The 43532-nt window shown below is 42.2% G+C and carries 33 protein-coding genes and 3 pseudogenes (1 of these 36 only partly in view); 18 read left to right on the top strand and 18 right to left on the bottom strand.

All coding sequences use genetic code 11. The features are described from left to right. Positions 1-14: 14 nt before the first annotated feature. Entirely contained in the window at positions 15-728 is a 714-nt protein-coding gene (locus tag AC1F2U_RS22740) for an SDR family NAD(P)-dependent oxidoreductase (protein WP_480263138.1), read from the bottom strand. A 314-nt stretch (positions 729-1042) separates the two neighbouring features. On the opposite strand from AC1F2U_RS22740, the gene AC1F2U_RS22735 reads away from it, so the two are divergent. After that, positions 1043-1249 (top strand): hypothetical protein, encoded by a 207-nt coding sequence (locus tag AC1F2U_RS22735; RefSeq protein ID WP_480263137.1) that lies wholly within the window; start codon positions 1043-1045, stop codon positions 1247-1249. 164 nt (positions 1250-1413) lie between these two features. Here the strand turns inward: AC1F2U_RS22735 and AC1F2U_RS22730 are convergent, their stop codons facing one another. The 4 genes from AC1F2U_RS22730 to AC1F2U_RS22715 form a co-directional block, all read right to left on the bottom strand. Beyond that, complete coding sequence (locus AC1F2U_RS22730; protein WP_480263135.1) at positions 1414-1626, bottom strand: hypothetical protein; 213 nt, start codon at positions 1624-1626, stop codon at positions 1414-1416. 325 nt (positions 1627-1951) lie between these two features. After that, positions 1952-3052, bottom strand: a complete 1101-nt coding sequence (gene galT, locus AC1F2U_RS22725; protein ID WP_480263134.1) for a galactose-1-phosphate uridylyltransferase — start codon at positions 3050-3052, stop codon at positions 1952-1954. Further along, on the bottom strand, positions 3031-4887 hold the full coding sequence (locus AC1F2U_RS22720; RefSeq protein WP_480263132.1) for a glycoside hydrolase family 2 protein: 1857 nt from the start codon (positions 4885-4887) through the stop codon (positions 3031-3033). The genes galT and AC1F2U_RS22720 overlap by 22 nt, the downstream gene beginning before the upstream one ends. A gap of 826 nt (positions 4888-5713) precedes the next feature. After that, a complete protein-coding gene (locus tag AC1F2U_RS22715) occupies positions 5714-6694 on the bottom strand; it encodes a class I mannose-6-phosphate isomerase (protein ID WP_480263143.1) in 981 nt (326 codons plus the stop codon). Here AC1F2U_RS22715 and AC1F2U_RS22710 point away from each other — a divergent pair. Then, complete coding sequence (locus tag AC1F2U_RS22710) at positions 6594-7052, top strand: pentapeptide repeat-containing protein (RefSeq protein ID WP_480263142.1); 459 nt, start codon at positions 6594-6596, stop codon at positions 7050-7052. The two genes, AC1F2U_RS22715 and AC1F2U_RS22710, sit on opposite strands and share 101 nt — an antisense overlap. Before the next feature lie 81 nt (positions 7053-7133). Here AC1F2U_RS22710 and AC1F2U_RS22705 read toward each other — a convergent pair whose 3' ends face one another. Both AC1F2U_RS22705 and AC1F2U_RS22700 read right to left on the bottom strand, forming a co-directional pair. Further along, positions 7134-7256, bottom strand: a complete 123-nt coding sequence (locus tag AC1F2U_RS22705; RefSeq protein ID WP_480263131.1) for a hypothetical protein — start codon at positions 7254-7256, stop codon at positions 7134-7136. Between the two features lie 271 nt (positions 7257-7527). After that, on the bottom strand, positions 7528-7878 hold the full coding sequence (locus tag AC1F2U_RS22700; RefSeq protein ID WP_480263130.1) for a hypothetical protein: 351 nt from the start codon (positions 7876-7878) through the stop codon (positions 7528-7530). An 80-nt stretch (positions 7879-7958) separates the two neighbouring features. Between AC1F2U_RS22700 and AC1F2U_RS22695 the strand changes: the two genes are divergently transcribed. The 6 genes from AC1F2U_RS22695 to AC1F2U_RS22670 all read left to right on the top strand — a co-directional run bounded on the left by AC1F2U_RS22695 (position 7959) and on the right by AC1F2U_RS22670 (position 15272). After that, entirely contained in the window at positions 7959-8144 is a 186-nt protein-coding gene (locus tag AC1F2U_RS22695; RefSeq protein ID WP_480263129.1) for a hypothetical protein, read from the top strand. Between the two features lie 451 nt (positions 8145-8595). Continuing rightward, entirely contained in the window at positions 8596-9354 is a 759-nt protein-coding gene (locus AC1F2U_RS22690; RefSeq protein ID WP_480263127.1) for a PPC domain-containing protein, read from the top strand. Positions 9355-9509: 155 nt separating this feature from the next. Continuing rightward, positions 9510-10310, top strand: a complete 801-nt coding sequence (locus AC1F2U_RS22685; protein WP_480263125.1) for a peptidylprolyl isomerase — start codon at positions 9510-9512, stop codon at positions 10308-10310. A gap of 23 nt (positions 10311-10333) precedes the next feature. Further along, positions 10334-13279 (top strand): peptidase domain-containing ABC transporter, encoded by a 2946-nt coding sequence (locus AC1F2U_RS22680; protein ID WP_480263123.1) that lies wholly within the window; start codon positions 10334-10336, stop codon positions 13277-13279. A gap of 84 nt (positions 13280-13363) precedes the next feature. Further along, positions 13364-13702: a hypothetical protein gene (locus AC1F2U_RS22675; protein ID WP_480263122.1), complete on the top strand. Its 339-nt coding sequence runs from the start codon at positions 13364-13366 to the stop codon at positions 13700-13702. 67 nt (positions 13703-13769) lie between these two features. Then, a complete protein-coding gene (locus AC1F2U_RS22670; RefSeq protein WP_480263121.1) occupies positions 13770-15272 on the top strand; it encodes a beta-barrel domain-containing protein in 1503 nt (500 codons plus the stop codon). 66 nt (positions 15273-15338) lie between these two features. Here the strand turns inward: AC1F2U_RS22670 and AC1F2U_RS22665 are convergent, their stop codons facing one another. Continuing rightward, positions 15339-15935, bottom strand: coding sequence for a Uma2 family endonuclease (locus tag AC1F2U_RS22665; RefSeq protein ID WP_334922894.1), 597 nt, complete (start codon positions 15933-15935; stop codon positions 15339-15341). Between the two features lie 113 nt (positions 15936-16048). Further along, the gene (locus AC1F2U_RS22660; protein ID WP_480263120.1) at positions 16049-16861 is read right to left on the bottom strand and encodes a class I SAM-dependent methyltransferase; all 813 of its coding nucleotides are present in this window, start codon (positions 16859-16861) and stop codon (positions 16049-16051) included. Between the two features lie 384 nt (positions 16862-17245). Between AC1F2U_RS22660 and AC1F2U_RS22655 the strand changes: the two genes are divergently transcribed. Then, on the top strand, positions 17246-18667 hold the full coding sequence (locus AC1F2U_RS22655) for an AAA-like domain-containing protein (protein ID WP_480263118.1): 1422 nt from the start codon (positions 17246-17248) through the stop codon (positions 18665-18667). 5 nt (positions 18668-18672) lie between these two features. Continuing rightward, positions 18673-20247, top strand: a complete 1575-nt coding sequence (locus tag AC1F2U_RS22650) for an AAA-like domain-containing protein (protein WP_480263116.1) — start codon at positions 18673-18675, stop codon at positions 20245-20247. A gap of 60 nt (positions 20248-20307) precedes the next feature. On the opposite strand, the gene AC1F2U_RS22645 is transcribed toward AC1F2U_RS22650, so the two are convergent. Continuing rightward, positions 20308-20469 carry a hypothetical protein gene (locus tag AC1F2U_RS22645; protein ID WP_480263115.1) on the bottom strand — a complete coding sequence of 54 codons (162 nt, stop codon included), beginning with the start codon at positions 20467-20469 and terminating at the stop codon, positions 20308-20310. A 30-nt stretch (positions 20470-20499) separates the two neighbouring features. Then, a pseudogene (locus AC1F2U_RS22640) lies at positions 20500-21157 on the bottom strand (transposase family protein). A gap of 188 nt (positions 21158-21345) precedes the next feature. Between AC1F2U_RS22640 and AC1F2U_RS22635 the strand changes: the two are divergent. From AC1F2U_RS22635 to AC1F2U_RS22625, 3 genes are all read left to right on the top strand, one after another. Continuing rightward, positions 21346-21555, top strand: coding sequence for a hypothetical protein (locus AC1F2U_RS22635; protein ID WP_480263114.1), 210 nt, complete (start codon positions 21346-21348; stop codon positions 21553-21555). 170 nt (positions 21556-21725) lie between these two features. After that, positions 21726-22046 carry a hypothetical protein gene (locus AC1F2U_RS22630; RefSeq protein ID WP_480263113.1) on the top strand — a complete coding sequence of 107 codons (321 nt, stop codon included), beginning with the start codon at positions 21726-21728 and terminating at the stop codon, positions 22044-22046. Between the two features lie 123 nt (positions 22047-22169). Continuing rightward, positions 22170-22376 carry a hypothetical protein gene (locus tag AC1F2U_RS22625; RefSeq protein WP_480263112.1) on the top strand — a complete coding sequence of 69 codons (207 nt, stop codon included), beginning with the start codon at positions 22170-22172 and terminating at the stop codon, positions 22374-22376. Positions 22377-22463: 87 nt separating this feature from the next. Here AC1F2U_RS22625 and AC1F2U_RS22620 read toward each other — a convergent pair whose 3' ends face one another. The 6 genes from AC1F2U_RS22620 to AC1F2U_RS22595 all read right to left on the bottom strand — a co-directional run bounded on the left by AC1F2U_RS22620 (position 22464) and on the right by AC1F2U_RS22595 (position 33949). Further along, positions 22464-23132 carry a sigma-70 family RNA polymerase sigma factor gene (locus AC1F2U_RS22620; protein ID WP_480263141.1) on the bottom strand — a complete coding sequence of 223 codons (669 nt, stop codon included), beginning with the start codon at positions 23130-23132 and terminating at the stop codon, positions 22464-22466. A gap of 763 nt (positions 23133-23895) precedes the next feature. Beyond that, the gene (locus AC1F2U_RS22615) at positions 23896-24708 is read right to left on the bottom strand and encodes a response regulator (RefSeq protein WP_480263111.1); all 813 of its coding nucleotides are present in this window, start codon (positions 24706-24708) and stop codon (positions 23896-23898) included. 506 nt (positions 24709-25214) lie between these two features. Continuing rightward, entirely contained in the window at positions 25215-27695 is a 2481-nt protein-coding gene (locus AC1F2U_RS22610; RefSeq protein ID WP_480263109.1) for a hybrid sensor histidine kinase/response regulator, read from the bottom strand. Positions 27696-27991: 296 nt separating this feature from the next. Further along, positions 27992-29437, bottom strand: coding sequence for a sugar ABC transporter substrate-binding protein (locus tag AC1F2U_RS22605; RefSeq protein ID WP_480263108.1), 1446 nt, complete (start codon positions 29435-29437; stop codon positions 27992-27994). A 12-nt stretch (positions 29438-29449) separates the two neighbouring features. Further along, on the bottom strand, positions 29450-30931 hold the full coding sequence (locus AC1F2U_RS22600) for an ABC transporter substrate-binding protein (RefSeq protein WP_480263106.1): 1482 nt from the start codon (positions 30929-30931) through the stop codon (positions 29450-29452). Positions 30932-31138: 207 nt separating this feature from the next. After that, complete coding sequence (locus AC1F2U_RS22595; RefSeq protein WP_480263105.1) at positions 31139-33949, bottom strand: beta strand repeat-containing protein; 2811 nt, start codon at positions 33947-33949, stop codon at positions 31139-31141. A 2056-nt stretch (positions 33950-36005) separates the two neighbouring features. Between AC1F2U_RS22595 and AC1F2U_RS22590 the strand changes: the two genes are divergently transcribed. The 3 genes and pseudogenes from AC1F2U_RS22590 to AC1F2U_RS22580 all read left to right on the top strand — a co-directional run bounded on the left by AC1F2U_RS22590 (position 36006) and on the right by AC1F2U_RS22580 (position 39844). Next, the gene (locus AC1F2U_RS22590; protein WP_480263104.1) at positions 36006-36371 is read left to right on the top strand and encodes a hypothetical protein; all 366 of its coding nucleotides are present in this window, start codon (positions 36006-36008) and stop codon (positions 36369-36371) included. 72 nt (positions 36372-36443) lie between these two features. Beyond that, positions 36444-36614 (top strand): annotated as a pseudogene (locus AC1F2U_RS22585) (IS66 family transposase); the annotation flags it as partial. Positions 36615-37306: 692 nt separating this feature from the next. Next, positions 37307-39844 (top strand): calcium-binding protein, encoded by a 2538-nt coding sequence (locus tag AC1F2U_RS22580; RefSeq protein WP_480263102.1) that lies wholly within the window; start codon positions 37307-37309, stop codon positions 39842-39844. Positions 39845-40164: 320 nt separating this feature from the next. On the opposite strand, the pseudogene AC1F2U_RS22575 reads toward AC1F2U_RS22580, so the two are convergent. Further along, positions 40165-40677: pseudogene (locus AC1F2U_RS22575) on the bottom strand (serine/threonine protein kinase); the annotation flags it as partial. Positions 40678-40979: 302 nt separating this feature from the next. Between AC1F2U_RS22575 and AC1F2U_RS22570 the strand changes: the two are divergent. Together AC1F2U_RS22570 and AC1F2U_RS22565 are read left to right on the top strand one after the other, a co-directional pair. Further along, positions 40980-42395 carry a folate/biopterin family MFS transporter gene (locus AC1F2U_RS22570; RefSeq protein ID WP_480263100.1) on the top strand — a complete coding sequence of 472 codons (1416 nt, stop codon included), beginning with the start codon at positions 40980-40982 and terminating at the stop codon, positions 42393-42395. Positions 42396-42518: 123 nt separating this feature from the next. After that, positions 42519-43532: the 5' portion of a carotenoid oxygenase family protein gene (locus tag AC1F2U_RS22565; protein WP_480263099.1), read on the top strand. 486 nt of this gene lie beyond the right edge of the window; the window shows 1014 of its 1500 coding nt (coding positions 1-1014); its start codon is at positions 42519-42521; its stop codon lies off the right edge, out of view.

Below are 43532 nucleotides of genomic sequence, written 5' to 3'. Positions count from 1 at the left end.
AATTCTGGGCAACCTTACCTCATCTCTCCATTGGCGATCGCCTGGCTCATGCCATTACTTTGCTCTCTGACATTAAAAGCTGTAATCCCTATCCCGCATACTTTACAGCTTTTCTTAGTGCCATTCAATCCAGACGATACGACATTGGCACGAATGCCGTGGGGGCCAAGTTCCAGCGCTAGACTTTTGATGAAGGCATCTAATCCAGATTTGGCGGTGCTATGGGCGATAAATCCCTCACCTGGATAGCGAGATAAGCCACTGCTGACGGCAATGATGCAGCCTCGCTTGTGTTCGATCATGGAGGGAACAACCGCTTTGCAGGGGAAGAAAGCGCCTTTTATTTCTCCGACCAATTTTGCTTCAAAGTCTTCCCACTGGTAATCCACAAAAGGAGCCATTGCAAAATTCGCGGCGGCATTGATTACCAAGGTATCAATGGCACCCAGAGTATCTGAAATCTGTTGCACCATTGCATCGACTTGTTGCCGATCGCGCACATCCGCTTTGACTGCCACTGCTCGACCGCCATCTGATGTAATCGATTCAACTACGTCCTGCGCTGCTGCTTCACTAGCATAGTAATTTACGCCAACTGTAGCACCGTGTTGTCCTAGTAGCTTGGCAGTTGCTGCACCAATGCCGTTACTTGCGCCCGTAATTAGAACGACGCGATCGCGCAGCAACTGAATAGTATTTGAGACTTGTTGAGCTTGAGTTGCAGTCATATTTTTCTCCTGTGATATTGTTGAAAATCCAATAACTTTGAATGATGGATGAGGGTTGATATTGGATGGTGCTGCTTAATTTGGAGTCAGACTTTCTAAAGATAATTTTTTAGAAATAAGATAAGCGATCGCTATGCCGAATTAGCCCTGGGTCTGATTAACTCGGTGAAAGAGGTATTTGGTGAAGCAGGACTAGATCAATTGATAGAGAAGAGAACTCGCGAACAGATTCAAGCAAATCAAGCGCTAATGCCTCGTCGAGCTTCACTGAAGCGGCGGTTAGAGGCATTAGCGAACGGACAGAGGAAGGTTATATGGCAGAGGTTATCCCCCAAGCTGATGACGCCTTTCTACTAGCTGAGAAGCATTGTTCTATCTGTGCAGTAGCAACTGCTTGTATTGGGATGTGTCGAATGGAGTTAGCAATTTTTCAAGCTGCTTTAGGTGAAGATATAACGATTGAACGAACTGAACATATTTTGAATAGCGATCGCTGTTGTGTTTATCGAGTCACTGTTTAGCTAACTCATGCGTAAGAGACTTGCAAGAAAATAAAATACCAATTAAACCGAGATAATTGTGTAATACCTTCGCCAAAAAAAAGAAATTGTATATGAGGTGCGTTACGCTTTACTAACGCACCCTACGCCTATTTCAAAAATCAAATATAAGTCCTATAGTTACTTCAGGTACTAGTATTTGATTGTTCACCTGGGCGTTCGGTAGCAGGAGGAAACTTAACAGCTTCTTCGACTCTATGGACTTCTGTGTTAGTTTGCTCTTCAGACAGAAGATCGTCAGGGTTTAATGATTGATCGGCAGCATCATCAATAACTCCATTGGCATTAATATTAGGTTTATTGGAAGTGCTTTTATGGCTAGCATGTCCACCAGGCATAACTATTACCTCTCATTTTTATAACTAAACACCCCCAGACTAAACTTTTTTGTTTAGAGAAATACACTATCAGAAGGCTTATAGCAAAACTATCAGAATCCAGTCTGGAGTTATATAGATTTATCGTCAGGGCATAGTAATGCTGTGCTCCTACCAATGTATTTGTATCATTATTAACGTGAAACGGGATTACAGAAAAGTTAAAAACCGTCCCAGATTAGAAGGAACGGTTAAGACAGTTTATTGATGAACTAATTCAAGAGGTGGACAAACTTCAATAAATGCGTTGGTTTGTCCAGAAATTAAGTTACAGTTTCAAACCCTGTCACACCGAAATCGGTTCTTCAATGTTTACCACCACAGCTTGTAGTTCCTTCGCTTTCTCCTCCGGTAAAGCATCATTGGCAAACATCCCCGCTGCGAGTTCAGTTCCCGCCAGATACTTCAGCCTTTCGCTTGTCCGATATGGTGGAAAAAACTCGGCGTGTAAATGCGCTTCGGGATGTGCTAAACCGTCAGTTGGTGCTTGGAACCAAGCCATCAAGTAAGGAAATGGGCGATTCCACAAGCCGTCATACTTGAGAGTGACAGTTTTTAACGCTTTGGCAAGTCCCCAACGTTGCTCTGGAGTAAGATCCGTAAAAGTGCCAACTGGTTCTTTTGGTGCCATCCAGACTTCATAAGGGTAACGAGCGCATACCGGGACAAATGCGATCGCATACTCATCTTGATAAATAATCCGTCGATCGTCTGCAATCTCCTTCTGAATCAAGTCTTGCAGTAAACCGCGCCGATGTTTTTCATAATACTCCTGCTGCATTGCCAGCATTCGCGCCGGAACAGGTGGTATAAAAGGATAGGCGTAAATTTGCCCGTGGGGATGGTGCAATGTTACACCCACCTCTACACCTTTATTTTCAAAGGGCAGCACGTACTGAATTTCAGGATTTAGTCCGAGCTCGCGGGTGCGATCGCCCCAGACTTCCAACAGCAAATCTAGATGATCCAACTGTAAGGAACTCACGGAGGCGCGGGCATCTTGCGTAAAAACCACTACCTCACAGGCTCCATTAGCTGGTAACGTTTCCACGATGGTATCAGGTGGATTGTTGGCTGCCAGACTCATTGAGGGAAAGCGGTTATCGAACACTGCCACATCATACTTACCTTGGGGTAGTTCCGTTGGGAACTCAGGGTTGGTAGTAGGTGCGAGGGGATTATATTCTGGGGGCGGCATGAATGTCCGCCCTTGACGGTGACTAGCATAAGCTACCCATTCGCCCCGCAAGGGGTGCCAGCGCAGATGGGGATTAGCCTGCACTGGCTCATTACTAGGGCTAGTGGCTTCTAGCTGACTACTAATTGGGTAGCGACTGTATAACTTGAGTTTGCGTCCGTCGGGCTTTAACAGCTTGTGGGAGTACATAAACCTTGTCCTGAGAGGGTTGCTGCGCGGATTGCCTCAATGGGAAATTTCGGAGTGCGATCGCCGTACAATAAACCGTTAGCTTCTTGAAAGGTATCTGTTAATTGTGTGTAACAGAATCCGCTAAATAGCTCTATGTTATTAACTGTTTCGAGCAGAGCAGCGTATTTCATTTGCAATTCGGAGATATTCGAGCAGTTTTCATATCCCCAAGCTTGATCGGCATTCGGTTGATCGAGAGGGGCATAAGCGATACCACCAAACTCGGTTAACATCACTGGTTGTCCCTGATGGGGATAGTTATCCAAGGTGAGAATACGCCCCCCAGGACGACTACGCTCAAATAGATCCGATATCTGAATATCCGGTCTGTAGCGATGGGCTAATCGCTCAGGGTGGCGTTCATAGTCGTGAATAGCGAGGATGTCGGTATCCGTACTTTCCCAACCGTCGTTACCAATTACTGGGCGAGTCGGATCGAGAGTCTTGGTCAGATGATACATTGCCAATACGTAGTTACGATGAGCCGCCGTCTCAGTTAAATTTGGCACTCCCCAAGATTCATTAAACGGCACCCACGCCACAATACAAGGATGGCTAACATCTCGCTTGATAATTTCCGTCCACTCACGGGTCATCCGTTCCACGGCTTTCGGCGTGAAGCGGTAAGCGCTAGGCATCTCCTCCCATACTAACAACCCTAAAACGTCTGCCCAATATAAAAAACGGGGGTCTTCAATTTTTTGGTGTTTGCGTACTCCGTTAAAACCCATAGCTTTGACGAGTTCTACATCACGTCGTAATGCTTCGTTACTGGGTGGAGTCATTAATGTTTCAGGCCAATAACCTTGGTCGAGAACTAACCGGAGATAGTAGGGACGACCGTTGAGCATAAAGCGATCGCGCTGGATGCTGACAGTCCGCATCGCTGTGTAAGATTGCACTTCATCTAACAGCCGATCTTTATCCCATAGTTGAATTTGGGCATCTATCAGCGTCGGCTTTTCTGGACTCCACAGTAATTCATTACGGCAGTCGTCAATACCCGGATCGCTCAGAACAATGCGACGGCTAATTTCCCCATTGAATACTTCATAAGTATCGCTTGCTATTACCCGATCGCCAGCGCTGAGTTTTACTTTAATTTGTACACCCGAAGTAGGTAAATTGCCAGCCAGCCCAATTTCAAACCCAATTTCCCACCGTTCGCAGTCGGGATTCCAACGAAGATTACCGATATAAGTCTCACCTACGCGCTCTAGCCAGACTGTCTGCCAAATACCGCTCGTGCGAGGATACCAAATACTATGGGGTTTCAATTGCCAATCTTGTTTCCCACGAGGTTTGGCGAGGTCGTGCGGATCGTCTTGCGCCCACACTGTTACCTTGGTTGTACCACTGTTATTTAAGGCATGGGTAATATCGAGACTGAAAGAGGTGTGTCCGCCTTCATGCTCGGCTATGTATTTATCGTTTACCCACACACGAGCGCGATAGTCTACAGCCCCAAAATGTAACACTAATCTACCGTCGCCTGGTGGTGTTTCAAATTCGCGCTCGTACCAGCAGTTTGGATGAAAACCGCGATCGTTAATCCCACTTTTGGTAGATTCGGGCGCATAAGGAACTTCTATATGATGAGACCATTCGCTAAAATCGCTCGGTTCGACACATTTTCCCTCGTCATCAAATGCGAATTTCCACAGCCCATTTAAAGATTGCCAGTGCGATCGCTTTAACAATGGTCGTGGGTGTGCTGCTGTTAAGTCCACAAAATTACTATCTGTTTTAGAGGTCAATTTAACCTCAGGATTCTCTAAGTCTAACAATTTCATCGAATTTCCTCCCTATCCATAACTCAATCAACCCCTGCTATAGACTAAATCCAGAGCCAAATATTGGGTTTCCAGATATAGCAAGAGTTTTGACCCGATCGTTCATCGATCGGTTCGAGCTAGTAGCATTATATTTTTTCGTAGCCAATACTGATACCTTCCCCACTTACGTGATGAAGTATAACAATAAGTTTATATACCCCTAGCTCGTGACATTATGGCATATACATTACCAATCTTTGCCAGGTTATCTAAAAAAAAAGCATTATATTTAGGTGCCTAATAACTATCATAAATCTGCCACACAAGAAAGTGGTTGTCATGAAAATTTTATTTATATCAATTGTTTAAGTAAATTTTTTAAAATCATTTATTAGTCAATAAGCATTAGCAAACAAAAGAAAAATAACTAAAATCAGGTTAAATAAGACGATAACGGAACCATTCATTCAATATTGCTAGATAGAGAGCATTTTTGCCTACAACCGCGTCGATTATGAAGTTGAAGTAGGCAGGAGGCAGCTATGCTGGAGGTTTTATTAAGATCGGAGTAGCACTCGTCCTTAATAAGAGCCACAAAACAAGGAAATTTGGTGTTCTTGTCTTAAACCCCTGTTCCGAATGGCACTAAGAAAAGCCCAAAGACTTATTGTATCCTCGTTCCCAGCCTGGAGGCTGGGAACGAGTTCCGAGAGACTCTACCTCTTGTCAAGCTATGGAGGCAGAGCCTCCAAGAATGGTTTCCCAGCCTAGAGGCTCTTAAACAGTTGGGGTAAGGTTGCCAGATTTTAGAGAAATTCAAAATTAAGAAAGCCAGGGTGATGGCTCAAATTCCAACTTCACCAAGTGCGCGTATGTCATCGTCTGAATGACCCAGCGCTCGAAGTGGCATAACTATGTCGCTTTTTAAATCCGGGACATAGCACGCAATCAGGGTTGCCGCGCCTTCGGGCTGCTCAGTAGGTAAGATTCTCACTCCGCTAAGGGCAGCTGGGATAATGCATGACTCACCACAAGCAAGTGTCTCACTTCCACCCTGGTACTCAATCCTTACTGACGTTCCAATATTGGATAGGGTCAGGCAGGGGCAGGGGTGTTCCGGCTCAATATGCGCTTGGGTTAGCGTCCATCTTTCTAGTGCAAAGTACGGCCCGGCGCATCCTTTGATGTAACGGTTGGCTCCTTCTTGTAATAAGAGTCCAGCAAAAGGACGTGGCTGGTAATCAGTACGTAGTTGCTCAAGGGTAGTATTAATGCACTTTTCCCACTCATCCTCGCTGCGACTGTTGCCTGTCATATCACTCGGCATTACGTCTTGCGAAAGGTCGGATGTTTGTTCGACCTCGAAAATCAGAGTGTCGGGGCCAAAGCTGTGTATCACCCCGCTTGGCACATAAACGGTGTCGCCTCCTTTGATGGGGAAGCGTGGCATTACCGAATGGTAGTCTTGCTTCTTGAAAGCGTCAAACAATTGCTCATGGGTTACACCAATTTTTACACCTGCTAAAATGCTGGCATTCGGTGTTGCCCACAAAATATGCCATGCTTCGGTTTTGCCGTTCGGCTCACTATAAAGGAGTTGAGTAGTCTCGTCGTCGGGATGAAGGTGAATCGGCAGTCGACTCGAAGCCATCAATGAACTTCTGTAGAATACAGGAGAGCGAGACTTTAGTATCGCTGACTTGAGGGGTGCAGTCTTAAAAAACATCAATCTCAGTGGTGCAATCCTACATGGGGCGATGTTGGATGAAGCAAATTTGCAACAAGCAAATCTCAGCCGGACTGACTTAAGCGGAGCTACACTCAACGGTGCAAATTTAACAGGAGCTAATTTAAGCAAAGCCGATTTGAGTGATGCAATTCTTGATAATGCAATATTAGAAGGTGCAATTCTTGATGAAGCCGTTTTAAATCAGGCCGATCTCAAAGCTGCTAACTTAGAACAGGCGATTCTTAGTCAGGCTGACATCCGTGAAGCTAATTTGAGTGAAGCTAATTTGTCAGCAGCAGATTTGAGCGGGGCAGATTTAGCGATCGCGGATTTGCATCAGGCAAATCTGCACCAAGCTGCATTAGAAAGAACAAATCTCACCGGAACTAATTTAGAAGATGCCAATTTAGAGGGGACTATTTTAGAGGGCGGCGATAACAATCTTGCAACCTAAGTTATGTTAAGGGCTGAGTAAACAAATGAAGAATCAATTGGGGTGCCATAACTAGCCCTAGCCCCCGTGAACCACCTGTAATTAGTACAGTTTTACCGTCCAAAAAATTGTTTTATATTGAAGCTGGTTTTTAGCGATCGCTACGCCCGTCGTTGGCGTTCGCGTTAGCGTCTCTGAAAGAGAAGCCTCTCGCAGAGAAGGCATCGCACCTTTTGTCCAACCTCACAAAATCGCGTTGCTCCCAGAGCGGTATTACCTCAGATGTTATTTCCAATATTAATGATGCTGGTAAATACTTTCTACAGGTCGAGCAATTCAAAGATAGCACTAACTACACTTTGAGTTTTAACTAGTTCACCACCCCCTTTGCTTCAGTTTAGGCATCGGGAGTGGTGAGTAGTACTTGAAAATATTGTACGGCAATGCTTTCAAGGGTATGCAAATGATGCAAGTGGCAAAAAGTTATACCTGAACTTTACCGCTTCATTGCATAAATTATAACTGTATCGATCAAATATTTCAACAAAATTGATGTTGAAGATTTTTTAAGCTTCCTTCGGGGAAGGGATTTAGGCACAGATGTATGTCTGTGGGGTTCTATCGTCGGTTGATGAAGTGAAGTGTAACAAGTGACGAGTGAAAACTCATAAATTAGCGATCGCTTAAAGACTACCAGAAACATCCAGTTAATCATAAGAAACCTCTGAATTACCAGAGGTTTTTTCGTATCAATATATACAAGTTTTTTGTGTGGCAAAAGTTTGCCAAAGCGATCGCTTTGACGCAAGCTTTCACCTGCTTCTTCACATATCCAAGGCTTACGCACTCAGATTCCTTAACCCTATTAAAAAGTTGGCTCTAGAAATTCTCCCATTAAAAAGCTACAGTGTACACGCAAGTCTCTTGATGCATCGACCTGCAATGCCAATGCATCGACCTGCAATGCCAATACATCGACCTGTAATGTTAATGCATCGACCTGCAATGCTTATGCATCGACCTGCAATGTTAATGCATCGACCTGCAATGCTTATGCATCGACCTGCAATGCTTATAAAAATTAACTCACTCTACGTTACGCAGCAACTCTAAAAGACTTGCGTGTAGACAGTAGCCTTTTTAAGGCCTGCTCGGAGGAATCTAAGTTTTAGACTTTAGTGCGTAAGTCTTAACATCCCTTATTTCATCAAACTCATTCTCAATTACGCCAATGGTGAGTCATAAGACTTTTTATGACTAAACAATACAAAACACTTGAAATTTACTTGAACAAACACCTAACTATAGAAGTCTTTTTCATGCTGTGTTTATTGAAAAAACAGTTTAATTTAGATTCATAGATAAACAACAAGTTCTGAACAAGGCAAGCACACAACCAAACAGCTAAGGCTCTCTTGAAAATAATAAATAATATTTATTTTCATCAAACTATAAGCCACTACGTTCCAGTAAATATCGAGTCAAATCGAACTTTTACATCTGTGCAAACCACAACTTAATCTGAACTTGACCGCATCACAATCAACATCTAAAGGACAAAAAAATGGCACTTTTCGATCTTGGTACACTCGGTAGCACTCCTGTTGTTAAGAATAACTTTGATTTAACTACATCTGATACAACGGATGTCTTTCAGTTCAAAACCACCAGTGGCAAAAATATCAACCTGTCTCTGACAGACATTAGCGCGGGTGATGATGCCGATATCCGGCTGTTTAAGGATTCTAACCTTAACGGTGTATTGGATGACTTCGACCGAAAAGTTGGAATTGTTTCCAATCACGGAAGCAACCAAGATGAGGCGATTAACTTTAAAACTAGCCCAGGTACTTATTTTGCGGAAGTATCTCGCTTTGCTCCAGGTAGTTCAGGCAATGTCAGTTACGATTTAGCCTTATCTGCAACTGAACCTGCTGGAACTTTTCCGATTTCAGCTAGTTCTAGCAACCTTCTACCTAAAGAATTTGTACTTGGTGACTTGTCAGGTAATATCACTCGTACAGGTAACGTCAATAACCAGAATACTACTGATGTTTACAGCTTCTCTTTGGGATTTCGTCAGGGTGTCGACATCAGATTGGAAGGGTTAAGCACCGATGCTGATATCCGGGTGATTCGAGATTCTAACAACAATCGTATCGTCGATGCAGGTGAGGTAATTGCCAGCTCTAATAATGGAGGTATTACTTCAGAACTGATTTCCAACATTAGTGTACGTGGTGACTACTTCTTGCAGGTAACTGAATTCACTGGCGCCACTAACTACAACGTGACTTTTAACCAGTTCTCTGTCCCTGCTTAAGTTTAGGCATTAGCAGTGGTGAGTAGTACTTGAAAGTTTTGTACGGCAATGCTTTCAAGAGTATGCAAATGATGCAAGCGGTACAAATCCATACCTGAATACCGCTTGCATTTCTCAATTTATCTCTGCACGGTTCAAATATTTGCATAAATATTATGAATAAAACATTACAACTAGGCGATGTCTACGACGGGCGTAGCGGCAGCGCCATCTTACCGCCAGAAATTATCCCCTTTTTAGCAAGTTACAATCTAATCCCGCAATTGTTATCTCAGAGCATTATTGAATTAGCGATCGCACCAATTACCTGCACCCAAGCCGAAACAACTCAGGCTCTAGAGCAATTTTATCAGCTTTGGGATTTAAACAGCGAAGAAAAAATCCAAGATTGGTGTTTGCGTTACGGTTTAACTCAAGAACAATTAGAACTTTTCGCCACCCGCAAGCTGAGAGTCGAAAAGTTCAAGCAAATAACTTGGGGACATCAACTAGAATCTTACTTTCTCAAATACAAAAGACATTTTGATAAAGTGATTTATTCTTTAATTCGGACTGATAGCAGAGGAACTGCTAACGAGCTATTCTTCCGAATTACAGAAGGGGAACAATCATTTTCTGAGTTGGCGCGTGAATATTCTCAAGGGCCAGAAGCTGATACAAATGGCATCATCGGCCCAGTAGAACTTGGTATGATCGCTCCCAATTTTGCTCAATTACTTTGCACAAGTCAAGTGGGTATAGTTCAACCACCCGTACCCTTTGGAGACTCATGGATAATTATACGCGTGGAAAAGCTTATAACTGCCCAGTTGGACGATTTTATGCGCCAACGATTGCTGCAAGAGAATTTTGAAACTTGGTTTCAACAGCAACTAAATCAACTATCACCAGAAGAAAAAGCCTGGATGGGAATCAACACCAAACCAGCACAGCCTCAAGAAGTGAAGGCTGCTTAAAAATTATTAAAATCGGGTGCAAGATGATGACAAATACAACCATTGATATTCAAGAATATATTGCCGATCTGTTTCCTTTCAATTATCTGCCAGCAAATGTTTTAGAAAATTTGCTCGACAAGGTGCAATTTTGTCGTTATCGCATCGGGCAGGTAATAGTAACCAGTGAAGCTATGCCCAATTGGATTAGCATTATTTACCAAGGACAAGCGCGTTTATTAACCTACAATTCCCAAGGACAAAATCCGGCGACACTGAAGTTAATTTCACAAGGAGAGGTTTTGGGTTGGGTAAGTTATATGCGGGGTATTGCTTGTGAAACTGCGATCGCTTCTACTGAAGTTATCGCTATTAATCTACCTATTGCTGGTTTTCTAACTTTACTCAAGCAAGAAGAGGCTTTTGTCCACGCCTTGCAAAATGAAATTACTCTTTTAGAAGTGCATGAACTGCTTACCGAAGAACTCAGCCGTCGCGCAGATGGTCGCAGGAATTTGGTTAAGCTTGCCCAAGCTGCAACTGAAGTTGCGATTATCCAAACAATTCCTGCACGCAAAGTTTTTCACCAGCAGTTAGATTCAGAATTTTTGTGGTTAGTCAGCAGTAATTTTGATGCTGAGTTCCCTGTGGGGAGTCGCTTAGAGTTGGATGAACTCAATCCCAAGCTGAAATTTAATACAAATATGCGTTTGGTGGGATTGCCCAAATCAATATTTAGAGAAAATCTCGCTTCTCCTACACCAAAAACACTCTTACCCGCAGAAATTCCCTACGCCTCAGAAATTACTGTCACAGAAGCACCAGCAGCCAAGGGCAAACAAAAGAAGTTTCCTTATATCAAAGGCAGAGGGCCGCTGGATGCAACACTAGCTTGCTTCCAGATGTTGAGCCAATACTTTAACATCTCCTGGCGCAGAGATACATTGCAGCGAGTGTTGACCAAGCAGCACGAACAAAAAGGTGTTATATCTCTGCAATTTTGCGCCGCCGCTGCCGAGTTGATGGGGTTGACAACACAGATGGTAAAAGTTCCCGCTACCGCAGTCGGACGCTTGCAATTACCAGTAATGATTTCTTGGCAAGATAGTTTTGCAATTATTTATAAAAATAGCGATCGAGAGTTACTCATTGCCGTTCCAGAGATGGGACTACTGCGCTACAAACTCCGAGACTTTGCGGAAAACTGGGGGGCTGAAGGAGAAGTTCTGCTGCTGCAAACCACCAAAAATACTCCCAAGGCGCGGTTTAGTTTGAGTTGGTTTGTACCCTCACTGCGGCGCTATCGCAAGGTGTTAATTGAAGTACTAATTGCTTCCATTGTTATTCAACTGTTTGGGCTGGTAAATCCCCTCGCCACACAGGTGATTATTGATAAAGTACTGGTTGGTAACAGTCCTGATACCCTGGAAGTTTTTGGCATCTTTTTGCTAGTAGTAGCAGTCATCGAAGCAATACTCACCAGTATCCGCACTCATTTATTTACAGATACCACTAACCGAATTGACCTCGCCCTTGGTTCTGAGGTGATTAATCACCTGTTGCGTCTGCCATTATCTTATTTTGAACGCCGCCCTGTAGGAGAATTGGCAACGCGAATTCACGAACTGGAAAATATTCGTTCTTTTTTAACTGGTACAGCCCTGACTGTAGTGATGGATGCTGTATTTTCAGTGGTCTACATTTTAGTGATGGCGATTTACAGCCCAGTGTTGACATTAGTTGCTTTGGCAACAGTACCGCTGTTTGGCTTGCTCAACTTGATGGTATCACCTGTGATGCGCCGACAACTGCAAGAAAAAGCTGAGTGCAATGCCGAGACGCAATCTTATTTAGTGGAAGTGATGGGGGGAATGCAGACAGTCAAGGCGCAAAATTTAGAAATGCGATCGCGTTGGCAATGGCAAGAACGCTATGCTCGTTATATTAGCGCAGGTTTCAAAACAGTCTCTACCCAAACTACTGCCGGTTCTGTTAGCAGTTTTCTCAACAAGTTTTCTAGTATGTTAGTGCTGTGGGTGGGAGCTTTTCTCGTCCTCAATCAGCACCTAACCCTGGGACAACTCATCGCTTTCCGCATCCTAGCTGGTTATGTCACCAGTCCCTTGTTACGCCTAATGCAACTTTGGCAGAATTTCCAAGAAACCGCTCTATCTCTGCAACGCCTTGCTGATATTTTAGACACTCCCCAAGAAGTAGAAATCGGTAACTGTCAAAATATCCTTATGCCCAGTATTCAAGGTAGCGTCCGCTTTGAAAATCTCAGCTTCAGTTTCGCGGAACACGGGCCGATGCAACTATGCAATATTAACTTAGACTTTGCTGCTGGCTCCTTTGTGGGAATTGTTGGTCAAAGCGGTTCCGGTAAAAGCACACTGCTAAAATTATTACCCAGGCTTTACGAACCCAAGTCCGGCAAAATCTTGATTGATGACTATGATATCAGCAAGGTAGAACTTTATTCTTTACGCCGTCAAATTGGTATGGTGTTACAAGATACCTTACTATTCGATGGCACAATCCGCGAAAACATTGCCTTGGGATATCCTGATGCTAGCGATGAAGAAATTATTACTGCTGCCAAGATAGCTTATGCCCACGACTTTATTATGTCTTTGCCCAGTGGTTATAACACCCGTGTCGGCGAGCGAGGTTCGGGACTCTCTGGAGGACAACGGCAACGAGTAGCGATCGCTCGTACTGTCTTGCAAAACCCGCAATTACTGATTTTGGATGAAGCTACCAGCGCCTTAGATTACAATGCCGAAGCCCAAGTTTGCCGTAACTTAGCATCAGCTTTTCGAGATAAAACAGTGTTTTTCATTACTCACCGCCTCAGCACAATCCGCCATGCCGATGTCATTTTGATGATGGATGGAGGTGCTGTGGTAGAACAGGGAACTCATGAAGAATTGATGGCGCTCAAAGGTTATTACTACTGTTTGTATCAGCAACAGGAGGCGAAAGTGTAGGCAGGGGGCAGGGGGCAGGAGGCAGGAGGCAGGAGGCAGGGGGAAATATTATTGCTTTAACTTTTGAACTTGGAACTTCGACCTTTGAACTCGGAACTTCGACCTCTGAACTCGGAAGTTCCACCTCTGAACTCGGAACTTCGACCTTTGAACTCGGAACTTCGACCTTTGAACTCGGAAGTTCCACTTCTGAACTCGGAACTTCGACCTTTGAACTCGGAACTTCGACCTTTGAACTCGGAAGTTCCACTTCTGAACTCGGAACTTCGACCTTTGAACTCGGAACTTCGACCTTTGAACTCGGAAGTTCCACCTCTGAACTCGGAACTTTGCCCTTTGAACTCGGAACTTCGACCTTTGAACTCGGAACTTTGCCCTTTGAACTCGGAACTTCGACTTTTGAACTCGGAATTTCAATCTTAGAACTCGAAATGTCGAGATTATAACTTGGAAACTCAGGCTTAAAACATAGAACGCAACACTTTTATTTATGAATATTCAATATAAATTCGATCAACCAGTACTTTTACAACAAACTCCTACTTGGTCACGAGCGATCGCTTGGACTATTATCGGAGTTAGCGCCTTCACCGTAATCTGGGCCTCAGTCTTCCAAATTGATGAATCAATTCATGCGACTGGCAAGTTAGAACCAAAGGGTGCAGTCAAAGAAATTCAGGCTCCGATTCATGGTGTTGTCAATGAGATTCTAGTCAAAGATGGTCAGCGAGTCAAAAAAGGTGAAACACTCGTTACCCTAGAAAAAACTTCTTCGGAGGCGGAGTTAACTTCATTAAAGCAAAGTCGAGCGGCTCAATTGCTGGCGAAACAGGCGCTAGAGCAAGAAAATGATTTCTATCGCCGTCAGCTTCAAGGGAACATATCACTACAGGAAGTGGCACAGCAAACTGCTCTGTTGAAAATTAAACCAGAACTTGCCTTTTTGACCAAGAGCCGAGCCGCGATTATTGCCGAAAACCAGTTGTACCGGACACAATTAAACGGTGCGACTGCTGGAAGTTCTCTCACAAGAGAGCAACAGTTACGCTTGCGAAATCGCCAAATAGAATTAGAATCGCGTTTAGCCACAGCTAATTTAGAAACGGGACAGACACAACAGCAATTTTTCCAGACTCAGGCAGAATTAAGTAGCGCTAAAGAGTTGCTGACAATTAATAAACAAATTCTCCGCAAGTTTGAACCTCTAGCGCAGCAGGGGGCGATTTCCCAGGTGCAGTACTTAAAACAACAGCAGGATGTCAGCACTAAACAAGCAGAAGTAATCCGATTGAATCGGGAACAGCAGCGATTACAATTAGCGATCGCACAGTCAAATGAAAAATTTCGCAATACTGCGGCTGTGTCTCAAGAAGACTTACTTGCCAAAATTACAGATAATGACAAAAACATTGCCGGAATTGACAGCCAATTAACCAAGGTAATTGTAGATAATCAAAAACGCCTCTATGAAATTAACGGTCAGATTGGAGAGATTGATAGTAAATTAACTCAGGCAGAACAAACCCTGAAATATCAGAAAATTACCGCACCCGTAGATGGAACCGTCTTTGAACTCAAAGCCAAAACAGCCGGATTTGTAGTGAATTCCAGCGAACCGCTTCTGAAACTCGTTCCTAGTGATAACTTGGTTGCTAACGTCTACATCACCAACCGCGACATCGGCTTTGTCAAAGAAGGACAACAAGTGGATGTGAGAATTGATTCCTTTCCCTTCCAAGAGTATGGTGATATCAAAGGCGAACTAGTTGAGATTGGCTCTGATGCCCTACCTCCAGACCAAGTTTATAATTTCTGGCGTTTTTCCGCAAAAGTCCGCTTACATGGGCAAAAGTTACTGATTAATCAGCGTCAAATTCCATTGCAATCAGGGATGTCTATTGATGCTAATGTGAAATTGCGTCAGCGCACAATTATGAGTATCTTCACTGATTTCTTAGTGCAAAAGACTGAAAGCTTAAAGTCTCTGCGCTGAACAAAATCTTTTTTAACAGCAATTTTCAAGCGTGAAACCCAGCATCTCATAAGTATGTGCGATCGCCTATTTCTGGAGCGCCTGTTGAAAAGTCTTGATCGCCTCTACGTGATTCACCATATTCATGCAACGTAACAACAAATCCAGATCGATTCCTTTCACCTCTTCACTACTAGAAACCTTTTCATAGTGAAGTGTATTGCCTTCTCCCCGCAGATGATAGACTTCTAACACACCATCTTCCCAAAACCACACTTCCTTAATCTTCAGCCGCTTGTATGCGTCCAGTTTGTTGATGCCACCACTAGAAAATACCACCTCGATCGCCAGATCGGGTAGCATCCGACCGGGAGAAAGTTTATAAGATTTATCTGCCTCTCGCTTGACGGCGACTGTTTCACTTTCCAGAGTCATTGAGCCAGTTGGAGTGAAGTCGAACCCTGTCATGAGCAGATAAAGCTCTAACAAAGCACCGATCCTTTCTTTAACGGTTTCGTGTGGTTCTCCAGGCATTCGTCGTATTTCCAGAATTCCATTCAGAAAAGAGAGCCGATATCCTGGACGGTCTAACAATTGCTCAACTGCTTTGAACTCTCTCCAGGTCATTCCCTCAAATAGAAGAGGTGATTCTTTTTTTGGTGTTGCTATCGTTGCTGGGGTCATTTGAGTCTCCAGTTTATTTCCAGATTAGAAATAATCAGGTTTGGAGGGCGATCGTTTCATTATTCTACTTGCATTGAGAGATGCGATCGCGATCGAAAGTGCTTGTTTTATCCTTACATTTCTAGCTTCCGGCCAACCATATACCACAAACCCACAGCATAGCGGATGTAATTGAGTTCTGTAAAACCTGCTTTCGCAAACTCATACTCGAAGTTGAAATGGATAAAGTCATCCAACCACGGTTCTTGAAAAGAAGCACTGAGGGCGTATTCACCCCGATAGGTGTCAGCATATAGTACCCAACCTCCAGGTTTGGTGATCCGGTACATTTCCTTAAGAATCTTAGGAGTCCACTCTTTAGGTGTCTCGTGAAAGAGTAGTGATGATGTGACAAGATCGAAGGAGTTGTCAGGGTAGCCAGTGTTACGAGCGTCCACCTGCTCGAACGATGCCCGCTCACTCAATCCAGCTTTGTTAAATTTGTGCTGACTAATCACCAGCATATAAGGTGAAACATCAGTAATGCGAAAAGTGGCCTGTGGAAACCGCTGTGCCAGTGCCAGCGCTCCACCAGCCGTACCTGCACCAAGCTCTAGCACCGTCTCAATTTGAGCGTCTTGAGGAATTAGTTCAGCCATGTTCTCGCGCAACTGCTGACAACTAACATTATGGCTGAGGGGAATAATGGCATCCATCACAGCATCCCAAGCTAAACACGACTGAGGGTTAGTGTAGGAATCAGTTGACCCATGAATGGGAGCGTGGATATAGTCAGGATAATATTCATGCTCAGTATGGTAGTCTTTGAGTTCCTCTTCCCAATTAATCGAGGCATATTCCTGCATTACTGAGGGCATGGCTGCGGTGACGCGTTGAATTATCTCGGTTCGATACGCTTGTTTTTTTTCTGCGTTCCATCTCGGCATAATCATCTCCTACTTACACTCGTTACTGGTGTTCCTAGATTCCAATCGGGGAACGAGAAATAAACTGCAAATATAATAGAGCAATACTCCAGACAGTTTTTAATTGAGCCAATTTACATATAGCTATCGATCCTTTAGGGTGCTGGTTAAAACAAACAAGCACTCCTTACGATAGCTATATGTAAATTGTACAGAGTACGTTACGCTGTCGCTAACCCTCTCTACATTTATTGGAGTATTGGAGAATTTATTTTTTGACATTCCTTAAGACCTGAAAATGGCAGGCGGAAATGAAGTTAACTGTTTAAATTTAAGTAAATACTGAAAAAAGTTTGAAAAATTCCGCTAAAGTCTTATTTAAAACAAACTTTATTCTTTTTACAAATGAATATAGAAGAAGCGCTAGTAATTTTAGATACATTTCTTGAACATGGCTTAAGTGATGTTCAAGAAATCATATTTCGTAAAGCTTGGGAAGGACAAACTTATCCAGATATTGCCGAAAGCTGTGGTTACGATGCCAATTATATAAAAGATGTTGGTTCTAAGTTATGGAAGCTACTTTCACAAGCTTTCGGGGAGGAAGTGACAAAAAGTAATTTTCGCTCAGTATTGAGACGGCGAGCGCAAAATAGCGTTATCTCAGAAAAACTACAACCTGTGCCAGCAGTCTTGAGACAGTCTCAGCCAACAAGCAGAGCCAAAGATGGGATATCAGCGTCTTCTTTGGTAATCGAAAAACAAGACGAGAGAAAAACCCCAGTCTCTAATCCCGACTTTTTAGAAAATCCTGGTGGTTCAGTACCCCTAAATTCCTTTTTTTACATAGAACGTCCGCCAATTGAAGAACGCACCTATACCGAAATCAATAAACCTGGAAGCCTAATCAGAATCAAAGCCCCCAGCAAAATGGGAAAAACATCCCTAATGCACAGGATTCTTACTCATACCAAACAGACTGGGGTACACACTGTACAGATTGGTTTACAGAGGGCAGATAGTCAAGTTTTCACTAGCTTAGAAAAATTCTTACGCTGGTTTTGTGCTAACGTCAGTCGGCAGTTGAACCTAGAAATCAGACTAGATGATTATTGGGATGAGGATATTGGTAGCAAAGTTAGCTGCACATTGTATTTACAGGAGTATTTGCTAGAAAAAATCGACGCTCCGGTAGTCTTAGCTTTGGATGAAGTGAATCGAATTTTTGAGTATCCAGAAATCTCTAGAGACTTTCTGCCGCTACTGCGTTCTTGGTATGAAGATGCTTCCGAATTAGAAATCTGGCAAAAACTGCGATTAGTAGTAGTTCATGCCACGGAAGCTTATATCCCGTTAGATATTAATCAATCACCTTTCAATGTGGGGCTGCCGATTAAGTTACCAGAATTTAGTTTAGAGCAGATGCAGGATTTGGCAGTGCGTCATGGATTGGATTGGGCTAAAGGTGAGAAAGGATTGGAAAAGCTGGCTCCGCTACGAGCAATGATTGGCGGTCATCCTTATTTAGCTCGTCTGGCTCTTTATAACCTGGGAAATCAAACAGTAACCCTAGAGCAGCTATTACAAGAGGCTCCCACAATCGCTGGTATTTATAGCAACTATTTACGGCATCATCTAGCCAATCTCCAAGAACATCCAGAACTTGCGATCGCACTCAAACGGGTAGTTACCTCTCCCACAAGTGTACAACTAGAAGCGATCGCTGCCTATAAATTAGAAAGTATGGGTCTGGTAAAACTTGAAGGAAATCAGGCAATGCCTAGCTGTGATTTGTATCAGCTATATTTCCAAGAGCAATTAACCTAAACGCTATGAATAAGTACGAATATCAAATTGGCGGTAGTCTCAAAGTCGATGCTCCTAGCTATGTAGAACGGCAGGCTGACTTTGAACTTTATAATGCTTTAATTCAAGGCGAATTTTGTTATGTATTTAGTTCCCGACAAATGGGGAAATCTAGCTTGCGATTACAAACAAGACACCGATTAGAACAAGCAGGCTACAGTTGTGCATCTATCGACATGACTCGCATCGGCAACGGTAATATTACTCCTGCTCAATGGTATAAGGGCATAGTAGTTGACTTATTAAGGAGCTTTAATCTCTTTAGCAAAGTTAATATAAAAGCCTGGTGGTCGGAGCGTGAAGATTTACCTGCATTACAGCGATTGAGCCAGTTTGTTGAAGACATTTTGTTAGTTGAACTAAAAACTGAAAAAATATTTATTTTTATTGATGAAATTGATAGTGTTTTAGGTTTAAATTTTCCGGTAGTCGATTTTTTTACTTTAATTCGCTCCTGCTACAATCAACGAGCCGAAAATCCCGAATATAACCGTCTAACTTGGGCGCTGTTCGGAGTCGCAACCCCTTCAGATTTGATTGCCGATCGCAACTGTACCCCATTTAATATTGGTAAATCTATTGAACTGCACGGCTTTAATTTATCGGAAGTTCAGCCATTAGCGGCAGGTTTAGAAAGTAAAGTAGCTAATCCGATGGCAGTTCTCAAAGAAATTTTAGCTTGGACAAATGGGCAGCCATTTCTAACTCAAAAGCTATGTCAGATAGTAGTGCAAGAAAGAACCTGTGGAAGTAAAAATGTTGAAGATCACAGAAGTATAGAAGTTGATGAGCGTTATAAATTGGATAACCATTTACCGATTATTAATCAACATCTGATAAATTTTTATTACCAATTCCCCTTATTAATTTTAGAAAAACTAGTGCAAACCCATATTATTGAGAAATGGGAAGCCAAAGACGATCCAGAGCATTTGAAAACAATCCGCGATCGCTTGCTGAGAAATGAGCAGCGTGCTGGAGGTTTGCTAGGACTTTACCAGCAAATTTTACAAGGGATTCAGATAGCTAGTGATGATGGAGAAGAACAAATAGAACTGCTGTTATCGGGCTTAGTAACCAAGCAGCAAGGGCAACTAATAGTAAAAAATCGGATTTATGAAGAGGTTTTTAACCAAACTTGGGTAGAAAAACAATTAGCAAAATTACGACCTTACTCCCAAGCATTCAACGCTTGGGTAATCTCAGGACACAGTGATAATTCCCGACTATTACGCGGGACAGCTTTACATGAAGCTCTAGCTTGGTCGCAAGGCAAAAGCTTGAGTGATTTAGATTATCAGTTTTTAGCAGCTAGCCAAGAATGCGATCGGCGAGAAGTTGAGACATGGTTAGAAGCAGAACGAACTAAAGAAGTTAAAGCTAGACTAGTTCAAGAGCAAAAAGCAGCTAGATTTCAAAGATTATTTTTTATAGGCGCGTTCGGTTGGGCATTAATAGTTGTTTTAGGATTGGGAATGGTGACTTTCGAGTATAAAAAGCACTGTTCAGTGACTTCAAAGCAATTACTAGATCAACCTTGAACTGAACACAAAATAATTCTACTCATGAAAAATTACTCAATTTAGGTGGCAGCCGTTATATTACTCTTGAATATGCTCAAACAGAATTTTGAGATATTTATCTAGAGATTTAGCAGGTGTTTCTTTTCTCCACGCGGCAGTCGAGCGCCCATAGCGGATCGGATGGTGGAGCGGCATAAACACAACTTTGGAATGAGGTAGGGAGGCTCCTTCTTTCGGCATCACTGAGACCTTGCGGGGCTACAAAAAGGGCTAGGATGCAGATAAAATAAGCCTCATAGCCCTCTCCCCTTGCTGGTAGTACTTACGCTTATTAGGATTTAGTGTCAATAATTTGGCGACTAATTCATAAGAATTTTCCATAAAATTGACCCAGTTAGATCCATATAATCCAATATAAAAACTACTATGTCGTCGAACAATCCGCCCAGATTCTTTAATTCGTCCGACATATTTTTGAACACCCATACGTTTAATTTTTTGACCAGATATAGTTGCAGCGGTATAGGCAAGTGAGATTAATAATATTAATGAAATTAGCCGTTGTCCTGATACATTAGTATCTTCTAAGTTGTAACCACCACTCTTAAAATCTCTAAACATCTCTTCAATATCAAACCGTTTTTTATAAGCTTTAATACTCGCCTCTAAAGTATCAAAATTAGTGAGAATAAACGCTTTTAACTATGGGAAACCATATTTCTTCAACATTTATGTAATTCAGAGATAAAAAACGTTGAATCTTTTTTCTTCTACTCTCAAACAATATTGGAATAGGTAAAGCTGTAGCCAATGTCTCAAGGCTTACAGTTTTAATAGATTGTAATAAATTTATCAGGATTTTTAGTAATAAATATTCTGCACGTCCCAATTCTCGCTTGAGGTTTGTTTCGTAGAATTCTGGTAACATTATCATTAAATAGAGCTTATTGAGAATTAATGCTCTTTTTCTTTTACCATAAATTGCTACACTACTTGCCATATATCTATTCCAGGGTATTTTGTCTCCCCTCAAGCCTTGTTCCCAGTCTAAAGACTGGGAACGACTTTTAAGAGGCTCTGCCTCTGGTCAAGAAAGAGGAGGCGGAGCCTCGCAAAATGGTTTCCCAGCCTGGAGGCTGGGAACGAGGCAAAATTACGATTTTAGTAGCCTTTTTGGAGACGGCTTTTACCGCATTTGGCATGATGATTTTACACGGGTTTCTGAGTCTAAAACAGGTGTTTAAAGCCGTCTCGAACAATGCGATCGCTATCCTCAAAACTTTGAAATGTCATAGTTACTCACACCAGAAATTGCGGTTTATATGAATTCGCCAACAGAGTCTTAACCCTCCCTAATAATCTGGGTTTTTTCCTCTCTTTTTGCAAAATTGGGATGCTCCCGTTTTCTGGCGATATTTTTTGTCATGTTACTATTAAGTCTAAACCTTATATGTTTACCCATAGCTAAGACCGCGAAAAAAGAGATGAAAGTGATAATGTTTGCTATCACAGTCTCAGTAGGAATCTCAGCAATCATAGGATTGCTCTGGGCAATAATTTATCTACTGTATAGCCAAAATATTCAAATAAATCTCAACTTATTCTTATACTCATTTTTGGGAGGATTGCTTGGTGGAATCGTTGGTGTTTTTATTGGTCATTTAGTTGGTTCGAGGGAATATAAAGAAGCCACAGGTGGTTTATTTATTGGCGGTGAAGGCATAGTCTGGTTCTGTTGGATTTTTCTTTTCTGGATTATAGGCATTATTGAAGGAGCAGTTTTAGGAGGATTGATTTTCATCAGATTTTATTCATAATCCGTTCTGGATAAATACGTGTTTTTAGCTCTATTCGTGCGTATTTTTTGATTTTTTGTCTAATTCAAGCTGTTATGTGTTTAACTAGGAACTTTTACGGTTCATAATACTATACATATATAAATGAAAACTCAAAGTGTCATAGCAATCGTAACGATTCCAACAGTAATTTTAGGAATGCTTGGAGCGATTTGGGCAATATTTTATTTCAGATATACCCCAAATATTCAGGCAAGTTTGGAATTGTTTTTTTACTTCTTGTGTGCCGGTTTAATTGCTGGAATAGTTGGTCTAATTATTGGTTTTTTATTTAAGTCGATACTTTATTAAAGTATCAGCTTTGCAACGGACATTATTAGAAGGTTTTTTGAGAGAGAGTACGCTACTAGTACTTATCTGTTCATGCCCAAATAGCATTTAGAATAAACCCTCTATCTCAGCAAATTTCCGCAAGCGTGGTAGACACTGCCGTTGATAGAAACTGCTTAATGTCGCAATTGACAGCCCAAAGTCTTTAGATAATTCTTTCCAGCTAACTTCCGGGGGTAAGCGTTTGAGAATTAATACCTGACAATTTACGTCTGGACGCCCTTTAATGTGAGTACTACGTAGTTCCATATCCGAGTCTGTCTCCACCCATATCTCCAGGTTTTCCAAAATGGGAGGTGCTTGGGGGGTAGCTGGTATATTATCTATCGGGTCAATAGTTTCACCAATCTCACCCGACTTAGACTGATGAACCCTAAAGGAGACTGTTGTGGCTTTTTCCCGGTTTTGGTTGAGATAAAAATCTTGTAGTCTGCGTTTTAGGTAAGCATCTAGCCAATTAATCACGCTACCTTGAGTGGAGTCATAGGCTTGACCTGTCAGACCATCACAAACGTTGCGGCAGAAATACAACCAAGTTTGTTGCAGTGCGTCTTGATAGTAGGGGGTATTTTCCTTCCAGAGTTTACCTTCTGTCAAACGAATGATTTGCGTGAGCAACTTCTGACGTTGATGGCTTCCAGGTGGATGTCTACGGGCTTGGGCAACTAAGGATGTTAGCTGTTCATTTAGATGCTCCTTAACTGAGGTGCTAGACAACAGATGCTTGACTTCTTGGTTTACTGGTAGTGAATGACTCTGAATGTCTAAATCAGTAGTAACATCTGCTACAGTAAAAGAATTGTTGCTTACCTCACCAGTTTTAACAGCAATGCTATCCATATTTCCTTGCTCACAGACCTGAATACAACGATAAATTGCTTCTTCAGGCGGGATGAAATCTTGGTTTATAGTATTTTTTAGCATTTTATTTTCTTTCCTCAAATTTATTTATTCTGGATACTTTGCAAGCTTGATGCAGTACCCAAGCCGCTCTTTGCTTGATTTTTGATGCTGTCATTATCTGTCAGATATTAGAGGTAATAACAGCATGGTTGCAATGGGCAATACCCTTTTGCTCACCGACTCCACTCAATCCACATAATCAGCTTAGTAGGAGGACATAATTAAATGTAAAATGCAAACCAGAAGAACTTGTTGCTGTTGGGGTTTTCCCTTCTGCCTCTACTTATTAGACGTTCTTGAGGTTTTGGATTGAAGTTTACTTTGACCATACCTTTAATTTAAGTGAATTACTCACTTTTAACAGTATGAAAAAGTCATAATTTGTCAGGATTTTTGCCGTCAAACTTTTATTAATTTATGTAAAAAATGTCGGTAACGTCAGAAAAAATTTTTCCCACCTGTGTTAGCAGTTTTGGATTAGAAGCCTTAACTAAAGGTATCTTTCAGCAATCTCAGACTACTTATACATTTACAGAATTTTTGATCCAAGCTACTTTATTTGCTTGTTGAAATGGTGTTAGTTGGAGGTGAGATCGCGGACACTAGCACAATGATACTCCTGTCCGTTTAACTCTAGATAATTGACAGTTATTTCCACGGCTATGTCCTGACCATCTTGGGTTCGTTGGCTAGACTCAAAAGTAAGAGAGGCTTTTTCTCTAACGTCCTGCCAGTGCGATCGCCAAGCAATCGTCGAAAAATTTGGATTTATATCGTAAACAGTCATGGTCAGCAATTGTGCGCGGGAGTAGCCAAGATGACGACAGGCGGCTTCATTCACGTAAACAAGCTGGGCATCCGAATTGACAAAAAAGATAGAATCCTTAAATTTGTCTAGATAAAACTGACTGAGGCGCAGTTCTGATTCTGCTTTTTGGCGATCGCTAATTTCCTGTTGCAAAAGGATATTTTGCTGGGTCAGTTGTTTTTGCAACCTTCGGATAGTCAAGTTATTTTCTACACGCGCAAAAACCTCTTCTTCACTAAAAGGTTTGGTAATATAATCCACTCCCCCGACAGCAAAAGCTTTAACTTTGTCAAAAACTTCATCCAAGGCGCTAATAAAAATCACTGGAATGTCGCGGGTTTTCTCTGAGGCTTTCAAATGTTGACAGACTTCATAACCATTCATTTCTGGCATCATGATGTCAAGCAAAATTAAATCGGGCGGTGCAGCTTGTGCTGTTTTCAAAGCCGTTTGTCCGTTAATAACTCTCCGAATTTCATAGCCAACCTGAGTTAGCATAGCGGATAAAAGTCGCAAATTATCAGGTGTATCATCAACAACAAGAATATTTGCTTTTGTTAGCTGAACTTGATGGTTATCCATATTTATTAGAACTAATTTATTAAAAAAGAATTCAGGAATCAGAAATCAGAATTCAGAGGATGTTTGAAAAGTTTTCTTCTCGGTAACAAAACGTTCTAGATCCCCCTAAATCCCCTTTAAAAAGGGATACTTTGATTCCGGTTCCCCCCTTAAAAAGGGGGGCTAGGGGGGATCAGTTAGTGCCTAAAATCACAGCCAACCACCTTTCAAACAACCTCTCAGAATTTAATTAAAGTCCGACTGGTGAATGGGTTTAAGATCCCCACCAAATCTTCTGGTGCATTCGCTACACTAAGATTTAGCGATGTTTAATTAGTGACGTATCTTATATCAAGTCTGGCTAATTAGTTATGATTTCCACAGTCATTGCACCCCACGAGCCAGATGCGTTTAATAAGTAATCAAGCAGACATCATATCAATCCCCCACTTTCTTGTTCTCACTCCTAAATTCTGAATTTTGAATTTTGAATTTTGACTTCTAAATTTTGATTCAAAAATCATTTTTTACGATTGTGTTAAATCAATAACTTTATCAATGCGAAAGTTATTAACCCAATCAGACAGAGTGTTTGTCAAAAAAGCAGATTCTTCAGGAATTTGCTCAAGCAAGCTAAAAATCAGCTTTTCATCAGTACACAGTGCCGCTTGGTGGAGTTGTGCTACCCACTCAGTAGGCATCTGAGCTAGCATCTCTTCTAATGATAAAAGTTTAAGGTCGGAATTTTCGGTAAATTCGTCTTTTTGAAGGGGTTTCTCTTCATATACATAACGCACCCCTAAATATTTAGACATCATATTCAAGATTACTTCCTCTCGAAACGGCTTACGCACAAAATCGTTGCAGCCTGCCGATAAAACCACAAAGCGTTCCTCGTCAAAAGCACTAGCAGTTAGGGCAATAATGACAGTAGCTTGACCTTTTAAAGTAGCTCTAATTTGTTTAGTAGCTTCATACCCATCCATTACAGGCATCCGCATATCCATCCAAATCAGTTGTGGTTCCCAAGTTTCCCAAAGAGTCACCCCTTCTTGACCATTTTCAGCATGACGTACCTCGAAGCCAAGGGATACTAGCATCTTGACTAAGAGCTCGCGATTTTCCCATTTATCTTCAACTACTAAGATTCGGTATTTTGGTTGATTAGGCTCTAAACCAATTATTCGTCGTTTTAGCTGTCGAATTGGAGCTTCAGCTACTTCTGCTAGACTAATTTGGAGATCGAAAGAAAAAATCGTTCCTTGTCCCAAAGTACTGCTAACAGTAATACTTCCCCCCATTAGATGCACAAATTGTTGGCTAATAGTTAAACCCAAACCTGTTCCTTGCTGAGATTTCTGACCTGCTTCTGTTTGAACAAAGGGTTTAAACAACTTTTCAATTTCGGCAGGTGCAATCCCTGTCCCGGTATCTTCAACTTCAAAATGAAGCCAGAAGAATGAAGGATGGGAGTTTTTTATTGCTTGTGCAGATTCTTGCTGCTGTAGTCTACTTTCTTCCTTCATCCTGACTCGCAAACTCACGCCACCTTCTTGAGTAAATTTGATAGCATTACCAAGGAGGTTAATTAAGATTTGACGCAATTTACTTTCATCTGTATGCACATATCTAGGAACTTCCGGTCTACGTTCAAACATCAACTGTAAACCTTTGGTTTCCGCTTTAATTTGAAACATCTCTTCAAGTGAATCAAGTAGAGTGTACAAGTCAAAGCTATTGTTATTCAGTGTCGTTAAACCCGCCTCAATTTTGGACATTGACAACACATCATTAATCAAGGTAAGCAAATGTTCTCCACTGCGACTGATAATTTCTAAATGTTCCAACTGAGAAGTATTGATAGAAGAATCGCGCATCATTAGCTGAGTAAAGCCAAGGATGCTGTTAAGGGGAGTACGAAGTTCGTGACTCATGTTTGCGAGAAATTCGCTTTTGGCACGATTGGCAGTTTCGGCTTCTTTGGCTTTTACTTCTAATCTATGGCTGTAATTCTCTAACTGTTCGCCAGAGATTTTTAACTGTCGCGTTAGCCAAGACACTCCAATCAATAGAAATCCCATTGATAAGAATCCCACTAGCATCATCGTTCCTGCTAATCGCTGAGCCGGCGCAAAGGCTTCTTCCTGGTTCATCTCCACCATTAAGGCTAAGTCTTGGTCGTTGAGCCAGTGATATACCCCAATTACTAACACTCCAGCATAGTTTGGATAAAGTCCTTGACCACTAATTCCACCCATTGCTGAATCAATACCTTGGCTGCTAACTCCTTGAGAAAAGTCCGGTGTTTCATCTTTATCTTTAGAAATAAAAGCGTTTTTAGTTACTAAAGAACCAACTAAATAAGTTTCTCCACTCTTACCTAAGCCTGTACGTTCCCGTACAATTTGATCTATTCTGCCTAAATTTAGATCGGCTAAAAGAACACCTTGGCGTATCTTGGCTGCATCACGTAGAGGAGTTGCAAAAGTCACTGATGGCTTACCAGTAATCGGTGAGGCATAAAAGATGGGGGCAAAAGAGTCTCCTGGCTGAATCTGTTCAATATAGGTGATGTTAGCTGAAATTTCATATTGACCTTCACGCTGTTTATTAGTAGATAAAATAATCCGATTGCTCCGGTCAAGAATGGAAATTTCTCCCAGACTTGGCTTAATTTTAGCCATATTTGCGAGATAATCTGAGAGAACTTTGTAAGCTTTACGATAATTTGCGTCGGCGGGTTTGGAATTTAAAAGTATTTGAAAATTATTTTGTACGTCTGGAAACTGAGTTACTAGGAGAAAGTCTCGTTCTTGGTCTTCAAACCAACGGGTAATTTCTTCTTCTTTCAGGGTAGCAGCAGCACTGAGTCGTTCAAAAGCAGCTTGCTTCAAAGCTTCCCTCGCATTGATAAAAGCAAATCCTCCTACTACACCTACAGTTACCAAGGATAGGAATAAGAAGGAACTGGCAACTTTAATAGTTAGGTGCTGATTCCAGAAGTTCATATATTTACAACTTGTTTCTTATTCTAAAAATATTTATCTTTTTTATTATTCATGCAGATAGGTTATTCCTTTAGTTAATTTGAAGAAGGCAGGAGGCAGAGGGCAGAAGGCAGAAGGAACAATTGGGCGAGGATTCAGACTCCAATTGTAAGCGCCGTGTAAACGACGGGGTTTTAAACCCTTGTTCCCAACTCTTGGAGACGCACTCGCGTTCGGTCACAGCCAGAGGACTGTTGCAGCATTTCCTTCTGCCTCCTGCCTCCTGCCCTCTGCCTTTCTGGATAAATAATTATTGATTACCATTGAGCAAAAATTTGTTTGATCTGCTTAATTGCTTCATCAGTTGCTTGCTCTGGAGAAATTTTATCTACAATTATTCGATTAAGAGCTTTTCCCCAGATATTCTCCTCTAACACTACGCTGTATGCCGGGTTTTGGACATAATAAAACAACCGCGTTGAACCTTCCGTTACGGTCTTGACCGCAGTTGAAACGTGTGGGTCATCTGGGTTTTTCCAAAATGGGTCTTGCCAAAGTGTGTTGATGACAGGTAAATTACAACCTCCAGCAGCTTTCAGATACTTACCTATCACCTGTGATTGGGTGAGATATGCAAGAAAATCCAAAGCTTTTTTCTGTTGCTGGGAATCGGCGAACAAAACTGCTTGCCGAAGTGTGAGTAGATAACGCATTGGCTTGCCGTTGGGTTTGTTGGGAAGTTTTAAAATACCAAGCTTATGGCGATAGGTGTCGGGATCTTGGCGCACAGAGCAAGGAATTGAGAGGGTGTTGTTAGGAGTCATTACCAACACACGGTTGAGCAAGCTGCGATTATTATCTGGATTTAACCAATTGAGTGCATCTGGTGGCACATAACCTTGTTGGTAAAATTTGGTATACCAATCTAATGCCTGGACAATTTTTTGTCTGACCTTTGGATCGTCGATCAGGAGTTTACCCTTGGAGTCGAGAATTTGCACATCGTATGCTTCTAAAATATGCTCAAAAAAGATGTAGGTATCTGAAGCTCCAGTAGAAAAAGGAAAACCTAACCCATAAATATCCTGTTTTTGCTGTTTTGCCCGCACATCATTTTGTACTTGTTTCCAAAACTGCCAAAAACCATCCCAATCTTTGGGGATATCGTTTTCACTGCGACCTATTTGCTCTAGCAAGTCTCGCCAGTAAAAAATATGAACCGTTGCCTGATTAATTGGAACTGCATAGTAGCTTCGCTTTTTTGCAGCATTATTATAATAATTAACAGCTTGCAGAGCATATTCAGGATAAAGATTTTTGACTGGCTCAATTACATCCGTTACATCCGCTAGTTTCCCTTCCCAAGCCAGATATGGATTCAAGGCTCTCTCAGCGCCGTAACTCATCATGATATCGGGTGGATTACCCGCGTGAATGGCCCTACGCGCCTTCTGCGGTAACTCATCGCCGATATAGAAGGAAAGCTTGACTTGATTACCAGTTTGTTTTTCCCAGTTGCCCACCAACTGCTTGATTGCTTCATCCTCATCCACAGTAAAACCTTTATCCCACCAAATCTTTAAAACTGTGTTGTCAGTAGGGGAATGGGTGACTGAAGATTGGTTTAATTGAGAGGTGTTAGTACAAGCAATAATTATCAAGCTGAGTGTCAATACGATGAACACATATCTGCGATAATGGTGATATTGCGGCTGATTATGAAAGCCTTTAGCAATTTCACTAGCTTTTCTTTTAAATATCATCTTTATAAAAGCTTACTGCCATTGGTCAAAAATTTGCTTAATTCGTGCGATCGCTTCATCAGCTGCTTGCTCTAGAGAAATTTTATCTACAACAATTCGATTGAGCGCCTTACCCCAGACATTATCTTTCAAAACCAAGCTATAGGATGGGTTTTGGACAAAATAAAATGGGCGAGTTTCTCTGTTGAGAAATATATTAATGGCAGTCGAGAGATAGGGATCTTTGGAATTTTTCCAAAAAGGATCTTCCCATGCCGATGTTAAAACTGGTAAATGACGACCTCCAGAAGCCTTGAGATAATTTCCCATCACTTCTGGTTGTATTAAGTATGCAAGAAACTCCTTAGCTAGTTTCTGTTTCTGAGAATCGGCAAATAAAAACGCTTCCTTAACCGTAATTAAGTAGCGCATTGGCAAGCCATTAGGTTTATTTGGAAACTCTAAGATACCAAGCTTTTGATAATATGTATCAGGGTTTTGCCGCACAGCAGCAGGAATTGAAAGCGAGTTGTTAGGAGTCATAACCACGCTTTGATTGAGTAAGCTGCGATTATTATCTGGATTCAACCAATTTATAGCATCTGGTGGGACGTAGCCTTGCTGATAAAAATTTGTGTACCATTTTAAGCTGTTAATAATACCTTGACGCACTTGCGGCTCGTCAAGGAGCAGTTTATCCATAGAATCTAAAATTTGCACGTCGTATGCTTCTAAAATCTGCTCAAATAAGTAGTATGTATCAGCAGAACTAATGCCGAAGGTAAATCCTAATCCATAAATATTCTGTTTTTTATCTGGTATTTGTTTTGTCCGCAAGTCATCCTGTATTTGTTTCCAAAACTCCCAGAAAGCATCCCAATTTTTTGGTATATCACTTTCTTTACGACCTATTTGCTTTAGCAAATCTCGCCAGTAAAAAATGTGAATAGTTGCTTGGCTCATTGGCAGAGCATAGTAGCTTCGCTTTTGAGTAACATTGTTATAAGACTGAACAGTTTTAAGGATTTCTTCCGGGTAAAAACTCTTAAGTGGCTCAATTACATCTGATACATCTGCTAGTTTGCCTTCCCAACTTAAACGGGGAATAATTTCTCGATCGGCAGTATAACTGGTAACAATATCAGGTAGGTTGCCAGCCTGAATTTCTCTTTGAATCTTCCGTGTTAGCTCATCTGTGGAATATAAAGAAAGCTTGATTTTGTTGCCGGTTTGTTTTTCCCACTCACTAACTAGTTGCTTGAGAGCTTCATCCTCTTCCTGAGTAAAACCTTTATCCCACCAAATCCTTAAATCGGTAGTTTCACTGGATAACTTATTAAGTGGGGAAGGGGAGGATTGATATGTGTTAGTGCAAGCAACAATTATCAAGCAGAGGATTAATGCGATGAGTGCGTAGCGACGGTTGGTTAGTCTTGGTACTACGCTAAAAGCTTCTTTAGCTCTCTGCTGACTCTTCAAGACTTGAGTAATCTGACTGGCTTTTTTTCTGGACACCACACTTCTAGAGCTGATATTTAAACTGAATAGATATACTCAATTTAAGGCTTTTTGTCGATCTCTCAATAATTTACAAGCGATCGCTCTTAAAAGAAATAGGCAATTGCTTCCTCCTTGAACCGATTGAAGTAATTATTCAAATGCGAGGTGCTGAATATAACACCTCGCATTCTGAAGATTTCTATTTGACTGTGGGGTTAAGGATTAAACAACTAGCAAGTTATTTTGACTTAGCGACACTCCACCAGATAGTTGTGCAAATTGTACCTGAGCAAATCCACCCGCACTACCATCTTGGTCAAAATATAGCGCACCTGTAGTATTGTTATAGATAAATCGCTGATTGCTGGTTGTTGCAGATGTTCCAAGGGTAAAAGAGCTAGCTGAGAGTAAACCTGACGATAACCCGCCACCAAAACCAGCAGCCGATACCTGAATCAGTTCATTAGTCACGTTGAAGTTATAAATATTATCAACCCCTTCACTGAAACTATTGAAAACAAAGGTATCAGTACCCGCTCCTCCATAAAGGTTGTCATTACCTTTGCCACCTTTGAAGGTGTTTTTACCAGAAGCGCCAGAGGCTGTGAGAGTATCATTACCATCGCCTCCATCCAGTAGATTATTGCCTGATGAATAGTCAACAATCAAGCGATCGTCATTAGCACCACCATTGAGGGTGTTATTCCCAGAGACAGTATAAGCTCCGTATGAAGAATATAAGGAGGCTGAACCAGCGGCTGTGAGAGTATCATTGCCATCGCCCCCATTGAGTAGGTTATTGCCTGATGAATAGTTAGTAACTAAGTTATCGTCACCAGCGCCACCATTGAGGGTGTTCTTACCAGAGATAGCATCGAGATAAAAATTGCCTCGGTAGTCGTCGTAGGAGCCAGAGACATCAAGAGAATCATTATCATCACCACCAGAGAGCGAATTATTACCATTTGAAGAGTCAGCACTCAAGTAATCCTTACCTGCACCGCCGAGAATCGTATTATTTCCACGTCCCGCAGCGAGGGTATCGTTGCCATTGCTCCCCACAATCAAATCATCGTAGTCTGTACCTGAGATATTTAATTGTTCGATATTCTTGTAGCTAACCTGATTCGGGCCTGCTGTAATCGAACCAGCATTAGTAGCAGCATTGAATGTCGAAGTGATTCCCTGGCCGATGGAATAGTTATAAAAAGACAACAAATCGTCGCCTTTCCCTCCATCTATGGTATCTTTGCCGCGATCGCCTCCAGTGAGTGTATCATTGCCATTGCCCCCTACAATCAAGTCATTGTAGGCTGTACCTGAGATATTTAATCGTTCAATATTCTTGTAGCTAACCTGATTAGCGCCTGATGTAATGGAGCCAGTGTTAGTAACAGCATTGAATGTCGAAGTGATTCCCTCACCCCCGCTAGAATTACTGTAATAATAGCCTTCCAATAAATCATCACCTTTTCCGCCATCGATAGTATCATTGCCACTACTACTCCCATAGAGCGAGATAGTATCGTTGCCATTACTCCCCACAATCAAGTCATTGTAGGCTGTACCTGAGATATGTAATCCTTCGATATTCTTGTAGTTAATCAGATCCGTGCCCGCCCTAATGGAGCCAGTGTTAGTAGCAGCATTGAATGTCGAAATAATTCCCCTACTAGGATAGATATACGAAATGCTCAACAAATCGTTATCTGTCCCCCCATCTACTGTTTGAGTCGCTAAGGAAGGTGGAGAAGTATATAAAACGAAAGAAAAGGAATCATTACCATTCCCTCCGTTGAAAATGTTATTACCAAACCTGCCTTCGGCTTTTTTGTCGTCGTAGTAGCCAGAGGCAAAGAAAGAATCATTGCCATCCCCCCCATCGAGGATGTTATTGCCCGTTGAATAGTTAACACTCAATCGATCGTCACCAGCACCACCATTGAGTGTGTTATCACCGGAGGTAAAAGAGGCGGAATAGTCATAATCGCCTGAGGCAGTAAGAGAATCATTGCCATCTCCTCCATTGAGGATGTTATCGCCTGTTGAATAGTTAGCATCTAATCGATCGTCACCAGCACCGCCGTTGAGCGTGTTATTGCCATCTGTCTTAGACGCAGAGAGATTATCACTACCATCCCCACCACAAATCAGGTTATTGCCTGTTGAAGAGGTAGCACTGAATTGATCGTTACCAACACCACCGTTAAGGATGTTATTGCTTGTTGAATAATCAACATTCAAGTAATCGTTACCTTCACCGCCAAAAATTGTATCATTGCCATAATTTGAATCGTTGCCACTACTGCCTCCGAAGAGTAGATCGTTGCCATTGCTTCCGACAATAAAATCAGCGTAGGTTGTACCTCTAATTTCTAATTGTTCGATATTGGTGTAGTTAATCCGATTTGTGCCAGCCCGAATTGAGCCAGTGTTAGTAGCAGCATCGAAACTCGAAGTGATTCCTTTAGTAGCACGGGTGTAATATACAGATAAATAATCCTGACCTGTTTCTCCATTTACACTTTGAGTCGTTAAGGAAGAGGGGGAAGTTTTTGAGACGGACAAATGGAAGTCATCATTACCAGCGCCTCCATTTAGAGTGTTTCTACCCCCGACTTCATCAGCGTAAAAGGAATCATCGCCGTCTTTGCCTGAAACCGTATTGTTGCCAGCAGAATAGCTAATATCAAGGTAGTCATCCCCTGCATCTCCACCGAGGATGTTATTTCCAGAAGAATAGGAAGCATCAAGGGTATCATTTCCCTCATCACCCCGCAGCAGGTTATTACCAGTACCACCACGGAGGGAGTCGTTATCCGTACCACCACGGAGGGAGTCGTTATCTGTACCACCAAGGAGAGTATCATTGCCTGCACCACCAATGAGGGTATCATTTCCGGCATCACCGCTTAAAAGGTCGTTGCCATTTTTGCCATCGATGATATCATCACCCACTTTAGCGTTAATTGTATCTGCGTCCTGGCTACCTAATAGAGTATCCTTACCGTTGGTTCCAATGATATTCACCATAACTCTTACCTTCCTGAATCGATATTTTGAGTAACTTCAGCTATTAACTTGTTGTTAATGTTGTTTGAGGACACACGGAAATCGCCGAGAGTTGATGCTTTCGACATACTGTTATGTCACCCTTGAGGGTTAGCATTTTCTCGAAGATTTACCCTATTGATGAGCTTGTAAGTAGGACTTATCTAACTGACTTGAAAAAGGCAGGAGTTGAGGCAGCGCCCGTCTTGCCGGTTCCCGTCGATAGCGCAGCGTTAGCGAGTCTTCTCCCAAGGGGAGACGCTAGGAGCGAACGAGCGTCTGGGGGACTGCCGAACCCGAAGGGCAGGAGATTCAAAGTTAAATTCTTTGCCTATTCCCTATTTCCTTTTTCATTCGTTATTTGTGTACCCGTTAATAATGCTAGTTAAGACTATCTAAGTCTTAGCATTGTACATATTTATGAGCGTGTATTTAGGAAAACAGATGGTTTCACACTTTTTTATCATTCTCGATCCGCAGATCAACCCAGCCATCACTGACAAAGTGTCGAAAAATCAAGCTTGAATGCCTAAAACCCACACTTCATATTTCTTATCAGAGCGTAGCCCTACTGTTGTAAATATAGAGAATAATTCACTTTCGATAGGGAAATAATTTTTATGCAATTGTTGTGGGCTATTGCCCGTGGGTGTGTAGCTTAAAAATAGGGAACATCTAAATAACACTTTGATAACCATATCTGAATATTTACTGAGATGTCCACACTTAAAGACATATCTTTGCATACTCTTCACATTATTTGCCGATCGGTATAATGTCAGTACTTATCTTTATATATTCTTCATGTCTTGAGAACCACTAATAACTCAGAATGCAGCAGCTAAATAGCAGCTAAACAGTTGTTTGATTTGCTCTTGTAGCGTGTCGTCGCCCTTAGTAGACAAGCAAGCTGTAAGAATTTTTGAAATCTGGGGTTATGCTGTGAGGTTATGACGATAAGTTACAGGAGTTGAAAGCGATCGCTCCAGAGAATTGGCACATTATCAAGAGTTAATTAAGGATAACCTCCACCAAACATACTCCCGTAGCGTAGGCGTAACCCGTCCTAGCCATCGCAAAGAAACTACTGAGGACAGTGAATCTGAAACTGGATTATATTGGGAAGTTTTGGACAAAAATAGATTTTTATTCAAAAAAACAGTCGTCAGGAAATGAAGGCATATTAAATAGTGGATTTCTTTAACCATGCCAATTTGAAAAAAGAATGCAATATCAATATATAGATACAAGAGAGTGCGCGTTATGATTAGCAAAACTTTTTTAAATTGGCATCAGTATAGTATTCATATAGATGGCAGTAAAGCTCAACTAGTACTCATAGATATATAAATTTATTCCCCTTCACTTAATTAATTCTTCATACAATCAGTATTATATACAGTTAAAACTATTTATCTATCGATTTAGCGTATTATATGCTGCTTGTTTACAGCTATTTTCAGGTAAATAGACCACGCGGTAGGGGCGCAAGGCCTTGCGCCCCTACGACAGGTGTGATTCAAATACATGAAAACTGCTGTAAGTAGGCAAAGAAAATAGTTATGTCATATTCAAAGCTCAATCGGTGCTATTTTCTTCTGGCAATGCTAACTATAAGGGTACGATCGCGATCGCATCCTTCCTTACGATCTAGTCGAACCGATTTGTCGTTCACGGCTGAGTGCATTGCAAATCCCCATTGCCAAAGGTAGTGGTGGTATCTCTGCACGCGAACTGTTCGAGATCGTTATTCGGGTAATGCAGGAACTCTGATGATTTCAAGGATCATGCGATCGCAAACGAAGAGATCGACGGTACATCACTGCCAACGCCAGGATTCTTCTAGATTAACCACCTTGTATGGTCATTTCTGAGCTTGATAAATAAATGTAAAGAATAAGTTGGCATTGCATAAACTTTGCTTTCTACCTTGATGAATTAACTAAGAAACTAAAAAGTTGAAGGTACAAGATTGAAAATATCTTGTTATCTCCTTAATTAGTTGCTTCAACAACATAGTTCTTCTACAGGAGAAAAAATGAGTACATTAGAGCAAAGTCTTAGTCAATTTCGAGCTTTACCAAAACCAGAGTCATCTCGATTAATTGACTTTGAAGAAGCAGAAATTCTTCCTGGTATAGTAAGTGACACTTATATTTTAGTTGTCAGAGGAACGAAACCATACTTGAATTTGGAAGTGAATCTTGTGCCACTTGTATACGTCCAGCAACCTGAATATTGGGGAGTTGAGGTCGTTGGTACTTTGCCCGGAATTGGACTACCAGCTACCGCACCTTATACAGTTTCTCTGCCAGTAGACGGTATTCGTGGCAAACAAGGTATTGAAGTTATTGGCGCTAATGGTTCCAAGCAACTGCCTTTTCTAGATGTTAAGCATTCCTAATTCCCGATATGAATATGTGTAGAACCACCATTTGAAAAATATCGAAAGATTTTGTCTACCTGCGGAATGTGGGTAGGAACCCTAGTAACCACAAATGAAAGAATAGATAGTGCAGTGGATAAAAGTGTTAACTCTCTCAAAGAGTGGATACAACAGACGCAGCCCAATATCCATGCAGATGAAACACCTTGGGTGGTCAAAGGTGTAAAAGAATGGTTGTGGATTTTTGCCAACACAGTTTTTAGTAGTAAATAACATACGTTTGCTCTATGCTAGTGATAACTATTTAGGAAGTGTCTAGACCAAGAAACCAGGTATCCGCTCAATAAATCGGGGCGAATTAACAGTTCAGGAACGAGTTTACGCCATTTGAGCCTTGTCACTGAGCGATTTCCCCCGGATTATTGAGCGGTTACGAAACCAGTCTAAGTAGATGCTGCATTTATTTGAACTACCTATCTAGGGTTTCTCCCCCCTGGCCTACGGTGTAGACACATCTTTGTATAAAATCAAAATCGTTGAAGATCCCCCTAAGTCCCCCTTTTTAAGGAGGACTTTGAAGGGCTTTTGCGCCCCTTTTTAAGGCTACGGTGTATACACAAGTCCTAAAATCCTTGCCTGGTAAGATACAAGCCTTAGTAGGCAAGGTTTTGAACTGAACAAGCTGATTATCAAGAGTGTCAGCTTATTGATAGAAGTTTAACGGAAAATCAAGGATTTTAAAAATAATTTTCCGTTCTTTTGTGTCCATTTGATTCCTAACTCAACTTGTGTATACACGGTAGCTTTTTAAGGGGGGTTGGGGGGATCAAAAGCTTGTGAGGCAATGTTAAAAGACTTGTGTGTACACCGTAGACCCGCTGGCAGGGCTACTCATAGATGACACCTCTTCCAGCGAATATCTCTGAATCAAACTTATAACCGAGGGGATTGATATGGCAGACCTTATTGGAGACAACACGAATAACACTCTAATTGGCACGTTTGAGAATGACGCTATCCTTGGTCAGGGCGGTGATGATAACCTCTTTGGTCGGGGCGGCAATGATGACCTCTTGGGTGGGGCTGGCAATGACTCGCTTAATGGCGAGGACGGCAATGACCTTCTCAATGGTGAGGACGGCGAGAACACCCTGCTTGGTGGGTTCGGCGATGATGTCCTCCTTGGTGGATCTGGCAATGACCTTCTCGATGGCGAGGAGGACAACGATCAACTCCTTGGCAAAGGCGGTGACGACACCCTGCTTGGTGGGTTCGGTAATGATGTTTTCCTTGCTGGATCTGGCAATGACCTTCTCGAAGGCGGGGACGGAAATGACCGACTCGCTGGAGAAGACGGTGAAGACCAACTCTTTGGCGGGGAAGGGGTTGACACGCTCAATGGCGGGGCTGGCGATGACCAGATTGATGGCGAGGATGGCAATGACAACTTGATTGGTGAGGCTGGCGATGACACCCTCCTTGGCGGGGCTGGCGATGACCGACTCGAAGCAGGGGACGGGGATGACCAAATCTTTGGTGGGACTGGCAATGATACTGCTGACTATTCAAATACCACTGTTGGTGTCACCGTTAACCTAGCGACTGGAACTGCCAGTGGAGGGGCTGGGAATGATGTCCTATTTAATATCGAACAAGTCTTTGGTTCTGGTTTCAGCGACATTCTAACTGGCGGGCGCGGTAATGACACCCTCTTTGGTAGAGGTGGCAATGACCTGCTTGATGGTGGAGTTGGCAATGACCTGCTTGATGGCGAGGAAGGCAACGATATTGTCCGTGGTGGGGCTGGCGATGACATCTTGCGTGGTGGGACTGGCAATAACCAACTCTTGGGTGGAGCTGGTGTTGATACTGCTGATTATTTCAGTGCCACTGCCGGAGTCACGATTAACCTTGCCACTGGAACCGCTACAGGGCAGGGCAGGAATGATGTCCTGTTGGAGATTGAAAGAATCGTTGGTTCTAGGTTCAATGACACCATCCTTGGCGGAGCTGGCAATGACTTCTTCCTCAGTGGTGGGGACGGGAATGACTTTGTCAATGGTGAGGCTGGTAATGACCGCCTCTTTGGCGATAACGGCAATGACACTCTCCTTGGCGGGGCTAACGACGACTTTATCAATGGCGGGTACGGCAATGACTCCCTGCTTGGCGGTAGCGGCATTGACATCCTGCTTGGTGGGGCTGGCAATGACCAACTCTTTGGTGAGGACGGGAGTGACACTCTCATTAGTAGAGAAGGCAATGATACCCTGCTAGGCGGCAGCGGCAATGACATTCTGCTTGGTGGAGGTGACAATGACACTCTCCTTGGTGGAGGCGGGGATGACCAACTCTTTGGTGGAGATGGCGTTGATACTGCTGATTATTTAAATGCCACTGCCGGAGTCACCGTTGACCTTGGCACTGGAACTGCCAGTGGGGGAGATGGGAGTGATGTCCTGTTCAATATCGAGCAAGTCTTTGGTTCTAGTTTTAGCGACTCCCTGATTGGAGGAGGCAGCAGTGATACCCTCTTTGGCAGAGGCGGCAATGACACCTTGTTTGGTGGGGATGGCGATGACTTTCTTGATGGTCAGGAAGGTAATGACCTCGTCTTGGGCGAGGATGGGAATGACAGCCTGTTTGGCGGGGCTGGCAATGACCAAATCGAAGGAGGAGAAGGCGATGACACCATCCGTGGCGGGGTCGGCAATGACACTCTCCTTGGAGGGCCTGGAAATGATGTCCTCATAGGCGTTGATACTAACGGTTCTGATTCTCCTGGATTAGGGGAGGTTGATACCCTAACTGGAGGGCCTGGGGAAGATCAGTTCTTACTTGGAGATGCTACTAATGTCTTCTATGACGATAACAACAGTGGAAGTAGTGGTTTGGCAGACTACGCTACCATCAGTGGCTTCAACTCCAACGAAGATACAATCCAGCTCAAAGGAACACTGGCAGACTATCGCTTGCAGACTGTGGGAGCCGATACAAGGGTATTTCTGGACAACTCAGGAGAGCTAGATGAACTCGTTGGTGTTGTGCAAGCGTCGTCTCTGAGGCTTGATAGTGACGACTTCCTGTTCTACGAGAAAGAAGATGCTGGACAAGGGACAAACAACACACTAGCCACTGCTGAGAAGCTAGGTAATTTAACATCAGGTTCAGAAGTTAATACCTCTGCTCAACTGGCAAGACTTCCAGGGAACAATCCTGATTTCGACTTTTTCACATTTTCTTTAGCCAACCCAGGAACTGTGACTATCAGCACGCCGAATTACAGTAGTATCTTTCCAGTTCTCGGCCTATTTAATAGTGCTGGGAACTTACAGAGTTCCAGTACTTCTCAATCAATCACCGCTTCACTAGGGGCAGGTACTTACTCTATTTCAGTAAGTGATTATGATTACTTCCCTCAAAATGGCGGAACTTTCAGTTCTGGCTATTTTGACCCTGGTTCTTATACGCTAGGAATCACTGTAGTCTAAAGACAAATGGTACTAAGAAAAGCGGAAACAGTTGCCAATTAAGAAGTTTGCAGTTGTTTACGTAATTCTTATCAGTCTACTAATGCAAAACAAGAGTTTTGCATTAGTAGACTTTATTTGTGTAGTAGCGAATTCTATTCGCCCAATATTTTTAAAACATCCTCTTAGCTAGGTAGAGTTAAAATACTGTAATTTCAATGGCAAATTCTGTTCCTTCACCAAGTACAGAATTGCAACTCAAGCCTCCATCATGGGTTTCCTCAACAATTTGACGAGCGATCGCAGTCTGAATCGAATCATCAAAACGACTCTGAGCTAAATAAGATTGAATTTGAATTCAGAATTTGAGTTTCCCGTGGCAGCAGAGATGCAATACTAAACTCAATTAACTTAACTTCTTTAGTTTCTGGATTAATTAAAACATTGGCGGGTTTAATATCTTTGTGAATAATCCGATGATAGATTAGAATATCTAATGCATCACACAGAGCGATTGCTAAAAGTAAAAATTCTTGTAAATACGCCATATCTGGCGTCTGGTAACAAGCAAAATAATCTTTAAGAGAAATCCCACCAAAATCTTCCATTACCAACGCATAACCATTTTGATACGCCTCCAGACTGTAGGTTTGGACGATCGCAGATGAGTGAAGATTTTTGGCAATTGTGTACTGATTGCGAAACTGCAACAGATCGCTGAAACTGGGATATGAATTTTTTAGCAGTTTAATTACTACAGGTAATGAGTCAGTTTATCGACACCCCCGATAAACTAGAGTTCTAGAACCATTGTAGATTTCTTCAGTTATGTCGTATCTGGGAATACTGACCATACTGCTAAACCCTGGTGATTTCTGAATTTATTGTTCCCAAATCAGTAACATCAGTCTAAATGTATGTTTTGATACAAACAACTAGAGAAATCATCGCAGTAGATAAAACTGTATTTGATGTCCCAAATTCAAAGGCGAATAGCCGTTCAGAAACGAGAACATTTTGCTAGAAGAAAGAAAAGTTGTTAGGAAAGCCTTAAATAATACTCAAAGAAGAAACCAAAGGAAAAGGTGAGAAAAAACCCATCTCTTAAGAATCGATATGATAGACAAGTAAACAAAATTTAAAAAATATTTATCGAATGGTGGAGCAATCATCTGGCTTGTCCAAGGTCAAAGACTCATTAACACAAAAACTCTTCTTAGGTAATGAACCTAATGCGGAGTTAATTGCAATTCTCACCGTTTACTTTGTCCAAGGAATTTTAGGGCTATCGCGTCTAGCTGTTAGCTTTTTTCTCAAAGATGAACTACTCCTGAGTCCAGTCCAGGTATCGGCGCTATTGGGAATTGTCTTCCTACCTTGGATGATCAAGCCGGTGTTTGGTTTTATCTCTGATGGCTTGCCTATATTTGGCTATCGTCGCCGTCCTTACTTGATTTTATCCGGGATACTGGGAACTGCTTCTTGGATAAGTCTGGCTACAATAGTTCATACTAGCTGGGCAGCTACATTAGCGATCGCTCTTGGTTCTCTCTCCGTCGCCATGAGTGATGTCATAGTTGACTCGCTGGTTGTGGAACGAGCCAGGGGCGAATCGCAAGCAAAAGCCGGTTCATTACAATCTCTGTGCTGGGGTGCTTCGGCGATCGGAGGTTTAATAACAGCCTACTTTAGCGGTCTGCTGCTGCAATACTTTACTACCCGTACCGTCTTTGGGATTACCGCTTTATTTCCTCTGATCGTTTCAGGGGTAGCTTGGTTAATTGCTGAGTCCCCCGTTAGCCAAGATGCTCAAGATAGCAATCAGACCAACTCTTTACCAATCAAACATCAGCTGGGGCAGCTACGCCAAGCCATTAGCCAAAAAACAATTTGGCTACCAATGGCATTTGTCTTCATCTGGCAAGCTACCCCAAACGCTGACTCAGCCTTTTTCTACTTCACTACCAACGAACTCCACTTTGAACCAGAATTTTTGGGGCGGGTGCATTTGGTAACAAGTTTCGCTTCTTTAGCAGGTGTTTTGATTTTTCAACGTTTCCTCAAAAGCATCCCTTTTCGCGTGATTTTTGCTTGGAGTACTGTTTTTTCCTCCATTTTTGGGATGACGATGCTGTTGTTAGTGACTCACACAAACAGGCTATTGGGTATAGATGACCACTGGTTTAGTTTGGGTGATAGCTTGGTTCTGACTGTGATGGGGAAAATTGCCTATATGCCAGTAATGGTGCTAGCAGCAAGGCTTTGTCCTGCTGGTGTAGAAGCGACATTATTTGCCTTATTAATGTCAGTGTTTAATTCAGCAGGAAGCGTTTCTCATGCATTCGGGGCATTAATCACCTATTGGCTGGGGATCACCGCAACTAACTTTGAATCACTTTGGCTCTTGGTGCTAATTACTAACCTCAGCACGTTGTTACCCCTACCATTTATCAACTGGCTACCTGCTGCTGAAGAACAAGCTGAGACACCCAAAGATGGGGAACAAGCGTTTTTGCCAGATTTGATGTCTGAATTGGTACTGAGAGAACCAGAGTCGAAAATAGTCGAGTAAATCTTACGCTAAGTCCAGACAGTGCGCTGCTCTACCGTTGTGGTAACTAGCGTAGTAAAGCTGCAAAAAAATCATTTTGAGCGTGTACATATCCTCGTGCAAAATAACAAGAGAACAAAGTATATGCAGAGTTTTAAAAGTCAAGAAAGCCAAGTTGCAGAAAAATCCTACACCCGTGCAGACTGGCAAGGAGGATATCAATCTCTCACCCAAGAGTTTGATTATTGGATTGATGATATAGAAGGACAAATTCCCAGAGAGTTACAAGGTACGCTATTTAGAAATGGCCCCGGTTTGCTGGATGTGAATGGGCAACCTCTTCATCACCCTTTTGATGGGGATGGGATGATTAGCAAATTTACCTTTACCAATGGTCGTGCCCATTTTCGCAACCGCTTTGTCCGCACAACTGGCTATTTGGCAGAGCAAAAGGCGGGAAAAATTCTCTATCGCGGTACTTTTGGTACTCAAAAACCCGGCGGTTGGTTAGCTAATATTTTTGACTTCAAACTCAAAAATATCGCCAATACAAATGTTATCTATTGGGGTGGAAAACTGCTAGCAATGTGGGAAGCGGCTGAAGCATATCGCCTCGATCCCTATACTCTTGAAACCTTGGGGAATGAATATTTTAATGGTGCTTTGTCAGCAGGTGAAGCTTTCGCTGCCCATCCCCGTTTGGAAAAAAATTGTGAGCAAGATGGGGGCGCACCTTGTCTGGTAAATTTCTCGACTAAGCCAGGATTATCTACCACAATTAATATTTTTGAGCTAAACTCAGCAGGTGAAATTGTTAGACAGCAGGCTCATAAGGTTCCAGGTTTCTGTTTCATTCACGATTTTGTCATTACTCCCAATTACTGCATCTTCTTTCAAAATCCTGTCACCTTTAATCCCATACCTTTCGCCTTGGGAATACGTGCGGCGGGAGAATGTATCAAATTTCAGCCAGATCGGCCAACTCAAATTCTAGTTATCCCTCGTTTCCCCAAAGAAGGGCAAGAAGAGATAAAATTTCTGGAAACTCAGTCTGGTTTTGTCTTCCACCATGTTAATGCTTTTGAGGTAGCAGACGAAGTTTTGATTGACTCCATTTGCTACCAAAACTTACCAGAAGTAAAACCCAAAAGCGATTTT

This window comes from Nostoc sp. LEGE 12454, from assembly GCF_056620565.1.
The sequence above is the reverse complement of the archived record's forward strand: the minus strand, read 5'-3'. Positions and strand labels throughout refer to the sequence as shown.

What these genes read in the sequence shown, in the direction of transcription:
- AC1F2U_RS22720 (WP_480263132.1), bottom strand. Translation starts at nt 4,887, where the DNA reads ATGAAATTGTTAGACTTAGAGAATCCTGAGGTTAAATTGACCTCTAAA.
- AC1F2U_RS22595 (WP_480263105.1), bottom strand. Translation starts at nt 33,949, where the DNA reads ATGGTGAATATCATTGGAACCAACGGTAAGGATACTCTATTAGGTAGC.
- AC1F2U_RS22655 (WP_480263118.1), top strand. Translation starts at nt 17,246, where the DNA reads ATGAATATAGAAGAAGCGCTAGTAATTTTAGATACATTTCTTGAACAT.
- AC1F2U_RS22650 (WP_480263116.1), top strand. Translation starts at nt 18,673, where the DNA reads ATGAATAAGTACGAATATCAAATTGGCGGTAGTCTCAAAGTCGATGCT.
- AC1F2U_RS22660 (WP_480263120.1), bottom strand. Translation starts at nt 16,861, where the DNA reads ATGCCGAGATGGAACGCAGAAAAAAAACAAGCGTATCGAACCGAGATA.
- AC1F2U_RS22570 (WP_480263100.1), top strand. Translation starts at nt 40,980, where the DNA reads ATGGTGGAGCAATCATCTGGCTTGTCCAAGGTCAAAGACTCATTAACA.
- AC1F2U_RS22665 (WP_334922894.1), bottom strand. Translation starts at nt 15,935, where the DNA reads ATGACCCCAGCAACGATAGCAACACCAAAAAAAGAATCACCTCTTCTA.
- AC1F2U_RS22670 (WP_480263121.1), top strand. Translation starts at nt 13,770, where the DNA reads ATGAATATTCAATATAAATTCGATCAACCAGTACTTTTACAACAAACT.
- AC1F2U_RS22645 (WP_480263115.1), bottom strand. Translation starts at nt 20,469, where the DNA reads ATGCCGAAAGAAGGAGCCTCCCTACCTCATTCCAAAGTTGTGTTTATG.
- AC1F2U_RS22705 (WP_480263131.1), bottom strand. Translation starts at nt 7,256, where the DNA reads ATGCCTTCTCTGCGAGAGGCTTCTCTTTCAGAGACGCTAACGCGAACG.
- AC1F2U_RS22630 (WP_480263113.1), top strand. Translation starts at nt 21,726, where the DNA reads ATGTTTGCTATCACAGTCTCAGTAGGAATCTCAGCAATCATAGGATTG.
- AC1F2U_RS22615 (WP_480263111.1), bottom strand. Translation starts at nt 24,708, where the DNA reads ATGGATAACCATCAAGTTCAGCTAACAAAAGCAAATATTCTTGTTGTT.
- AC1F2U_RS22695 (WP_480263129.1), top strand. Translation starts at nt 7,959, where the DNA reads ATGCATCGACCTGCAATGCCAATGCATCGACCTGCAATGCCAATACAT.
- galT (WP_480263134.1), bottom strand. Translation starts at nt 3,052, where the DNA reads ATGTACTCCCACAAGCTGTTAAAGCCCGACGGACGCAAACTCAAGTTA.
- AC1F2U_RS22690 (WP_480263127.1), top strand. Translation starts at nt 8,596, where the DNA reads ATGGCACTTTTCGATCTTGGTACACTCGGTAGCACTCCTGTTGTTAAG.
- AC1F2U_RS22580 (WP_480263102.1), top strand. Translation starts at nt 37,307, where the DNA reads ATGGCAGACCTTATTGGAGACAACACGAATAACACTCTAATTGGCACG.
- AC1F2U_RS22625 (WP_480263112.1), top strand. Translation starts at nt 22,170, where the DNA reads ATGAAAACTCAAAGTGTCATAGCAATCGTAACGATTCCAACAGTAATT.
- AC1F2U_RS22740 (WP_480263138.1), bottom strand. Translation starts at nt 728, where the DNA reads ATGACTGCAACTCAAGCTCAACAAGTCTCAAATACTATTCAGTTGCTG.
- AC1F2U_RS22680 (WP_480263123.1), top strand. Translation starts at nt 10,334, where the DNA reads ATGATGACAAATACAACCATTGATATTCAAGAATATATTGCCGATCTG.
- AC1F2U_RS22685 (WP_480263125.1), top strand. Translation starts at nt 9,510, where the DNA reads ATGAATAAAACATTACAACTAGGCGATGTCTACGACGGGCGTAGCGGC.
- AC1F2U_RS22610 (WP_480263109.1), bottom strand. Translation starts at nt 27,695, where the DNA reads ATGAACTTCTGGAATCAGCACCTAACTATTAAAGTTGCCAGTTCCTTC.
- AC1F2U_RS22730 (WP_480263135.1), bottom strand. Translation starts at nt 1,626, where the DNA reads ATGCCTGGTGGACATGCTAGCCATAAAAGCACTTCCAATAAACCTAAT.
- AC1F2U_RS22605 (WP_480263108.1), bottom strand. Translation starts at nt 29,437, where the DNA reads ATGATATTTAAAAGAAAAGCTAGTGAAATTGCTAAAGGCTTTCATAAT.
- AC1F2U_RS22635 (WP_480263114.1), top strand. Translation starts at nt 21,346, where the DNA reads ATGGTTTCCCAGCCTGGAGGCTGGGAACGAGGCAAAATTACGATTTTA.
- AC1F2U_RS22735 (WP_480263137.1), top strand. Translation starts at nt 1,043, where the DNA reads ATGGCAGAGGTTATCCCCCAAGCTGATGACGCCTTTCTACTAGCTGAG.
- AC1F2U_RS22590 (WP_480263104.1), top strand. Translation starts at nt 36,006, where the DNA reads ATGAGTACATTAGAGCAAAGTCTTAGTCAATTTCGAGCTTTACCAAAA.